The organism is Brevibacterium sp. UCMA 11752 (assembly GCF_021532235.1).
Lineage (GTDB): Bacteria > Actinomycetota > Actinomycetes > Actinomycetales > Brevibacteriaceae > Brevibacterium > Brevibacterium antiquum.
The window spans coordinates 2,992,685-3,050,355 of the sequence record NZ_JACBOS010000003.1; the positions used below are offsets into that span (position 1 = coordinate 2,992,685).

The window sequence follows — 57,671 nt, forward strand, 5'->3', positions numbered from 1 at the left end:
ACCCGAACGCAGTTCGCTCCTTCTTCGATGGCCACTTCGTAGTCCCCGGACATGCCCATTGAGAGTTTCCCGGCACCGATCAGCTCGGGGTCGGTCTCCTGCGCCTGGTCCCGCAGCGTCCGCAGACCCTGGAAGCAGGTGCGGACACGATCGAGGTCGGAGGAGAACACTGCGAGAGTCATCAGGCCCTGTACGTTCAGGTTCGGGAACTGCGGCAGTTCTCGCAGGAAGTTCAGCAGTTCGTCCCGCGGCATCCCGAACTTCGACTCTTCTGCCGAGGTGTTGACCTGAACGTAGACGTCCAAGCTGCGACCCGCCGCTTCGAGACGTCGGTCGAGAGCAGCTGCGACCTTCAGCCGGTCCAGAGCCTGGAATTCGGAGGCGAACTTCGCGACGTCACGTGCTTTGTTCGACTGCAGATGACCGATCACGGCCCAGTCGATGTCCAGGTCAGACATCTCGGCCGACTTCCGGAAGGCCTCCTGCACCTTGTTCTCGCCGAGCTTGTGGCAGCCGGCGGCAACGGCTTCCCGGATCCGCTCCTGAGGAACTGTCTTGCTCACTGGGAGCAATTCGATCTCAGAGGAGTCGCGGCCGGCCCGTGCAGCCGCGGATTCGATGCGCCGATTCACCTCGGCGAGGTTGATCCGGAAGTCCTCAGCCGTCGTCGCAGTCGAATACTGTCCGTTGTGGCTGAGTCCCTCGTTCACGGTCTGATCCTCGTCCATATCCTCATGGTACCCAGACCGTCTCAGGCGACGATCCGCGCTCGCCCGGCCGGGACACGGTCGGTGGACTTCAGAGCATCCTCCCATGCAGCGGCGAGGCGGGGGCCGACCTCATCCAATTGCGTCTCGGAGACGGTGTACGGCAGACGGACCCAGCGGTCCAGGCCTCCGGCGGGGGCGAAATTGGGCCCGGAGACCAAACCGAGTCCGTGTCGTCTCGCGGCGACGGCAAGGGCACCCGAACGGTCCTCGGGCAGGCGGCACCACAACGCCATGCCACCGCTGGGCACGATCACCTGCCACGTAGGAAGATGAGCGCGCACCTGCGCGGCGAGGTTGTCCCTGGCCGCACGCAGCTTGTCGCGGTATGCGCCGACGATCGTGTCATGGTCACGCATGAGTTCGACGGCGACAAGCTGTTCAAGCACAGGCGCGCCGAGGTCGAGACTCAGACGCGTGGACGCCATCGCCTCGATGCGGTGGGCCGGAATTCGCAGCCACCCGACGCGCAGTCCGCCCCAGTAGATCTTGCTGGTGCTTCCTGCTGTGATCGAGTCGGGCACGAAGGCCGCCATCGGCGTGGGTGTCGGACCTCCATCGAGCACCAGCTCGACCAAGGACTCGTCGAAGATCGGCACCATGGAGTTGCGCCGGAGCATGGATCCGAGTTCGGGGCGCTGCTCTTCGGGCAGAAGTGCCCCGGTGGGGTTGTGGAAGTCGGGGATCAGGTAGGCCGATCGCACACGGGTCTGGCGTGCGATGTGGTCCATGGCCTCGATGTCCCAATGGTGTCCGGCCGGGCCCACTTCGAGCGGATAGGGAATCAGGGAGGCACCGGCACCTTCCAGGGTCGCGATCGCATTCGGGTAGGTCGGACTCTCGATGAGCACCCGGCCTCGACCCTCGTTGAGTGCGCGCACGGCGATGGCCACGGCACCGAAGGCTCCCGAGGTGATGAGGATCTGATCCGGATCGGTGCGGACACCGCGAGCCGTGTAGCTCTCGGCGATGAGCTCCCTGAGAACGGGAAGGCCCGAAGGATAGTAGCCGGTACCGGGCAGATAGGCGTGGATCTGCGTGACCGCGCGTTCATAGGCTCCCAACAGCGATGGCGGCGCCACCGAGGCGGTGCAGGTGAGGTCGATCTCCGCCTCATCGGCTCCGGCCGGGGTCAGGAGATGATCGATGCGACCGCCCGGGACTTCCGGCATCTGGACCACGCTTCCGGAGCCGCGCCGGGTGAGGACGAACCCCTGTTCGCGCAGCTTGGCAAAGGCGCGGGTGGTCGTCGTCCGAGACAGGCCGGTCGCGGCTGCGACCTCACGCTCACTGGGCAGCCTGGCCCCGACCGGGATGCGGCCGTCGCCGATGGCGCGCGAGATCCCTGCCGTCAGCGAATCATAGGCTGGTCCGGGCCACGGCCCAGTGCCGATGATGCCTGCCAACCTGGGTCCGCTCATCACTGCCGTGCTCATGGCAACCTCGCTGTGTCGATGGCTCGTCCACCCGACCGATGGCGATATGACCACTTTCTTCCAATTGGCTCTTTTTTACAAGGCCAGTTCGAGACAAGATGGTCATATCAGTCAGAACGAACCGGAAAGACCTACGATGTCATCGACACCTGTGCCGAAGCGCGAACTCGCGAATATCGGTCCGATCCAGCAGCTCAAGAGCGGCCGACTCCCCCGTCGACTGCCGCAGCTGCTCTTCGGCCTCTACCTCTACGGCGCATCGATGGCCATGATCGTGACATCCGGGCTGGGCATGATGCCCTGGGACGTTCTGCATTCGGGCATCATCAAGCACCTGCCGCTGACATTCGGCACCATCGTCACGATCACTTCCTTCCTCGTCCTCCTCATCTGGATTCCGCTCAAGCAGCAGCCAGGACTCGGGACGGTGCTCAACGCCCTCCTCATCGGCCCCTCTCTCGACCTGACGCGGCTCTTCCTGCCCCAACCTGAGGAGCTGTGGTGGAATATCGCACTCCTCGTCGGTGGCATCATCCTCAACGGCGTCGCCTCGGCGATGTACATCGGCTCGCAGTTCGGTCCCGGCCCCCGTGACGGTCTGATGACGGGCCTGTCGCGGGTCACAGGCAAGTCGATCCGACTGGTGCGCACCCTCATCGAGGTCAGTGTGGTCATCGTCGGCTGGCTGCTCGGCGGCGTCTTCGGCATCGGCACCGCGCTCTATGCTGTGGGCATCGGACCGATCACGCAGTTCCTCCTGCCCACATTCACCGTCGAGCTCAGGCCGCGGCCCCGCCCTCACGCCAAGGGCTGAGCACGGCTTCACGCCTAGTGTTGACCAGCCTCAGAGCGTCGAATCACTCCATCGTGTCAAGAATGTCGACGAGATCCTCAAAGGTCGTGAGCGGATTGACGATCGCGAACCTGGCATTGGGCCGCCCCTGGTGCGAGCTGGGTACGACGAAGGCCCGCTGATCTTCCAGCAGTCGGTCCGACCACCGCTGATAGTCCTCACGGGACCAGTCGGCACGTTCGAAGACGACGACCGAGAGTTCGGGCTCGCGGACGAGTTTGAGATTCGGACGCTTCTTGATCTCTGTGCCGATCTGCATCGCCAGCTCGATCGAATGGCCGATGGCTTCGCGATAGGTCTCGGCACCGTAGCTGGCCAGGGAATACCACAACGGCAGGCCCCGAGGCCTCCGGGTCAGCTGGATGGCGTAGTCCGAAGGACTCCACTCCTCAGCGTCGGTGAGGGTATCGAGATATTCGGCGCGCTGGGTGTGCGCTCGCCGCCCCAGCGTCGGGTCGCGGTAGATGAGCGCGCAGGCGTCGAACGGGGCGAAGAGCCACTTGTGCGGATCGACGATGACCGAATCGGCGGATTCGACTCCGGCGAACTTGTGCCGCGCCAGGGGTGAGAGCATCGCAGCCAGCCCATAGGCCCCGTCGATGTGGAGCCAGAAGTCGTAGTCATCCTTGAGCGCCGCAATTCCGGCGATATCGTCGATGGTGCCGAAGTTCGTCGTCCCCGAGGTCGCGACCACAGCGATGACGGCATCACCATGTTCTTCAAGCGCGGCCCTGACGCCGTCGGGACGCAGAATGCCGTCGTCACCGGTCGGTACGGGCGCCACATCGACGTCCATCACGGCTGCTGCCGAGGCGACCGAGGAGTGCGCTTCGGCGCTGCACACGATGACCCAGCGCCCCGGCTTCTCTTCGCCGAGCGCGGCCTTGCGCGCATCACGCGCGGCGACGAGAGCTGACAGGTTGCCGATCGTGCCTCCCTGGACGAAGACGCCGCCGGCGCTCGTCGGCAGCCCGAACTCTCCAGCCAGCCAGGATAGGACCTCGTTCTCGGCATGGACGACGCCTGCCCCCTCGAGCCACGAGCCTCCGTAGAGCGCGCTGGCGGAGACCACGAGGTCGAACGCCACGGCCGCCTTCGTCGGCGCGCTCGGAATGAAGGACAGGTATTTCGGGTGGTCAGTTGTGATGCAGGCGGGAGCGAAGATGTGCTCGAAGATCGCCAGCGCGCGAGATGACCCGACACCATCCTCGGTGATGGTCGGTCCGGCCAGTCGTCTGAGTTCGGTCTCGGTCGTCGGATGGTCAAGTGGAGTGTCGACGGCCAAGGTGCGCCGACGCGAGTAGTCGAGGACGAGGTTGACGAGGTTTCGGGTCTCGTCGGATACGACGTGCATGCGTGAATGGAGATTGTCGTTCATGGGCCCCTCCGATGTGGGAACAGTGTCATCAGGTGATCGGTTCATCCCTTCGAGAATATCCGCTCCCCTCTGATCCCGGCGGCCTCCAGGCCGCGAGCATGGCAACCGATGCGAACAATGCCAGTCGCAAGTATTGATGTATCACCAGTATTACTTGCGATCTGCGCATAGGGAAGATAGATTGGCGGCCATGACGGATCGCAACGCAGCCGGTGTCAACGGCGCCGGTGTCAGCAGAGCCGGTGTCACAGCCCAACGGGCCAGAGAGGCACTGCGCACCAGCGATCTGTCCCAACGACATGTGGCCGCGAGCATTGGAATCGATGAGACGAAGCTGTCGAAGTCTCTGTCGGGCCGACGCAGATTCGGCACCGAAGAGCTCCTCGCTCTGGCCACCGCTACCGGAGTGACGGTCAGGTGGCTGCTCGGCGACGAATCGCAGGTGTCCGCGACTCCTCTGCGGTTCCAATCAGGAACTGACCGGAGTCCTGGGCCATCCCTGGACTCTTCGCCGCGCAGGCTCATCGTCGAGACGGCATGGGATCTGTTCGCCCGCCATGGCTATGAAACGGTGCGGATCGCAGACATCGCAGACGCCGCTGGGATCTCGAATGCGAGCATTCACTATTACTTCGATGGGAAGTCCGACCTCTTCGACGCAACACTCGACTATTCGGTCAAGCTCGCCTTCGACCGTCAGATCGCCTGGCTCGACGAGATTCCCAACCCCCACCGCCGGCTCGAACGTCTGCTCGAACTCCAGTCGCCCATCGGCCGCACCTCACGCAGCGAGTGGTCGATCTGGCTCCAGACCTGGGCTCGGCTCGGTCTCGAAGACGCCCATACCTCTGACTACCCGGCTCACTACGAACGCTGGTCGCACACCGTGCGCTCCACCATCGAAGCCGGTCAGTCCGCTGGGCTCTTCCGCCCCGGCGACAGTGAGGCCATGGCCGATGAGCTGACCTCGCTGCTCGACGGCCTCGGGGTCAAGGTCCTCACCGGAATCATGGACGTGGCAACCTTCCGCCGTCGACTCTCCAGTTACTTCAAACGCGCAATCGTCAACACCAACCCTGATGAGGAGTCATCATGAATCGCAAGGTCATACTCACCTGTGCCGTCACCGGCGCCGGCGACACAGCGAACAAGAGCGAGCACGTGCCCGTCACACCGCAGGAGATCGCCGATGATGCGATCGCGGCCGCTCGTGCCGGCGCGTCCGTCGTGCACATCCACGTCCGCGACCTCGACACCAAGCAGGGTTCCAGGGAGGTCGCCCACTACCGCGAGGTCGTGCGCATAATACGTGCCTCCGACGTCGACCCCGTCATCAACCTCACCGCAGGAATGGGTGGAGATCTCGTCGTCGATCCCCAGGATCCGACCACTCACATGCCGGGCACGGATCTCGTCAATGCCCTTGAACGCCTTCCCCACGTCGAAGAGCTGCTGCCCGAGATCTGCACCCTCGACTGCGGTTCCCTGAACTTCGGCGACAGATCGAACATCTATGTGTCCACCCCTGACATGCTGCGTGAGGGCTCGAAGAAGATTCAGACGCTGGGCGTTCGCCCCGAGCTCGAGATCTTCGACACCGGAAACCTGTGGTTCGCCAATGTGCTCGTCGAAGAGGGCCTCATCGATCCTCCGCCGCTCTACCAGCTGTGCATGGGAGTCCCCTACGGAGCACCGGTCGATGCCGGGCTCCTGACGGCGATGGTGAACATGCTGCCGCCCGGAGCGCAGTTCACCTCCTTCGCGATCGGTCGCAATCAGCTGCCATGGGTTGCCCAGTCAGTTCTCGCGGGAGGCCATGCCCGGGTCGGGCTTGAAGACAACCTGTACTTGGCAAAAGGGGTCAAGGCCACCAACGCCTCGCTGACCGAACGCGCTGTCGACATCATCGAGGATCTCGGCGCGGAGGTTGCCACACCCGACGAGGCCCGCAACATCCTCGACCTGCGGGTGCAGGCACCGATCGTGACGGGACTCGACCTGTGAGCGCGGCTGTGACTGCCCCCTCCTATCCTGACCTCGCATCCATCACCACGGTCACCTGCATCGGAGCCGGCACCATAGGCGGCGGCTGGGCCGCCTACTTCCTGGCTCAGGGCTACACGGTCAGAGTCTGGGACCCAGCACCGGATGCGGCCGAGAAGCTCACCCGCCTCATCGATGCAGCCTGGCCCGCACTGGCCGAACTCGACATGGTCGCAGGCGCAGACCGTCATGCCTGGACGGTGCACACTGACCTCGCCGAGGCTGTGTCAGGGACCGGTTTCGTTCAGGAGTCGGCTCCGGAGGACCTCGAACTCAAACGCAGCCTCCTAGCCAGCATCGATGCCGTCTGTGACGAACACGTCGTCATCGGCTCGTCCACCTCCGGCTACAGCATGACCGAGATGGCGGTCAACGCCAGGCATCCCGAACGCCTCGTCGTCGGGCATCCGTTCAACCCGCCCTATCTCATCCCACTCGTCGAGGTCGTCGGCGGAGAGTCCACTGCCGTTGCGGCCATCGACTGGGCGGCCGAGTTCTACACCCGGATCGGGAAATCCGTGATCAGAATGGACCACGAGGTTCCCGGGTTCATCGCCAATCGGCTCCAAGAGGCGCAATGGCGAGAGGCTCTGCACATGATCGACCATGGCGAGGCCACGGTGGATCAGATCGACCGGTCGATCACCGATGGTCCCGGCCTGCGCTGGCCGTTCCAAGGACCGATGCTCACCTTCCATCTGGCCGGCGGTGAGGGCGGAATGGCACATATGCTCGACCACTTCGGTCCTTCGCTGAAATCACCCTGGACCCGTTTGGATGCTCCGGAGCTGTCACAGAAGCTGCGCGATGATGTCGTGGCCGGCTGTGAAGTGGCCAGTGGTGACAAGACGATTCCTGATCTCATCGCCACGCGGGACGCAGGCATCATCGCCCTGCGCAGGCTCACGGCCGACCTCGAAGCCACAGATGGAACGCAGCGGCGGACAACCTCGGCGGAAGCCTCCGAAGCGGAAGGGGTGTCCACCGAGACTGAACTGAGCGGTCAACCAGAACCACGGAGTCAATCGCAGCCGATCGAACTCGGGACCTATCGGACCCAGGTGATTTCAGACTGGATTGACTACAACGGCCACATGTCCGAAGCCTTCTACGTTCTGATCTTCGGTTACGCCACGGATCAGGTGATGGACCAGATCGGGCTCGGCCAGGAACATCGTGAGGCACATTCCACCTCGCTCTACACAGTAGAGTCCCACATCCGCTACCTCGACGAGGTCGGGCTCGGCGCACAGGTAGAGATCATACCCACCCTTGTCTCCGCTGGGTCGAAGAAGATGCATCTGGCCTACGAGATGAGAGCCGCTGGGCAGCTCATCGCGACCGAGGAGCTCATTGCTGTGCACGTGGACCAGAATTCGGGCGCGGCCGCACCGTTCCCCAGGGACGTGTCGGAACGCCTCAGGAGGATCGGGTTTGCATCTCCCGACTGGGTGGGACGGAAACTGGGATGAGACCGAGACAGGCTGAGTCATCAGGCTGTCAGGAATCGAGAAGTCACGCATGTGCCAGGAGACTATCCTGGTGACCATGAGCACGAAGAAGAGCACTCCCACAACCATCACATTCTCCACGCAGTTGGAGATCATCAACGACAGACCGATCCTGCGCCTGCCCGCCGATGCCAGTGCGGACCTGCCCTCCCGTGGCCAGGTCGCCGCGCATGGGCAGGTCGGCGGGGTCGACGTCACTACGGTGGTCGAACCCGACGGAATGCGCGGACATTGGATCAATGTCACCGACGAGCTGTCTGCACAGCTGGGTGCAGACCATGCCGACACTGTGGACGTGTCGCTGACTCCGACCAAGGAATGGCCGGAGACCTCGATTCCCGATGACTTCGCCGCAGCACTTGACGACGCACCCGATCTGAGCGAAGTATGGGCCGGGCTGACGCCGATGGCGCGGTGGGAGTGGGTGCGGTGGATCCAGGCGACGAAGAACGCTGATACCCGCGCACGCCGTGTGGAGGTCGCGATCTCCAAGCTGGACTCGGGAAAGCGACGCCCCTGCTGTTTCGATCTGTCCTCCTGCACCGATCCTGAGCTGGCGAAGAGCGGGAAGCTCCTCGGCATCTCCTGACACCCTCTTCTGTCCAGAGTCAGCGCAGGAGCATCGACTTCGGGTGCACCGTCAACGTCATCACCGCACCGACGATCGAGACCAGTGATGCGGCTGCGAAGAGAAGCCAGAATCCGCCGACGAGAGCGACGAGTCCTGCTCCCAGCAATGGCCCCACGAGCTGTCCCAATGCGGCGGAATTGTTGACCATGCTCAGGTCCCGTGCATGGTCGTCGGGATCGAGCAGCAGGTCTGTGGCGAAGGCCAGGGAGACCGCCATGTACGCACCGTAGCCGGTGCCCATGATGGCAGCGGCGATTGCGGTGGTGACGAATTCGGGGCTGATGAGGATGATGACTCCCGAACAGGCCTGCACCAGCGCCGAGGCGATCGTCCAGAAGCGACGTTTGCCCGAACGATCCGATACGGTTCCCACCACGATCGACGAGATGACGACGAAGACCGTATAGATGACGATCAGGACGAGCAGTTTGTCTTCGGCGCTCTCTGCCGGAACCCCGATTCCGTAGATCAGGAAGAAGAGCAGCAGAGAAGTGCCGAAGGCGTTGCCCACGTTGACGACGAACCGTGACACGAGCAGCCACTTGAAATTGTGGTCGAGCAGCGACGAGATTCGAACCCGGGTGATCGGCTCCCGCCCCGCCTGCAGCGTGAGGATTCTCGGGTGGACCGGTGCGGGATCGGGCAGCAGAACAGCGGTGCCCACCCCGACGACCGTGATGATCCCGGCCAGGAGCGCATAGGAGGCGCCGAGGCCGAGTCCCAGGAGTACGACCAGTCCGACTCCGACGACGATGCCGACGGCCTGCGCAGAGCTCGCAGACGCCGACGCCGTCCCCCGCTGCGAGTCGAGCTGATCGGCGATGAGAGCAATCAGCGCCGCCGAGGCGATGGCCACCGAGACGGACACGACGATCCAGGCGGCGCCGACGAACAGTGGTCCCTGCGCCCAGCCGGTGAGCAGGAGGCCAATGGCGGCACCCAGCGAACCGCCGATGGCCCAGGGACGCCTGCGGCCCCACCGTGAACGTGTTCGATCAGAGAGGCTCCCTGCGATCGGGGCGGCGATGATGCCTGCCAGACCACCTGCGGAGAGGACGACTCCGGACCAGATGACTCCATTCAGCCAGTGTCCGCTTTGGGTGTCGAGCTGCAATGGCAGCAGCAGCTGGATAGGAGTCAGCTGAACCGTCCAGATGGCCAGCCAGGCCAGGGTGAACCACACCATCCACAGAGGTCCGACCCTCTTGTCCGGTCGGTGGCCCGCCGCTGGTGGGTTCGCGCTCATGCCCGAACCGAGGCGATGAGGTCCCGGTACCACCCATACGAGGCCTTCGGCGTCCGCTCACCGGTCTCCATATTCGCGTGGACCAATCCGAAGCGCTGGGTGTAGCCGTCGGCCCATTCGAAGTTGTCCAGCAGCGACCACACGGTGTACCCGGCGATGGGCACACCGGCCTCGATCGCCCCGGCGACAGCCAGGAGATGATCACGCAGGTAGGCGATGCGTTCGTCGTCGCGGATCGGTCCGGTGCACACCTCGGGTTCGGGAAAGGACGCACCGTTCTCAGAGATCACGATGGGCGGCAGCCTCACCCCGTAGCGTGTGCGCATATCGATGAGGAAGTCTCGCAGCGTGTCTGGTCGAATCGGCCATAACGGTCCGAAACCGGTGGTCGCAGCCTGTGGAGTCGGCACCATATCGAAGGGCAGTGGGCCCTCGTCGACTCCGCGCACAGTTGTCGGATTGTAGTAGTTGAGTCCGTAGACATCGCTGGGCGTCGAAATGAGTTCCATGTCCCCGTCGCGGATCGGCATCTGGGTTCCCAGCGCGTCGAGATCAGGATACTCCCCCAGGAGCAGCGGATCGGCGAAGAGACGATTGTAGATGAGATCAAGGGTCTCGGCAGCGAGGTGATCGTGCTGCGTATCCGTTTCCGGAAGGATTCGGCTGTGGTTGATCGCCGGTGAGACCTGTTGGGCTCCGTGCTCACGCAGTATCGTCGCTGCGGTCCCGTGGGCCAGGAGTTGGTGATGGACGCTCGGCAGAGCCTCGAAGAGCATCGAGCGTCCCGGCGCCAGTTCCCCGAGCGCATAGCCCTGCAGTGACGTCGAAGCCGGCTCGTTGATCGTGTACCAATGGCGGACTCGATCACCGAGACGGTCCGCCACAGCTTCGACGTATTCGCCGAAGCGATGGACTGTGTCCCTGTTCAGCCACCCACCCGTGGCCTCGAGGCCACTTGGAAGGTCCCAATGGTAGAGGGTGGGCTCGGGGGTCACCCCGGCGGCCAGGAGTTCATCGACGAGGCGTTCGTAATAGTCCAGGCCCACGGCGTTGGGCTTTGTCCCCTGCTTCCCGTCGGGGATGATTCGGACCCAGGAGATCGAGAACCGGTATCGGTCGACGCCGAGACCTGCCAGCAACTCGACGTCCTCGGCGCTGCGGTGATAGCTGTCGGGACCCGGATCAGCGGTGCTGGAGTCAAGAACATTGCCGGGAACGTCCACGAAGTCGTCCCATATGGTTCGTCCGCGACCGCCGATGGTCCTCGCACCCTCGACCTGGAAAGCGGCGGTGGCCGCGGAGAAGCGCAGACGGCGCAATGTCTGCAATGCCTGTGACGCGAATTCCGGAGTCCCTGCCATTATCAGAATATGCCATGGATGGGGGCTTGCCGCAAGGCCCTGGTCAGGGGGAACAATGGGGTCTTCACTCTTCAGACAAAGGATTCCGTGTGCCTTCCACCGTCTTCAATATGCCCTCCCGACTCGCTGCCAAGAACACGCCGAAGCTCATCGCGGCCGATGACGCCCATTTCGCTCGCATCTCCGATCGCATCGACAGCGAACTTGCCACTGTCGAGTCCAGGCTCGCTGATCTCCGTCGTGTCCCCAGAGGTTCTGGAGAAGCCGCACTGGACCGCGATTCCGCCATCCATCGTCTGTCCTCCGAACTGAATCTGCTGCAGCGTTTCGCCCTCGACATCTGCCTTGGTCGCATGGTGTTCGCTGATTCTGGTCAGATCGTCTACATCGGTCGAATGGGGCTGCGAGATGAAGGCGGGCGCAGCCTGCTCATCGATTGGCGGGCACCCCTGGCCGAACCGTTCTTCGCGGCCACCCTCGCCTCTCCGATGGGACTGTCGACACGTCGCCGCTACCGCTGGTCGAACGGACAGATCACGGACTATTGGGACGAAGGATTCACCACGGCGCGCGTCGATGAGAGCGCCGCCCTCGACGATCAGGCTGCGTTCATCGCCTCTCTGGGGGCCAGCCGATCGGCCAAGATGCACGATGTCCTCTCCACCATCCAGGCCGACCAGGACTCGATCATCCGTGCCCCGGCCGACTCGCCGCTGGTCGTCGACGGTGGGCCGGGAACCGGAAAGACGGTCGTCGCCCTGCACCGTGCCGCCTACCTCCTCTACTCCGATCGCGGCATCGCCAGCGGCGGCGGCCTGCTCTTCGTCGGCCCGAATTCCGCGTATCTGTCCTATGTCGACGATGTGCTGCCGCGCCTGGGCGAGAACGGTGTGCGCCTCTGCACTCTGGACGACCTGGTCCCAGAGTCCCCTGCGGCCAGCGACGACGAGCGCAGCGCTCGCCTCAAAGGGATGCTGAATCCCGGCGAAGTCATCGACCGTGCCGTGAGCATCTATGAGCAGGCTCCCACCACCGCCCTGACGATCTTCACGGTGTGGGGTGATGTCACGGTCACTCCGGGCGACTGGGCAACGGCCTTCTCAGCGCATGATACGGACGTCGATCACAACACTGCGCGTGATCTGGTCTGGAACGAACTGCTGGACATTCTCACCGAGATCGTCGTCGATGCCGATGAGGACGCCGAACCAGACCAGGTCCGCGTCTTCATCGGAAAGGACCCCGATCTGCGAGAGGTTCTGACAACCACTTGGCCGATTCTCGACCCCTTGGACATCGCGGGTGATCTCTGGACTGTCCCGGCCTACCTGAGTCTGGCCGCACCCGGACTCAGCGACGAAGATGTGTCGCGGCTGCAGCGATCCGGAGCCAGAGAGTGGACGAAGGAGGACATTCCATTCATCGACGCAGCAGACGTCGTATCGGTGATCCTGCTGACCTGAGACAGCGTCGTCGTGCCGAGTTGGAGGCGGCAGCTGAGCAGGACCGCATGGACGATGTCGTTGCTGATTTCATTGCCGCTGACGACAGTGAGCTGATGCAGATGCAGATGCTCAAGGGCGAGGACCTGCGAGGCGCGCTGGACAACCCGTCAGCTCGGGAGGCCCTCGCCTCTGACCGCCTCGCGGGACCCTACGGTCACATCATCGTCGACGAAGCGCAGGAGCTCACCGATGCACAGTGGCACATGCTCCTTGACCGGTGTCCGTCCAAGAGCTTCACCATCGTCGGTGACCCGGCACAAGCACGTCATGGATTCCTCCAGACCTGGGACGAGCGGTTGAGCCACCTCGGACTCAATGTCGAGGAGGTTCACCTCAGCATCAACTACCGCACCCCCGCCGAGGTGATGAGCGAAGCGGAACCCGTGATCCGTGCGGTCATCCCGCACGCCAATGTACCGCGTTCGGTTCGCCAGTCAGGTGTCCCAGTCCGTCACATCTGCACAGAAGGGATACCTTCCTTAGTCAGTGCGTGGTTGGGCTCTCACAGCGAGGGAATCGTCTGTGTCATCACGATGGAACCGGACTCGTGGAACGTCATCAGAACTGAACGGGTCACCGTGATGGGGCCAGCTGAGGTCAAGGGGCTGGAATTCGATCTCGTCATCGTCGTGGACCCTCAGCGCTTCGGCACCGGTGTGCAGGGTGGGGTGGACCGTTATGTGTCAATGACCCGGGCGACGTCAGAAATGGTCACCGCTGCCCACCAGACCTCAGTCTGAGGCTTCGGCCTGACCACCCGCGATATTCCAGGACATCCACACGAGGGGAACCTGCAGTGGGAGACGAGCCAGGGCGATCGCACGTCCCCGAGGACTGTGCCAGTGCTTCTTCACGGTGTAGATGTTGGCCGGAAAGACACCGACCATGAGCGCGGCAGAGGCCGTTCCGCCCAGTCGGCGTGTGGCAGGCACAGCGAGCATCGTGGCACAGCCGAGTTCAGCGACACCACTGGCATAGGTCCAGAAACGGGGATTGCCCAGACGGGGTGGAACGATCGAGTCGAAGGTCTCGGGTCTGAGGAAGTGCACGATACCTGCGAGGCCAAGAATGCCGGTCATGGTCAATGTCTGCAGCTTCAACCCGCGACCACCTCTGCACCTCTGGGAGAACAAGTTGTCTCTGGAAGACCGACCTGTCCCTGTGAAAACTTGTGGAGCTTAGGGGAATCGAACCCCTGACCTTTTCATTGCGAACGAAACGCTCTACCAACTGAGCTAAAGCCCCTTCGGCTCTCACTTTACGCCGAAGCCCCCATGGTGCACAAAACGGCGAAGCTGAGCCCCTCACCCCAGTTGACTCTCTGTGACCGGCGGTACAGGGTGGAAGAAATCCCCTCTCGGAAGGACAGGCAATGGCTCAGGAATTCGGAACTGTCATCATCGGCGCCGGAATCGGCGGCGGAACAGCGGTCGAGGCACTCCGCGACGGCGGCTACACCGCGTCGATCGCTCTCATCGGCTCCGATCCGGCCGCACCCTATTACCGTCCGGATCTGTCCAAGAAGGTCATGCTCGAAGGATCAGACCCCGCCGAGTCGGCACTGCGCGGTGCTGACTGGTATCCCGCCCACGATGTGACGACGTTCTTCGGCACCACTGTCACTGAACTGGATGTGCAGAAGCAGAGCATCACGCTCGACAATGGCGAGAGCCTCGTCTACGGACAGGTCATCCTGGCCACAGGCTCCACGCCGCGCTCCTTGGATGTGCCCGGCGCCGATCTGGGCAACATCCACACCCTTCGCGATGCCGGTGACGCTGTGGCTATCCGTTCGCAGTTCGGCCAGGACAATAAGGTCGTCATCATCGGCGGTGGCTGGGTCGGCCTCGAGGTCGCCGCGGCAGCGCAGAACGCCGGATGCGATGTCACCGTCGTCCTGCGCTCGACTCCCCCTTTGAAGTCGGCCCTCGGCACAGAGATCGGTGAGTACTTCGAAGAGCTCCACCGGTCCAACGGCATCGACTTCGTCACCGAGGCTGACACCACCGGCTTCTCGGGAACGAAGGCCGTGGAGTCCGTCCGGACCAGTGCCGGTGACCTTCCTGCCGACCTGGTCGTCGTGGGAATCGGTGCTGACCCGACCATCGAACTGGCCGCTGCTGCGGGCTTGGAGACCGATGACGGCGTGATCGTCGATGAGCAGATGCGCTCAAGCGATGCCAATATCTTCGCCATCGGCGACATCGCTGCAGCCCAGAACACACTGCTGAACCAGCGACTGCGCGTCGAACACTGGGACAACGCGGTGCGCCAAGCCGACGTCGCGGCGGCCACCATCACCGGCGGGGACAAGGTCTACGACTGGGAACCGTACTTCTACACGGACCAGTACGATCTCGGCATGGAATACGTCGGGCATGGCGGCAGTGACGACGATGTCGTCATTCGCGGCGAAAAGTCGAGCGGTGAGTTCATCGTGTTCTGGACTCGCGGCGGTACCGTCACAGCGGCCATGAACGTCAACATCTGGGACGTCGGTGACGAACTTCGGGCACTCATCGGCACGAGCGTATCTGCCGCGCGACTGCAGGACGAGTCGATCGAGCTCGGCGAACTCTGAGTTCGGATTCGTCCTGCCATGGAGTCACTCTTCGCCGACGAGGCCTTCGACCGCCGCCCCCGCGTCATCGCACCAGGGGCGGTCTGGCTCCCCGGATTCCTCGACGAGGCGGCTCAAACCTGGATCATCAGACAATACGCAAAGTGGCAGTCCGGTCCGGTGCCTGCTCATGCGACGTCGATCGCCGGGCATCCGATGAGTGTGAGAACCATTGGCCTGGGGTGGCATTGGCAGCCGGGCCGCTATGATCGCCACGCCCGCGATGTCAACGGTCAGCGGGTGCTCTCATTCCCGGACTGGATGACTCGTCTGGGCCGCCAGGTCGTCTCCAGCGCCGCCGAGGTGGTTGCTGAGGATCCCGACTCCCCCGCTGATTTCAGGAGCCTCTGGGGTCTTGTGCCCGAAGCGTACTGTCCGGACGTGGCTTTAGTGAACTACTACGACGCTCGGGCGAAGATGGGAATGCACCAGGACAAGGACGAATCCGATCCTGCACCAGTCGTGTCACTCTCACTTGGTGACACGTGTGTCTTCCGGTTCGGCAACACCGTCAGCCGAAACAAGCCCTATGAGGACATTCGGCTGGCCTCCGGCGATGCCTTCGTCTTCGGCGGACCCGCCCGCTTCGCCTATCACGGGGTGACCTCCATCCGGGAGGCCACCGCGCCTGAATACGGTCGTCTGGACCACCTCGGCGGGGGCAGAATCAACATCACGATGCGCACCACAGGCAGGGAATAGCCGGCCGGGGCCCGATCTCAGCAGCCACGGCCCAACAGCTCAGGCCCCGTCCCTCGGCTGATCAGGGGAATCGAGGTCCTCGTCGACGACTCCCGCAGGTGGGCGGGCCAGTCGGTTCGGTGCGGTCTTGCGGTAGACGGGCTGTCCGGACAGCACGCTGGCACGCGAGAGCGTGTTGCTGGCCACCGAGGACACGATGATCAGGCACAGCACAGCTGCGACAGCCATGAGCAGTGAGCCCCAGCTGAAACCCTCCGTGTGAATGTCATAGACGTAGACTGCTGCCACGATCAGCGGCATCCCCAGGCCAGTGGCCGGTGAGAACACATTGATCCGGGACAAGGCGTCACGGACCCGGAACATCGCAAGCGCGGAGAACAGCATGAGGAGGGACCCACTGATCCCGAAGACACCGACGAGGGCGGTTGCCACAGCATCATTCATCAGCGCAGCCCCCTGGTGAGGATCCGTGACAGCGCCATGGTGGCGAGGATGCCGACCATGGATGCGAGGAAGATTGCGTCGAGGACGATCGACGAGGAGACGAGGATGCCGAACATCGTGAGCATGCCGATGGCGGAGAAGTACATGAGATCGCTGACGATCGCCCGCGACCCCAGGTCCTTGGCGGTCAGTACCCTCACCAGGCCGACGATGACGGCCGCGGCGAGGATGACGATGCAGATGCTGACGACGATGATCATGGGCGTCCTTCCTCCTGTTCAACCTCGGTGACGGTGCTTGCGGCAGTGGTTGGAGCCCGGCCCCGCGTCATCGCCAGCAGCCGTGACTCCATGTCGTAGAGGCCCTCCAGTGCGGATTCCTCAGAATCCTCGAACAGGGCGTGGACGAAGAGCACCGGCGGCTGTGTGGAGGTGCCCGCGGCAATGGCCGTGACCAGTGTGCCGGGTGTGATCGTGATCGAGGAGGCGAACAGGGTGACCTCGAGATCGGTGACGCACCGCAGCGGGACCTCAACGATCATCGGGTGCGCGTACGATCTGCCCGGCAGGAACTGCCGGACTACGATGGTCAGCGACCCGGTCACGATTGCCCAGCCGATGTAGAACAGGTACGAGATGCCGTGGATGAGACGCATCATGGGGCCGTCACCGCCTCGATATAGGCGCTGTGGTCAAGCAGCCCGGCCGCGGCGCGAGCGGTGATCTCGAGCAGCGGTTCGGGGTAGGCGAAGATGGCCACGGAGATCGCGATCATGATCGTTCCCGGCACCAGCAGGCGCGCAGGGATCCGGACGCTTCTCACGATGGGTACGGCCGGAGCGCGCCCGGTCTCTGCCGAATCGGGACGGTAGGTCTGCATCGGCGGACCCCAGAAGGTGTTGCGCCACGTCCGCTGGAGTGCGAGCAGGCTGATCAGAGCGCCGACGACGATCGCCGCGACCAGCCACCAGCCCAGGGAGTCCGAGCTGGCGGTTGCGGCCTTGATGAGACCGACTTTGCCCCACAGACCCGAGGTCGGTGGGAGGCCGATGAGTGAGAAGAGACCGAGGATCATCAGGACTGTCGCCCACCGCTCGCGACCAGCCAACCCGGACAGCTTCTTGAACGACCCAGTGCCGTAGGTCTGTTCGACTGCGCCCATGATGAGCAGGAGGCCCGACATCGTGATCATGTGGTGGACCATGTAGAAGGCGCCTGCACCCAGCGCAGTCGAGGTCAGCAGGACCACACCGACGAGGATGTGACCGACTCCCGCCGTCATCTGAAAGGCGAGGACATTGCGGACCCTGTTCTGCCCGAATGCGGACAGGGAGCCGATCATGATGCTGATGATGGCGATGGTGACGATGACATTGGCCCAAGCGGCAGGCTCGCCGTAGACCGAAGTGTAGATCCGATAGATCGCATAGAGGGCCACTTTCGAGTGCAGCCCCGAGAACAGCGACATCATCCCCGCCGAGGTGTTCGGATAGCTGCGAACCAGCCAGCCGTGGAACGGTGCACCGCCGGCCTTGATGATCAGCGCAAAGAGGACGACGCCGATTGCCAGCGCCGCCTGCCCGGTCGGTGCCCCCAACTGTGCGAGGATCGCGATGTTGACGGTGCCGGTGGCACCGTAGACGAAGCCGACCCCGATGAGCAGAATCGTCGAGGTGAGCAGGTTGACCATGACGTACATGCGACCCACGCCGAGGCGGCGCCAGGTTCCGGTCACCGCGATGAGTGCGTAGGCCGGCAGCACCATGACCTCGACGAAGACGAAGAAGTTGAACAGATCGCCGGTCAGCAGTGCTCCGTAGACACCGGTGAGCATCATCAGGATCAGGGCAGGGACGAAACGGTACTGGTCCTCACCGGTCGTGATCAGGAAGACGGAGCTCGCGATCGCTGTGAGCGAGGTCAGCACCAGCATCAGAGCGGTGAAGGTATCGGAGACGAACGGGATCGCCAGACCGGGGACGTAGCCGCCGACGGAGTGGGCGAGCACCGGCTGCCGGTGGTGGACGAAGAGCAGAACGATGCCGGAGATGCCGACGAAGCTCGGGGTCGCCAACAGCAGAATGCGGTCGAAGGTGCGGGAGGTGATGAGCACGCTCAGCGCCGATGACAGGAGCGGCACGCCGATGAGCAGGAGCAGGAATGCTGGGTTCATGATTCTCGTTCCTCCCCTGTCTCAGGGGCCCGCTTCTGATCGTCGTCATGGCCGAGCACGGCCAGCGCGAGCATGAAGATCGTCACCGCCAGGGTGATGACGATGGCGGTGAGAACGAAGGCCTGCGGCAGCGGGTCGGCGGCCAGGCTCTGATCACCGCGACCGCTGATGGGCTCGACTCGCCAGGCGCTGACTCCGGCAGAGAGCAGGATGAAGTTCGCAGCATGGGAGATGAGAGTGAGTCCGAAGACGCCTCTGACCATCGATCGCTGCATCATGAGGTACACCCCGCCGGCGGTCAGCACTCCGATTGTGAGGGCCAGGATCATTTCACACCCTCCTGCTCATCTGTTCGTGACTGTCCCGCTGCATCGCCTCTGGACCGTTCGATGGGAGCGTCGCCGTGGAGGATATGAGTCGACGATGCTCTCACCTTCGCATCCGGGTCGGCGACTCGGGACCGACGGTCGCGGGGCGGGCGTTCTCCTCTGATAGCGTCCATCGGTCCACTCAGCTCCCCGTAGAGCAGTTCGTCGGCGCGTTCACGGGTGCGTTCGACGTCACGGCGGATGATTCCGTTGGTCAGGACATCGTCGCCGGCGGGCGTGGCGGCGGAATCCGAGACTCCGAGGAGATTGAAGGACGCCAGTATGAGGCCGACCACCGCGAGATACACACCCAGGTCGAAGAGCATCGAAGTGGTGAAATGCTGACCCAGGAAATAGCCGTGCAAGGGCTCGAGGAAGGAGCCTGCGAAGATGAGCCCGATGAATCCCGTTCCCACGGCTGTGGCCACTCCCGATCCGATGAGGTACAGGGGCGCCTTGGGCGGACCGATCGCCCGGTCCTTGGCCGTGGACATGTAGAGGAGGCCGATGACCGCAGAGCCGACCAGGGCGGCGATGAAGCCACCACCGGGCTCGTTGTGACCGCGCCAGAAGATCACCAGTGAGCTGATAGCCAGCAGCGGTCCGAGGACTTTGATCGTCAGCTGCGGCGGAATCACGTTGGGCCACGCCTCGTGGACAGCGCGATAGGCGGTCGTGCCCCGAGGTCGGACTGAGATCCACGCCTTCTTCGGCGGTTCGGGGATGTTCTCCGCGGGAGGATCGATGAACTTGTCCTTGACCGTCGACATCACCGCAACGATTGCGATTCCGGCCATACCGAGGACGGTGAGCTCGCCGAGGGTGTCCAAGGCACGGAACTCTACGAGGATCGTGTTGACGATGTTGTGCCCGCCGCTGATGTCGGGGGCGTTCTCGATGTAGTACAGACCGAGATCTGACCGCTCCCGACGTCCGTTGAGAGCCAGTGTCAGCACGGTGGCGGCAAGTCCGACGATGAGGGCGAAGATCACGCGGGTGGCCTGCAGGCGCTTCGGATATCTCCAGAAGGAACGTGGAAGCTTCTGCAAGACCAACATGATGACGATGATCGTCATCGCCTCGACCAGCAGCTGAGTCAGAGTGACGTCCGGAGCGCCGAGAGCCAGAATCTGGACAGTAGCGAGAATGCCGACTCCCGACAGAGCAACCACTGTGGTCAGGCGGGAGTGGGAGCTGCAGACAACGAGCACGGCCACGGTGATGAGGACGAGGAGGACGATGTCGATGGGTCGCCACAGACCTTCCTGCAGAGGAGGCAGGTCCGAATAGATGATCGGGACGGCCGAGAAGGCTAGAACGGCGAGACCGCCCAGCGACATGGCCAGGTAGGGGCCGGAGTTCATCGGCTTGGCGAAGATGCTCAGACCGCGGCCGGCTCGACGCAGGACCCACGTCAGACCGCTCATCACGTTGGCGCCGTCGAAGCCGAGGGTTGCTCGGTGGAAGAAGACGAAGACGCGGGAGCGGTTGACGATGATGATCACGCCGATCGCAATGATCAGCAGTGAGGCTATGAGTTCCTTGTTCACCCCGTGCCAGAGGGCAAGGTGCACTGCTTCGCCTGCGTCGGGAATGGCCGCTTGGACTGCCTGATCGAGAGGGTTGTCGAAGACGAACAGGACGAAGCTCAGCGGAATCGAGGCGAGGATCGGCATCGCAGCGGAAACGAGCATGACGGGTGACCCGTGGCCCAGTCTCGCCTTCTCCACCGGTTTGCCATCGATGAATGCCCCCCAGACAGTCTTCGCGCAGTAGGCGAAGGTGAGCACCGAGGCGGCGACGGCCACCAGCAGGGCTGCCCATCCGGTCCAGTCCGAACCGGGAGTGTCAGCGAATGCGGTGAAGAGGGATTCCTTCGAGACGAAGCCGAGCAGAGGTGGGATGCCTGCCATGGAGGCGCAGCCGATGATCATGACGAAGAAGGACCCCGGAGCCGCTCGCATCAGTTGTGGAATCCGAGTCAGTTCGCGGGTCCCGGCGAGATGGTCAACGACTCCGACCATCATGAAGAGGCCGGATTTGAACAGGGCGTGGGCGATCACGTGCAGGCACGCAGCGGCGATCGCCGCTTCGGATCCGACGCCGATCACCGCAGTGATGAGACCCAGCTGCGAAACCGTGGAATAGGCCATCAGCTTCTTGACGTCGTACTGGTTGAGAGCGAACCAGCCGCCGATGCAGGCGGTGATGAGGCCGGCGACGATGAGGAGCGTGTTCCAGGCAGGGGTGGCGTGGAAGGCAGGTGTGAAGCGGAGGAGCAGGAAGATGCCAGCCTTGACCACGGCGGCCGCGTGCAGATACGCGGAGACCGGTGTGGCTGCGGCCATCGCGTCAGGCAGCCAGGAATGGAAGGGGAACTGGGCCGACTTGGTCATCGCCGCGACCGCGATGAGGATCGCGACCAGCGTCGTCACCGGTGCCTGACCCGACCAGACGGGCGAGCTCAGCGCATCGTGGACGTTCGTGGTTCCGGTGACCGCGATGATGGTTCCGGTGGCCACCAGCAGGGAGAGTCCGCCGATGAAGGTGATGAACATGGTGCGCAGAGAGGGCCCCTGGCCGGGCGAGCCCGACCGGGCGATGAGGAAGAAGGAGGCCAGAGACGTCAGTTCCCAGCACACGAAGAGCACCAAGAGGTCGTTGCTGAGAACCAGCATCACCATCGAGAAGGTGAAGATGACCATCAGCCAGTAGAAGCTCGTGTTTCGTCCCTGGGACAGGTAGCCGGTCGAATAGACGAAGACGATTGCGCCGATGATCAGTGCGATGTAGGTGAAGATGACGCCGATGCCGTCGGCGCGCAGGGCCAGATCGACACCGAAGGAGGGAATCCACTGGTAGGTCACTTCCGGAGTGGCCCCGGCCATCACCTCGGCGGCGGTGGGGGTGAACAGACCGGCGATGCCGAGATAGGCGGCGGCCAGGAGCCATCCGCTGCCACGACCGAGCCAGCGAGTGATGATGGGGGTGAGAATGATGAGTGAGGCAAGAGCGAGAACCGTTAGGATCATGTCCGTAGCCTCAGTGCCACGGACGCAGGTGATGGTTTCTTCACTCACTGACCCTTCGTCACGATGAACACAATCTCGGATGAACGCAGACTTACAGGTCATCAGACTATCGACTCGGAGTTCCATGAGCAAAAGCACAAACAGCACACAGACGAATGAAACGATCCGCGTCTACTTCGATGCCCGCTTCACACGAACGACCCACCACGATGGCATCTCCCGCTACGGATCCTGCCTGCTCGCTGCTCTGCTCTCAGCCGTGCGGGGAACCGGCATCGAGGTCACTGCGATCATCAGCGATGAAGCTCAGCTGGATCTCCTCCCCGACTGTGCATGGGTCAGACTCAACTCCCCCACATCTCCGCAGGAGGTCTTCATTGCGAAGAAGCTCAACGACCTCGGCGCCGATGTGGTCTTCTCCACCATGCAGGTGATGGGATCGACGGGACGCAGGTACGGCCTCATTCTGACCGTCCACGATCTCATCTACTATTCGCATCCGCTGCCCCCTGCAGATCTGCCCGCGGCGCTCCGGCTGCTGTGGCGGGCCTACCACCTCAGCTACGCCCCGCAGCGTCTGCTGCTGGGACGCGCCGATGCGATCGCTGCCGTGAGTCGGACGACGAAGAACCTGATCGCAGAGCACCATCTGTCATCGAAACCGGTGACCGTGGTGTCCAATGCCGCCGAGGCTGCCGTTTCCGGAATACGCTCCGTCAACAGGAACGATGCGCGTTCTTTGGTCTACATGGGCGCGTTCCTGCCCTATAAGAACGTCGAGACCCTCATTCGATCGCTGGAGCATCTGCCGGGATGGACGCTGCACATCGCCAGTCGAATCGACGGCAGACGTGAGGCCGCGTTACGTGCACTGATCCCCAATCGGGCGAAGGTGATCTTCCACCGGGGGGTCAGCGATGCGGAGTATGCAGATCTGCTCGAGGGCGCAACCGCACTGGTCACTGCCTCTCAGGAGGAGGGATTCGGGCTTCCTGTCATCGAGGCGATGGCCCAGGGTGTGCCGGTGGCGGTCTCGGACATTCCGATCTTCCATGAGATCGCTGGCGAGGCTGCTGTCTACTTCGACCCCGATGATGCCGGCGACGTGGCCACAACGATCGAACGTCTCACCGATGCCACACTGTGGTCCGAACTCTCAGCGGCCGGGCAGAGGCAGGCCAAACGCTTTGATTGGGACTCATCGGCCCAGGCGCTGGTGGGCATGATTCGCAAGGTTCACGCCTCACGGCAGTGAGTGCACGAGTCGTCAGTGTGCAGTCCAGTGCAGTGCACAGGTCAGGACTGTGCAGCGCGCGCGTCATGAGGGGACTGTGCACGCGTCAGGAGGGTACTGTGCCCCAGCTGCGCAGGATCCAGCTGTGGCCGGTGAATCCGAATTCGCCATGTCCGCAGTTTCCCAGGACAGCGAGGCGACCTGGCCCGTCCATGCCGAGCAGCAGTTCTGCGGCTGCGCGCAGCACAGCTCCATGAGCGACGATGGCGATGGTCTTGGACTCCGAACCAGCGACGATGTCCGTGATCGCCGAGGCGACTCGACGACCCGACTCGGTGCGGGATTCCCCACCGGGTGGGTTTGTGTCAGCTCCGCTGAGCCATTGTTCGAGCTCGTCTGGCCAAGATGCACTGAGCTCGTCCCGAGTATGGCCCTCCCACTCGCCGAAGGCGGTCTCACGCAGACGCTCATCGCGTGTGACACCGACGTTCAGCAGCGAAGCAAGTGCGTCGGCAGTGTCAGCGGCCCGCGACAGGTCGGAGGAGACAATGAGTTCAGGCTGCAGTTCGCTCAAGTAGCCCGCTGCCTGAGCGGCTTGAGTCCGCCCGAGTTCGTTGAGCGGGATGTCACTTTGACCTTGGAACCTGCCTTCGACGTTGTAGTCGGTCTGGCCATGTCGCCAGAAGATGACGGTACTGGTCACTGAGAGTCGTCGGCGACAGCCGCCGCCGGCAGTTCCAGATCGATGACCGGGCAGTCCTTCCACAGGCGTTCGAGCGCGTAGTATTCGCGCTGCTCCTGCGAGAAGACGTGGACAACGATGTCACCGAAGTCCAGGAGGACCCAGTCCCCGCTCCCCCGACCTTCACGGCGCAGAGGCGTGTGACCATAGGCCGTCTGCAGGGCCTCTTCAACGGCGTCGACGATCGATGCGATCTGCCGATCGTTCTCCGCCGAGATGATGAGGAAGGCATCGGTGATGTAGAGGGTGGCACTCACATCGAGAGCCACCTGATCGGTGCCGAACTTCTCGTCTGCCGCACGTGCGGCAGTTCTCAGCATTTGGGTTGATTCAATGGTCTCGCTCACAAGAGCCTTTCAGATGATTACAGCAACATGACCAGTGCAATGACGATGAGTGCGACTGCGAAGAGCGCAGCGACACCCAGCACTACATAGGGTACTTTGGATGGTTCTTCCCCAACTAGGATCCGGCCGTCGTGACCGGTGACCTCGCTGGCGCGAATACGTGTCCCCGGAGGATCCTCAGTCTCTTCGTCCTCGTAGTCAGGATTGGGAAGTGCCCAGGCCTCTGGCACGGTCTCCATCGGACGGGTCTCGGGGTTGGCCGCAAGTGCACGAGCCGAGTCATCGGAGGAGGTGCCTGTTCCTGCAGCAGACGAGTCGGTGGTTGATGTCGTCCCTGCGCCCTGGCCTTGGCCGGAATCGGTGCGGCCCCTCGAGGACTGGTCGGTACCGGTATCTGGGGTCGTCGCCGGGCTGTCGACCTCCGGAATCTGGGCTGAGGCCGCCGTGACGACCCGCACTCCGGAGCTGCTCGGCGGCTGCACGATAGGCATGCGCCGTGAGCGGCTCGTCCCGCCACCCTCATCGGCGGCATCATCGTTGAGCGCATCGCCGGCGGGTGCCGACTCTCCAAGTCCTGATGACTGCGGCGGGGCTGGTGACTGGGCCGGGGTTGATGAGTCCCCCGCGCGCTGCTCAGGCTGGGCCGGTTCAGGCCTCGACCGTACAGGCGGCGCTGGTTCAGCAGTGGGCCGCCTGGGAGCAGACGAAAGAGCATAATCTTCGACCGGCGATTCTGCAGCCCCGGAGGGGGAGCTCGTCGCTGCTGCTCCCGGGTCCAGATCTTCGATCGGCTGGGAGAGTGCATCGTGCGGAGCATCGTCGAAGGAAGTCGGTCGCGGTGCGGAGGCCGCGGTGACCGGAGACTCGAAATCTCGTGCGGCGACTTCGTCGGCCGATCCGCCGAATCCAGCAGTGTCGAAGGATTCGTCCTCACCGGCTGCGGTCTCATCTGATTCCTCGGGCGAGGTTGCTTCCGGTCCTGCGATGACAGGGGTCGCTCCGGTTGAGAGGTCGCCTTCAACAGACAGTCCGTTATCGCGCAGGTAGCTTTTACGGGCGGTGCGCGAATCGAAATGAGGCAAGGGGGCTTGTTGTGGGTCGACGGGCTCTGCCGCTTCAACCGGAGGCCCCGACTCCCGCGTCTGATCGGCAGATGATGCGCCGCGTTCAGGGGCGGTCTGATGCGGTGACTCGGTGTCCGTCCGCGATTCGGGTGCCTGGGCCCGTGCTGGAGGCGGGTTCAGCAGTTCGGAACGGTCGCCCGATGACGGCTCTTCTGGCTGCTCAGGTGTCTCTCGTGCTTCGAACGCCTGTTCTGCAGCCACCCGCTCGGCTTCTCGTCTGGCACGGCGTGACGTGAACTGCTCCTCAGCCATTTTCACTCCTGTACAACTCGTATTTCGCGATGTACTGAACGACCCCGTCCGGTACGAGATACCAGACAGGCGCCCCATCCATCACCCGTAGTCTGCAATCCGTGGACGAGATCGACAGTGCAGGGATCTGCACCAAGCTCAACCGGTCCACCGGAAGACCCTCACTGCGAAGTTCGTGCCCCGGGCGGCTCACTCCGACGAAGTGAGCCAAGGAAAACAGCTCATCTACATTCTTCCACGTCAGGATCTGAGCCAAAGCGTCCGCGCCGGTGATGAAGAACATCTCTGTGTCGGATCCGTAGCTCTTGGCCAGGTCCCGCAGGGTATCGATGGTGTAAGTGGGACCTGGACGATCGACGTCGGCTCGAGACACCGTGAAACGCGGGTTCGACGCGGTTGCGATGACGGTCATCAGATACCGATGTTCGGCGCTGGTGACCTCTCCGGCATCCTTCTGATAAGGACGTCCGGTGGGCACGAAGACGACCTCGTCGAGATCAAAGGTCGACTGCACTTCACTGGCTGCGACCAGGTGACCGTGGTGAATGGGGTCGAAGGTGCCACCCATGACACCGACCCTGCGTGTTTGCTTAGCCATATCAGTGGCGGTTGGAGATGCCCTTCCACGACCGGCTCACAGCTGCCATCGAGAGGAAGATCGCGAGGGTGATGAGTCCGAAGAAGATCGGATCCATCGGCAATTCGGTGTGGTGGGCTGCCTTCTCCGCGCCTTCGGCAACGGTGGTCAACAGGCTTGCGTTCACGTGCTCTCTCCTTCTCGATGATGATGACGCGGTCAGTCTGCGTCGCAGTGCTTATGCCTTCAGTTTCTCATGAACAGTGAGACAAGTGGGCATCGACATGAGTATCTGTGGGGTCTGAGCGCACCGTCGGTGCGCTCTGGGCCGAGCTGAGTCAGCTGCGGATCTGTCCATTGCCCATCATGACCCACTTCGTGGTCGTCAGCTGTTCGACTCCCATGGGTCCGCGGGCGTGGAGCTTCTGGGTCGAGATTCCCACCTCTGCACCGAAGCCGAGCTCTCCCCCATCGGTGAACCGTGTGGACACGTTGACTCCGACAGCTGCGGCGTCGATAGCTGTGACGAATGTCTCAGCATTATCGATGTCCTTGGTCACGATCACTTCGGTGTGGCCTGAGGAATAGGCGCGAATATGCTCGATCGCCTCGTCGATTCCCGATACGACCTTCACTGCCAGTTCGAGGTCAAGATATTCCTTCGCCCAATCGCGTCGAGAGACACGTTTGACCTTCATCGTTTCCGGTGCCAGCGCCGCGACGGTGGTGTCGGCGTGCAGAACGACCCCGGCCTGGTCGAGTCGGTCGAGTATCTTGGGAAGAACGCGTTTGGCTGCCTTTTCATGGACCAACAGGGTCTCAAGCGAATTGCAGACACTGGGACGATGTGTCTTCGAGTTGACCACGAGGTCGACCGAATTTTTGACGGTGGCCGATGAATCGATGAACATATGGACATTCCCGATTCCGGTTTCGATCACTGGAACCAGCGAATCCTGCACCACTGTGTTGATGAGCTCAGCGCCACCGCGTGGAATGAGGAGGTCGACGTAGTCACGCGCGTTCATGAGCACGTTGGCACCGTCACGCCCGTATTGGTCGATTCCATTGATCGAGTCTGCAGGCAGACCAGCCGATTCCACGGCTTTGCGCAGCACGGAGACGATCTCAGCGTTGGAGTTCTGGGCCGCTGAGCCTCCGCGTAGGACAGTGGCATTGCCGGCCTTGAGCGCGAGGATCGCGATGTCGACAGTAACGTTGGGGCGGGCTTCGTAGATCGCACCGATGACTCCCATGGGCACACGGTTCTGAGTCAGTCGGATGCCGTTGGGCAGAACTCGTCCCACAACGACTTTGCCCACGGGATCGTCAAGATCGATGACCGTTCCCACTGACGCGGCCATGGCTTCGATGCGATCATGGTCGAGCCGCAGGCGGTCGAGGAGACCTGCGCTCATTCCGTTGTCGATGCCGGCGGCGATGTCGACTTCATTGGCTTTGACGATACGGTCGGAATTCTCACGCAGGGCGTCGGCGATCGCGCGCAGCCCGGCGTCTTTCTCTGCCGTCGATGACGTCGCCAGGTGAGCGGCAGCGCTCTTAGCGTTCCTGACTACTCTGGTGACACCCCGGACGGTCTTGGGATGTATCTCGGATACAGCGGTCATGGACTATCTCCCCCCGCTCACGTGAGTGAGTACGAGATCATTGCGATGGATGACCTCTTTACGGTAATCATTTCCGAGTCGGGTGCCAAGTTCGTCCGTGGACAGGCCGAACATCCCAGGCAGTTCGTGAGATGAGAAGTTGGTCATGCCGCGGGCGATGACCTCACCGCCCAGGTTCCGAATCTCGATCGGGTCGCCAGCTTCGAAATCCCCGGTCACCCCGGTCACACCGGCAGCCAGCAAGGAGGTTCCGCGGGAGAGCACAGCGGATTCGGCTCCATCGTCGATGGTCACCGAGCCGAAGGTGCGGGCCAGATGGCGCAGCCAGAGCAGACGTGTCCCCCGCCGTTTGTGCGTCACAGAGAACCACGTGCCCACATGTTGACCACCGAGCACTGCTGAGATCTTCTCTGCCGAGGTCAGCACCGCGGGTATGCCCGAGTCGGCAACCATGAGCGCTGCTTCGACCTTCGTCGCCATGCCTCCTGTGCCGGTGCCAGCTGCCCCGGTCCCACCGATGGCGATGTCGCCGAGATCGGCAATGGAGGACACCTGCTCGATGCACACAGAATCGGGCAGATTCGGCGGTCCCGAATAGAGAGCGTCGACATCGGAGAGCAGGACGAGGGCATCTGCGTGCGACAGGTGTGCGACAAGTGCAGCCAGGCGATCATTGTCACCGAACCGAATCTCTTCTGTCGCCACCGCATCGTTCTCGTTGACGATCGGCAGAGTCCCGAGGGCCAGAAGTTTGTCGATGGCGCGTTGAGCGTTCTTGTACCGAGTGCGTCGGATCAGATCATCGGCTGAGAGCAGCACCTGGCCGGGCACCAGGTCGTAGCGACCCAGCGCCCGGGTGTAGGCGGCCATGAGCAGACCCTGGCCGACTCCGGCAGCGGCCTGCTGTGTGGCAAGGTCACGGGGCCGTTTGCTGAGCCCCATCGGTTCGAGCCCGGCCGCAATCGCACCGGAGGACACGAGGATGACTTCATGTCCGGCAGAACGATGGGCTCCGATGACATCGGTGAGCGCGATCAGCTTTGCTTCGTCCAACCCCCCGTCGAGGGTGGTCAGAGACGAGGAGCCGACCTTGATCACGATGCGGCGTGCAGCTGCGATATCGGTGCGCGTCGAGATGCTGCCAGAATCGATGGACTGGCTGTCGCTCATTCCTGACCGGACTCGGAATCGGAGGTGACATCGGCGGATCCTTCGCGACCGCGACCGGCACGCTCTGCGAGACGCTCCTGTTCGAACTCGGCGCGAACAGCGGCCTTCGCATCCATGCGATCGTGGAATGCGGCCTTGCGTTCCTTCCGAGTGGAACGAGTATCCTCATCCAGACGCAGGTCGGTACCGCGGGTGCCCAGCAGCTCGGCGCCGCCGACGCTTGTCGGATCCCAGTCGAAGACGACGCCGTCGTCTCCGCCGATCACGATTGTGTCACCTGGCTTCGCACCGGCCTTGAACAGAGACTCTTCGACTCCGAGGCGATCGAGGCGATCAGCGAGATACCCGACAGCCTCGTCGTTGGCGAAGTCCGTCTGCCGCACCCAACGCTCGGGCTTGACGCCGCGGATGCGGAAGACTGGTCCGTCCTCGTCGCTTTCGGCCTGAATCTGGAAGCCGCGGTCGTCAACGGCCTTGGGACGGATGACGACACGCTTCGGCGTCGCCTCGAGCTCTGCGCGCCGCTCACGTTCGGCTGAGACGAGTTCAGCCATCGCGAAGGACAGCTCCCGCAGACCGATGTGGCTGACGGCGGATATCTCGAATACTCGATAACCGGCAGCCTCCAGATCGGGGCGGACGATATCGGCTAGGTCATTGCCGTCGGGGATGTCGATCTTGTTCAGCGCCACGAGCTTCGGACGTTCCGACAGCGGCAGCAGACCGTTTCCGTCGTCGAGGTCGACGGCATAGGCAGCGAGCTCCGATTCGATGATGGTCAGGTCTGAGACGGGATCACGGCCCGGTTCCCAGGTCGCCATGTCGACGACGTGGACCAACGCGGCGCAGCGCTCGACGTGTCGGAGGAATTCGAGGCCGAGGCCCTTGCCTTCTGATGCTCCCGGGATGAGGCCTGGGACATCGGCGATGGTGTATCGCACATCGCCGGCCTGGACCACGCCGAGGTTGGGCACGAGTGTGGTGAATGGATAGTCCGCGATCTTCGGCTTGGCCTCAGACATGGCCGCGATGAGACTGGATTTGCCTGCTGAAGGGTAGCCGACGAGCGCGATGTCAGCGATCGTCTTGAGCTCGAGCACCAAGCTGAGTGCTTCGCCCGGCTCACCCAGCAGGGCGAAGCCCGGGGCCTTGCGTTTCGATGAGGCCAGAGCTGCGTTGCCGAGCCCGCCGCGGCCGCCTGCGGCAGCGACGTATTCGGTTCCGGCATCGACGAGATCGGCGATGATCTCGCCGTTCTGGTTCTTCACGACCGTGCCTTCAGGGACGGCGATGATGAGGTCACCGCCATCCGCACCATGGCGCAGATCGCCCTTGCCGATGCCGCCGTCGTTCGCAGTCAGATGCGGACGGTGGTGCAGTGGGAGCAACGTTGTGGTCTGAGCGTCGACGACGAACTTGACGTCACCGCCCTGACCGCCATTGGCACCGTCAGGGCCGCCAAGGGGTTTGAACTTCTCGCGCCTGATCGAGGCGCAGCCGTTGCCGCCGTCTCCGGCGGAAAGATGGACTGTGACACGGTCTATGAACTCGGTGGCCATAATGTCCTTATATCAGATGAAGGGTGAGTCTCGAGACTCACCCTTCATGGACCCCTACCAGGGGAAAAACAGAACTAGTCGATCAAGCGCCGACGATGTTGACGATCTTGCGACCGTTGCGTTTGCCGAATTCCACGGCTCCTGCGGACAGTGCGAAGAGTGTGTCGTCTCCGCCGCGTCCGACGTTGGCGCCTGGGTGGAACTTGGTTCCGCGCTGGCGAACGATGATCTCTCCGGCCTTGACGACCTGTCCGCCGAAGCGCTTCACACCGAGGTACTGAGCGTTCGAGTCGCGACCGTTGCGGGACGAGCTGACTCCCTTTTTGCTTGACATGTGAAGTCTCCTCTTACTTGATGTTCGTGATCTTCAGACGGGTGAGGTCCTGGCGGTGGCCCTGACGCTTCTTGTAACCGGTCTTGTTCTTGTACTTCTGAATGATGATCTTGGGGCCGCGGAGTTCATTGACGACCTCGGCGCTGACCGCAACCTTCGACAGGGCATCAACGTCGGTCGTGACAGTCTCACCGTCGACGAGGAGGACTGCATCGAGTTCGACGCTTTCCCCGGCCTTCGCCTTCATTCGGTTGACTGTAATGATGTCTCCGACGCTGACCTTTTCCTGATGGCCACCGGCACGGACAATGGCATAGACCATGGTCGAACCCTTTCTGTTCATACACAAACGAACGGCGGTTGATCCCTTGGCTCCCGAGGAAGGTTTTCCCCGGGTGTCCCATTGAGAGGAATCACCAGCCGTGGTGCGTCGTGCGCACCGACGATCAAGTCTAGTGGATTCGACCGCTGTTGGGCAAACCGCTCGAGTTGGACAACTCAGGCTTCTCGGGTCTCAGCGATCCGTTCGTGATGACGGATCACCTCGGCGACGATGAAGGTCAGGAACTTCTCCGCGAACTCCGGGTCCAGGTGCGCATCTTCGGCCAGCCTACGGAGGTGGGCGACCTGCCTGCCCTCTCTCTCAGGATCTGCAGGAGGCAGACCGTGGTCAGCCTTCAACTCACCGACTGTCTCCGTGAGCTTGAACCTCTCGGCGAGCAGATGGATGAGCGCTGCGTCGATGTTGTCAATGCTTCCGCGCAGTTCCAACAGTCGCTCCTGGGCATGTGTCTTGTCGTTGATCTGATCCACGTGCACCAGTCTAACGAGACTCAACGCAATCCATCGACGACGCACGGAGGCCGACCCCGCGCCTTCGCGGAATCGGCCTCAGAGAAGCTGCGCTCAGACCAGCTCCTCCACAGGAACGGCGTCCTTCGTGTCGGGGTCCATGAGCGTACCGGCCTTGCGGTCGGCCAGATACTTCTTCATCTCCTTCTTCACCACAGGCATCAGCATGTACAAGCCGAGGATATTGATGAAGGCGCAGAGGAACAGTGCGGCGTCCGCGAACTCGACGATCTTGCTGAAGCTGGCGATGCAGCCGATGACCACGAACACGCAGACGAGGACACGGAAGACCGTGACCGCGCCCTTCGACTTGCCGAAGAGATAGGCCCAGGCCCGCTCACCATAGTAGGCCCACGTGATGAGGGTGGAGAAGGCGAAGAGCGCCACCGCGATCGCCAGCAGCACCGGATACCAACCGGCCACTGTGGAGAAGGCATCGGACGCCAGCGCCACGCCGCCGATCTCACCCTCACCAAGGTCGTTGGTGTAGGAGGGCTGGTTGGCAACGATGATGGTCAGGGCGGTCATCGTACAGACGATCACAGTGTCCACGAAGGGCTCGAGAAGTGCTACGAAGCCCTCCGAGATGGGCCGACGAGTCTTGACCGCCGAGTGTGCGATCGCGGCCGAACCGATGCCTGCTTCGTTGGAGAAGGCTGAGCGCTGGAACCCGATGATCATGACGCCGACGATGCCGCCGGCAACTCCCTGCGGTGCGAATGCACCCTCGAAGATCTGCCCGATGGCTGTCGGAATCTGGCCGAAGTTGATGGCCAGGACCAGCAGACACGAAAGAACGTAGAAGATGCCCATGGCGGGAACAAGCTTGTCGGTGACGTGGGCGATGGACCGGATACCACCGAGGATCACGAGACCGACGAGACCAGCAAAGATGATGCCGAAGATCAATGACGCCACAGGACCGGCGAGGAAGCCGTCTGCACCGCCGGTGGCGGTACGAACCTGAGCGAAAGTCTGGTTGGCCTGGAACATTCCTCCGCCGACGACGCCGAAGATGAGGATGGAGACTGCGAAGATTCCGGTCAGCAGGCCGGCGATGGGCTTGGAGAACTTACGGAACGCGATAGGCAGGTATTTGAAGGGACCGCCGTAAACAACGCCGTTTTCGTCGATTTCTCGATATTTCACTCCCAGTGTGCACTCGACGAACTTCGTACACATGCCGAGGAGCCCGGCGATGATCATCCAGAAGGTAGCACCGGGACCACCGAGGGCAATAGCCACACCGACACCGGCAATGTTGCCGAGGCCGACTGTGCCTGATAACGCGGAGGCCAGTGCCTGGAAGTGGGTGATCTCGCCCGGGTCGTTCTTGGACGAATATTTTCCACGGATTATTTCGAGCGAGAGCTTGAATCCTCGGGCTTGGATGAATCCGAAATAGATGGTGAAGATTAAGGCTGCGCCGATCAGCCAGAGCACTACGAAGGGGAAGGAGATCGGTCCGAGCGTAATAGGAAAGAATATGATCCCGCCGAAGAAGGTGGCGATCGGATCGAACCAGGAGTTGATTGCATCATCAACCGGTGATTTGGGGGCATCTGCTGCCAATAACAAAGTGTTCATGGTGCAATAACCTGCCGTACCCCTTGGAAGGTAGCAAGCTCTACAGCACAGGACACGAATACAGTTATCCAACTGTTACGTACGTCACACTGAAGGGGTATTGGTGAGATGCACGTCTCATTCTGTGTCCTAGACTGAAATCATGACTCAGAACCCTCATCAGCACGGTCCTCCTCCGAATCAGCCACCCGGATCTCAGCCGACACCACAGCAACCTCTGCCCGGGCGCGGCCAGCAACCCGGCTCCGGTTCTCAGGGTCACCCGCAGCGGCCCCTGCAGGGTGGACCGCAGATGTCCCCTGGAGTTCCTCCGCGCCAGCGCCGACCCGGGCCGTCGAGAATCGCATCGGTCGAGGGCGAACGTGTCAGGGAGACCTCGGCGGGCGGCGTATCTGGATACTTCGCTATCATCGGCGGGGTCATTCTGTTGCTCCTGGCGCTTCTGCTCGCAGTGTTCGGATTCATCATGACCGTGGCCCAGGCCGCGGTCGGGGTCATCCTCATCGTGCTCGCAATCGTCATGTTCATCGCATCGATGTTCATGTTCAAGGGGTGCACCTCGGTGGCTCCGGGCAATGCTGTCGTGCTCCAGCTCTACGGGAAGTACGTCGGCACAGTTCGCCAATCCGGACTGCGCTTCGTCAACCCCTTCTATTCGAAGATTCAAGTTTCGACACGCATCCGCAACCACGAGACATCCACACTGAAGGTCAACGACCTCGACGGTAATCCGATCGAAATCGGCGCCGTGGTCGTCTGGCAGGTCCAAGACACGGCTCAGGCACTGTTCGAGGTCGATGACTTCGAGGAGTTCGTCGCCATCCAGGCCGAGACTGCTGTGCGCCACATAGCAAACTCCTATGCCTACGATTCCTCGGATCCGAACCGGATGTCCCTGCGCGACAACGCCGATGAGATCACGTCGAAACTCTCCAATGAGGTCGCAGCACGAGTCGCTGCCGCTGGCGTGACCATCATCGAATCGCGCATCACGCAACTGGCCTACGCGGCGGAGATTGCGCGCGCCATGCTCCAACGCCAGCAGGCTACAGCGGTTGTTGCAGCCCGCCAGCTCATCGTCGAAGGTGCTGTCGGCATGGTCGAGACCGCCATTGAGCAGATCGAGGGACGTGGGATCGTCAAGCTCGGTCATCTCGAGCGCAGCGATCTCGTATCGAATCTCATGATCGTACTCTGCGGTGATCAGGCTGCGCAGCCGACCATCAGCACAACGAGGAATCAGGAATCCAAGAACTGAGGCGTCCCGCCGCCGATCCTCTTGATCGGTGGCGGAACGCCTCGTCGTCTGTCCGCATCAGTCACATGAGTGCGGACATGATGTTCAGTCTTCGCCGATGATGACGAATGAGGTCGGCAGCGACTGCTGCGCCGACTCATCAGCAGCCTGAGCCTTGGCAGCGGGCTTCCGCCGCGGTGCTGCCTTGACCGGTTCAGCCTTGGCCACCTTGGTCGCGGTGTCTGCACCGATCATCAGCGGTAGCTCGGCAGCAGGCACCTCAGGCTTTTTCGCCCGGGCCGGCTTGTCCTGGACTGGCTTGTCCTGGACTGGCTTGTCCTGAGCAGACTCGTCGTGCGTTGGCTCCGACGTTTCCGAGGACTTGGCATCGGACCGCTTCCGGCTGTTGCGGGTCCGGGATCGGCCCGACTTTCCGCGGCCGTTCGAATCGGCGGACTCGTTGCCCTGCGATTCCTTCGTGGTGTCACTGTTCAGCGTCGACTCGGTGTCGCTCGAAACCGAGTTGTCCTGAGAGTTCTTCGCGTCCTTGGACTCCGTCTCGTCCTTCTTCAGCGTGGCCTTGGCAATTGCGGCTACGGCCGAACGCGAGGCATCGTCGGCGTCGGTATGGCCTTCGGAGTCGTTGGACTTCGACGACTTATTGTCGCTGCGACGCTTGCGATCACGTTTGCTGTTCGAGTTGTCGTTGTGGTTGGACCGATTGCCGTGGTGGGCCTTCGAGCCGTCCTCTTCTGAGCCCGGCAGCAGCAGTCCCCGACCGGAGAGGTCGGCCCCGGCACTGACAAGGGACTCTGCGAGTCCGGTGCCGATGCGCTTACGCGTCATCTGCACAAGACCCAGGGAGGTCACCTCGGCGACCTGATGCTTGGTTCTGTCGCGTCCCAGGCACTCGACGAGGCGACGCACAACGAGGTCCCGGTTCGATTCGAGGACCATGTCGATGAAGTCGACGACGATGATGCCGCCGATGTCCCGCAGGCGCACCTGCCTGATGACCTCTTCGGCCGCTTCCAGGTTGTTGCGGGTCACGGTCTCTTCCAGATTTCCACCTGAACCGGTGAACTTGCCGGTGTTGACGTCGATGACCGTCATGGCCTCGGTCCGGTCGATGACCAGCGAACCACCCGATGGCAGGTTGACGGTGCGCTGCAGCGCCTTCTGCACCTGTTCCTCGACCCGGTAGTGGTCGAAGATGTCTTCGTCCTCGCTGTAGCGGTGGACGCGCTCGAGCAGATCCGGTGCCACGGCCTCGACGTATTCGTGAATCGTGTTCCACGCGCCGTCGCCGTCGATGACGAGAGACGAGAAGTCCTCGTTGAAGACGTCGCGGATGATCCGCACGATCATGTCCGGCTCGCTGTAGAGGAGCTGGGGCGCGAGCACCTTCGTCGACTTCGACTTCTTCTCGATGGTCTCCCACCGTTTCGCCAGTCGTTCGACGTCCCGGCCGAGTTCCTTGTCCGTTGCTCCTTCGGCTGCGGTGCGCACGATGACTCCATTCGAGTCACCGACGAGTTCCTTGAGCAGCTTCTTCAGTCGATTGCGCTCGACGTCGGGCAGCTTGCGTGAGATTCCGGTCATGGAGTTGCCGGGAACGTAGACGAGGAAACGTCCGGGCAGGGAGATCTGACTCGTCAGACGGGCGCCCTTATGACCGATCGGGTCCTTGGTGACCTGGACGAGGACGGCGTCGCCGGGGCTGAGCGCCACCTCGATGCGGCGAGCCTTGCCATCCATGCCGAGGGCGTCCCAATTGACTTCACCGGCGTAGAGCACAGCATTGCGGCCCTTGCCGATGTCGATGAAGGCGGCTTCCATGCTCGGCAGTACGTTCTGGACTTTGCCCAGGTAGACATTGCCGATGAGGGACGACTGCTGGCGGTTCTCCTTCAGGTAGTGCTCGACTGTGATCCCGTCTTCGACGACGACCAGCTGTGTCTGCTCGCCGCTTTCCCGCACCAGCATGGTCCGATCCACGGATTCACGACGGGCCAGGAACTCGGCCTCGGTGATGACGGGGCGGCGGCGCCCTGCCTCACGACCTTCCTTACGGCGCTGCCTCTTGGCTTCGAGGCGTGTCGAGCCCTTCAGCGAGGTCACCTCATCGTTGTCTGTGCTGCGGGTCCGTGAGCGACGGCGACGACGGCGACGCGAACCATTGTCGTCATCGTCATCGCTGTCATCATCACCGGAGTCAGTGAGATTCTCCGACTGCTGGCCGGAGTTCTTGTCATCAGAGGATTTGGCGGCGGCGGACTTGTTCGAATCTGCCTGCTGAGTCTTCTTCTCCGCCCGGTTGCCGGAACGTGACTCGCGTCTGTTCGAGTGGGAATCGCTGTTCGAGTGGGAGTCGGAATCCTCGTCGGCAGATTCCTCCGCTGACGATGGCGAATCTTCATGATCCGATTCGCTGCCGTTGTCCTCGCGTCCGCGGGAGCGGCGGCCGCGGCCTCCACGGCGACGCCGACGGCCGCCGGAATCGTTGGAGTCATTGTCGTCGGAGTCATTGTCGTCGGAGTCATCGCTCTTCGCGCCGTTCGTGTCGGCGTCGGATGCCTCCGCGTAGTCCGAGTCGTTGTCGTACTCGTCGCCGTCATCCGAATCATCGGTGTCGTCCTCGACCTGGACGGGCTGAGCCAGTTCGGCTTTGGGCACCTGGAAGATCAGTCCACCGTCGTGCGGCACGGCTGGTGCGCTGCGCGGGGTCGGAGCAGGCGCGGGGTCCACAGCGGGCGCCGCGAAGGGGTTGCGGGGATCGAATGTAGGGGCCGGTGCCGGCGAGACGGCATCCGCGGCAGCGTCGGCAGAATCGTCGTCATCGACCTCCGAGGCATCGTTCGTCTCGCTCCCCCGGCCGTTGCTCGCTGCATTCTGCGGACCCCCGGCAGGTTCGCGGACGAACTGTTCGAACACGAGTCCCCTGTTGGCTGCGGAGTCCCGGGCATTCTTCGGTGTGCCCTGCCCCTGCTCGGGAACGTCCTCGATGTCCTCGTCCGAGTCGTCATTGCTCGGCTCGGGCATGCGCAGAGACTCCGCAGCCTCGGCGATGTTGTCGAGCTTCGCTCTGATGCTCTCGTCGACATCCTCATGAGAGGAGTCTGCGGAATTCACCGACTGCTGCAGATTGGCGAGATCGGCGAGGATGCCCTCTGTTGCTTCGTTGCCGTCATTCGACGCGTCATTCATGATTTCTCCCAGTCCGAAGACTCCGTCCACACCTCACGGATCTTCGGATCCTTGCATGGTCCAAGTCGGACCGAAACTTGTGGATGGCACTTCCAGCTCGCGCTCAGCGCGTAGGCCTTCGGTGCTGCCTCTTCTTGGTGTCGACCTGCGAGGTCGTACCCTCGACTCGGTGGAGGCACTTCTCCTGCTCGGTGTGAGAGCAAGTATCCGTCTGGCCATTATGTCACAGATCAACCGAAGTGCTCCGGTCGATGTCCGCCGTCTGTGGTCTCCGTCACTTCAGATATGTGACTATTCGCAGCCGCCCCGTTTGCCGCGCAGTGTCCGGGGAGGCATTCTTGGAGTGTGAATACCGCAGATACTCTCCCTGACGACGATATCGATGTGGTGCCGCAGACCCGATCCTGGGTCCTGCGGCCGACCAGTCTCGGCATCTTCCTCATCGTTGCATCCGTCGTCGGCTACTTGGCGTCCTTCGCTCTTGCCGTCGAGAAGTACGAGAAGTTGGAGGACCCGAACGCGGTGCTCTCCTGCGACCTCAACCCGTTCTTCTCCTGCGGATCGGTGATGGAGTCTCCCGAGAGCCAGCTCTTCGGCTTCCCCAATCAGCTCCTGGGAATCGGCGCTTTCATATTCCCACTGCTCCTCGGCGTGTTGCTCCTGGCAGGGACGAGGATCCCGAAGTGGATCATGGTCGGACTCAACATCGGCCTCGCCCTCGGCACCGTTCTCGTCATGTTCCTGTTCTACGTCTCGATCTACAAGATCGGCGTCGGCTGCCCCTGGTGCATGGTGGTGTGGACGATGACGATCCCGATGTTCGTCGCTGTCACGGCCCACAATGTTCTGGCCGGCAGTTTCGGCGCCCGGATCGCGCGGAATCCGATCGCCAGAGTCCTCGCCAAGGAGAATGTGGCGATCTTCGTTCTGTGGATGCTCGTCATCGCAGCCTGCATCGTCGTTCAGTTCTGGAACTTCTTCTCGACCCTGTTCTGAGCACGTCCTGAATAGCTCACCACTGCCATGAAATGACGCGGGTGCCCTGCGGCCGTTCCCTCTGAGGAAGGACAGCTGCAGGGCACCCGCGTCTGTGCGCTGAGATCTATACGGCGGGGAACCAGATTCCGATCTCGCGTTCGGCAGATTCAACGGAATCGGATCCGTGCACGAGATTCTTCTGGACCTTCTCGCCCCAGTCGCGGCCAAGATCGCCGCGAATGGTGCCCGGCGCCGCCGCTGTCGGGTCGGTTGCACCCGCCAGCGAACGGAATCCAGGGATCACTCCCTGACCGGAGGCGATGATCGACACGATCGGTCCTTCGGACATGAAGTCGACGAGGGGCTGGTAGAAGGGTTTGCCTTCGTGCTCTGCGTAGTGCGCGGAGAGTTCTTCCGCGGTCGCGGTGCGCAGCGACAGAGCATCGATGGCATATCCCTTGGATTCGATCCGAGCGAGGATCTGTCCCACGAGTCCTCGTGCGACACCATCGGGTTTGATGAGGATGAGAGTGCGTTCCATTCCGGTCCTTTTCGTTAGTGCGATGATCGGCGGTCACAGTTTAACCGCCGTTGAGTTCATTGACCGCCGAGGCGGTTCAGGCTCGCTCCGCCACTTCCCTGTCGATTCTCGCCGACCAGTACACCGACACCGCCCACAGGGCGATGAAGATCGCTGCGACGAAGAACATCGAGGTGACGAGGAATCCCGAAGCCAGCAGGAGGATCTGCACGACCCAGCCCAGTGCCACACCCGGTCGCTTCTGACCGATGCGTCGTGGCAGCAGCAGGACCGACACGATGGCCAGAGCGGCAATCACGGACGCGCCGAGGAGCAGTTGCCCCAAGCTCAGAGATCCTGCTGCCTTCACCGCCAGGCCGTAGGCAGTGAGCACTGCGAAGTAGACGACGAAGAGCTCACAGATGAGGATCGAGCCGCACAGGACGGGAAACTTCGATTTCATCGGATCATTCCTCCTTGCCGAGCAGCAGACGGGCCTCTGCCACGGTGTGCAGAGAGCCAGTGACCACGATTCCCGGGCTCGTCGCCCCGGAGTTGTTGGCCAGGTCGATGGCCTTCATCAGGGCAGCGTTGAGATCCGGTGTCTCGATCACGGAGTCCTCATCCACCCATTCGCGCACAGCCTCGGCGAGTTCATGGGCATCAAGTGCGCGAGAATTCAGTGCCTGGCTGACGACGAACACATCGGCGCTGCGGTGAAACTCCTCGAGCACGCCGAGGATGTCCTTGTCGGCGAACATCGCCAGAACCATCACCGTGTAGTCGAAGTCGAATGCCTCGGTGATGGTATCGGCCAGCACATGGGCAGCGTCGGGATTGTGCGCCCCGTCAACAACTACTGCCGGTCCTGTCCGGACAAGCTCGGCCCGGCCGGGTGACGTCACTCGTGACAGGCCCTCGGCCACGGTGTCGAGGACCAGCGGCTTGTCCTCATCACTCAGAAACGCCTCCGCCGCGACCAGCGCAACGGCGGCATTGTGTGCCTGATGGATGCCGTGCAGCGGCAGGAAGATGTCGGTGTAGACATCCCGCACCCCCTGCACGGTGATGAGCTGTCCATCGACCGCTCTTGTGCGGTCGAGAAGCCGGAAGCTGCGGTCCTCGGTCAACGCGAGAGTCTGCCGCCGCTCCACCTCGGCGTCCAGAGCAGTCTGCGCCTCTTCGGTCTGTGCAGCGATGACAGCGACCGGATTCGGTGCTGGGGAAGGATCGAGACTGCGATTGAGAATTCCCGCTTTGGTGGTGGCGATCTCGGTGAGCGTGTCACCGAGGAACTGCTGATGGTCGAGGCCGATCTTCGTGAAGACACAGACCTGGGCATCGGCAACGTTCGTCGAATCCCATTCGCCGCCCATCCCCACTTCGGTGACCACCACGTCGACGGGGGCGTCTGCGAACACGGCGAAGGCCAGGATCGTCAGCGCCTCGAAGAAGGTCAGCTTTCCACGCCCCTCGGCGACGAGCTCCGCGTCGACGAGGTCGAGCACCGGTGAGATCTCGTCGTGGATGCGGACGAAGGTCTCAGCGGCGACAGGACCGCCGTCGACAGAGATCCGCTCGGTCACCGAATGCAGATGCGGACTCGTGAAGCGGCCCACTCTCAAGTCGTGAGCGGACACGATCGAGTCGATCATGCGAGCGGTCGAGGTTTTGCCGTTCGTTCCGGTCACCGTGATGACCGGTGCGGCCTGATGAATGTCGCCGAGGAGCTCGCACGCACGACGAGTCGCGTCGAGTCGGACCTCGATCTGGGTCTCCCCCGCTCGTGCCAGCAGTGCCGCATACACGCGCACAAGCTGGGACTGCGACTTCTCGTCGCGCTCGTCCGTGCTCATGCTCTGCTCACAGCGAGGCGAGTTCCCGCAGGCAGCTCTTCAGGGGTGAAGACCTGCCCGGCACTCTCGACGTCTGCGAAGTCGAGTGAGGTGGCCAGGGTCTCACCGGCGATGAGGTCCTGATGGGCGCTCAGCGCGGACGCCAGATTTGTCTCCGCCTCGATGACGACGGTGATCCGCTCGGAGATGTGCAGGTCCAGCTGTTTGCGGATTCCCTGGATGGCGCGGACCGCGTCACGAGCGACGCCTTCGGCCTCGAGCTCAGGGGTGACACGTGTATCGAGTGCCAGGAAGCCGGAGTCGAGCGCAGCCAGCTCCATTCCCTCCGTGCCGGATTCGGCCACCGACTCCAAGGTGTATTCGCCATCGACCAAGTCGATTCCACCGCTGGTGACGATGCCGTCGTCGGCGACCGACCAATCGCCAGTCTTCGAGGCCTTGATCACCTGCTGCACCTGCTTGCCCAGCCTGGGGCCTGCGGCGCGGGCATTGATGACGAGACTCTGCGACAGGGAGAATCCTGCAGCTTCCGCCTCGGCGACGTCGAGCACTTCGACCTCGCGGACGTTGAGCTCATCGGAGATGATGTCGGTGAACTCGCTGCCCAGGTCGGTGTCATCAGCAACGGTGAGCTTGGCCAGAGGCAGGCGCACCCGCAGCTTGTTGGCCTTGCGCACGGAGGAAGCCGTTGAGCAGATGACGCGGGTCAGATCCATCGCGGACACGAGCTGATCATCGGCGGGGAACAGACTCGCATCCGGGTAGTCGGCCAAGTGGACCGACCGTTCGCCGGTGAGCCCACGGTAGATCTCTTCGACGGTGAATGGCAGCAGCGGGGCTGCGACCCGGCAGAAGGCTTCGAGGCAGGTGTAGAACACGTCGAATGACTCGTGGGTCGCCTCGGTGCCGTCCCAGAAGCGGCGACGGGAACGACGCACGTACCAGTTGGTGAGCATGTCGAGGTAGCTGCGCACGAGTTCGCAGGCCGCCCAGATGTCGAGGCCCTCCATGGCGTCCGCGAACTCTGCGATCAGGTCGTGAGTCTTCGCCAGCAGATACCGGTCAAGGACCTGGCTCGAATCATAGCGGGATTCGGCCCGGTAGCCGGCCTTCTCTCCGTCTGCCCCGTCTGCGGTGTTGGAGTAGGTGGCGAAGAACTGCCAGGTGTTCCAGAGCGGGAGAACGACCTGTCGAACTCCATCGCGGATACCCTGCTCGGTCACGACGAGGTTGCCGCCTCGCAGGATGGACGAGGCCATGAGGAACCAGCGCATCGCATCGGAGCCGTCGCGATCGAAGACCTCGTTGACGTCGGGATAGTTGCGCAGCGATTTCGACATCTTCGCTCCGTCGGAGCCCAAGACGATGCCGTGGGAGATGCAATTGGTGAAGGCAGGACGATCGAAGATCGCTGTCGAGAGCACGTGCAGGAGATAGAACCAGCCGCGAGTCTGTCCGACATACTCCACGATGAAGTCGGCGGGGAAATGATTGTCGAACCATTCGGAGTTCTCGAACGGGTAGTGGACCTGTGCGTAGCTCATGGACCCCGAGTCGAACCAGACGTCGAAGATCTCAGGGATGCGGCGCATCATCGACTGACCGCTCGGATCGTCAGGGTTGGGCCGTACCAGGTCGTCGACCCAGGGACGGTGGAGGTCGACTTCACCTTGGTCATTGACCGGCAGACGACCGAAGTCGGCCTCGATGTCGGCCAGGGACCCGTACACATCGGTGCGCGGATACGAGGGGTCGTCTGAGGTCCATACCGGGATCGGCGAACCCCAGAAGCGGTTGCGTGAGATCGACCAGTCGCGTGCGTTCTCCAGCCATTTGCCGAACTGTCCGTGCTTGACATTGTCGGGCACCCAGTTGATCTGCTCGTTGAGTTCGACCATGCGGTCCTTGAACTCGGTCACCCGGACGAACCAGGAGGACACAGCGCGGTAGATCAGCGGATTGCGGCAGCGCCAGCAGTGCGGGTAGGAGTGCTCATAGGATTCGTGCCGGATCAGCAGTGCCGAACGACCTGCCATCGGCCCGGTGCCGTTGCGCAGGTCCTTGATGATGCCCTTGTTGGCGTCGAAGACCTGCTGTCCCGCGTAGTCGGCGACCGTGGAGTCGAAGCAGCCTGCGTCGTCGACGGGACGCACGGCGGTGATGCCGTAGGAATCGGTGAGGTCCTTGTCCTCTTCACCGAAAGCCGGAGACTGGTGGACGATTCCGGTGCCTTCGTCCGTGGTGACGAACTCGGCTTCGAGGATGGTGTGCATCCGTTCGCCGAACTCCTCTTGGCGACCTTCGAAGTACGGGAAGGGAGGCTCGTATTCACGACCGAGAAGCTCACTGCCGGAGAACGTGCGCAGCACCTCGGGGTTCTCCCCGAGCTCACGGGAGTATGAGCCGAGGCGCGCCTCGGCGAGGATCAGTGTCTTTCCCTGCAGCTCTTGTGCACCGTCTTCACCGGCGACGACGGCTGCCAGCGGGATCTCGGGATTGACCGCGACAGCCTGGTTGGACGGAACAGTCCACGGCGTCGTTGTCCAGATCAGGACCCATTCATCGGAGTCCTTGAGCTTGTATCCGATGGTCACGGCCGGATCCTGGCGCGACTTGTAGACATCGTCGTCCATCCGCAGTTCGTGGTTAGACAGCGGAGTCTGGTCTTTCCAGCAGTAGGGCAGAACGCGGTAGCCCTCGTAGACGAGCCCCTTGTCCCAGAGCTGTTTGAACGCCCAGATCACGCTTTCCATGTATTCGACGTTGAGCGTCTTGTAGTCGTTGTCGAAGTCGACCCACCGACCCTGGCGGGTGACGTACTCTTCCCATTCCTTCGTGTACTTCAGGACTGAGGAACGGCAGGCATCGTTGAATGCGGCCAAGCCCATGCCGCTGATCTCCGACTTGTCGGTGATGCCCAGCTGACGTTCGGCCTCAAGCTCTGCGGGAAGGCCGTGGGTATCCCAGCCGAAGCGGCGATCCACTTTCTTGCCCCGCATCGTCTGGAAGCGTGGGACGACGTCCTTGACGTACCCGGTCAGAAGGTGACCGTAGTGGGGCAGTCCGTTGGCGAAGGGAGGTCCGTCGTAGAAGACGAACTCGTTCTCACCGTTCTCGCCGGGGTCGCGCTGGTCGATCGAGGCCTGGAACGTATCGTCCTGTTTCCAGTAGTCGAGCACGGCGTCTTCGATGGCGGGGAAATCCGGCGAGGCACTGAGGCCGAAGGCCGAGGTCGATACCTTGGGATACAACGGTTGCGTCATGAGCGTCCTTTGAGTCACTGCGGTCACTGTCACGAGGACGACATGTCTGCCGCGGTACCACCTCGCTTATCCGTCCTCAACGACTGTCGGGTGAGACAGACGATCAGCGGATCGCTCATAGCCGGAGTGATGACGGGTCCAACCGTCCGGTTCTACTGAATGCCTTCTGCCGCGCCGAAGCCTTCGGCACGGGACGAACGCACTGTTCTTCCGGATGCTCCCCGGTGATGGCCGGATCGCTGCACCCTCAATCGTATACCTTGGCCCGGTGTGTCGACCACCTGGCCCAGGGTGTCAGCCTTCTGGCCCGGTGTGTCGACCATCTGGTTGAGTGCAGCCGCCCGACTTCCGAACTCAGAGACCCTGGTGGCGTGCAACTTTGTGCTGTGCGGCCTGTGCAATCGGTCTGATCACCATCAGGTCGACATTGAAATGGTGCGGTCTGGTCAGCGAGTAGACCACGGCATCGGCGACGTCATCTGCGGTGAGTGGGTTCTCCACCCCTTCGTAGACTTTGTCGGCTTTGTCCTGACTGCCGCCGACTCGTTTCAGCGTGAATTCATCGGTGGCGACCATCCCGGGGGCGATTTCGATCACACGGACGGGTTCACCAGCGAGTTCGAGCCGCAGCGTCGCGGCGATCGAATGTGTGCCGTGCTTGGCCGCGACGTAACCGCCGCCGCCTTCATAGGCCTGGTGACCGGCGGTCGAGGACATGACGACGATGTCTCCACGCCCGGATTCGATCAGAGCGGGAAGAAATGCCTTGACGACTCGGAGGACTCCGAGGACATTGACATCGAACATGTCACGCCAGCCGTCGACCGAGGCCTCGGCGACTGTGTCGGTGCCGAACGCGGCACCCGCGTTGGCGATCAGGGAGTGCACAGGCCCTCCAGCCAGCACCTCGGCACTGAGCGCTGCGACCGCGGCATCATCGGTGAGGTCGGCTACAACATAGCTGGCGCCGGTCTCCTCGGACAGTGCCCGCAGCTTCTCCTCTCGCCGTGCCACGGCAACGACGTCCCAGCCCTGTTCGCGCAGCCGGCGCACCGTAGCGGCGCCGATTCCCGAACTCGCTCCTGTCACCACTGCTCTGAGTGTTTCCATCGCTGTATTTCTCCGTACTTCTTCGTCGTTGCTCGTGCCGTCGTTGTTCGTGGCTGCAGGCCTGGATCTGTACCTTGACGTACCGCATCTGGATCTGGGCATGTCGCGTCTGTAACCGGATGCGTCGTGTCTGGTCGAGGACACGATCATCGGGGACACCGATCAGTCTACGGAGTTTCATCCCCGTCCGGCAGATTCCGTGGCAGCTAAGCGCTCGCGGTGTCCGGGTCGGCCTTCTTCGTTCGGCGCGCCCGTGGGTTCGGCTTCGAATGCGGGTTGCGGGGACCGCCTTCGCCGAAGACGGCGCGCACACCGGGAATCTTGACCGCCAGCCAGGTGATGACAGCGCAGATGATCGTGTAGACGATCGGCATCGCGATGGCATGGAGGAGAACACCGGGAACCGTCGTAGGCAGGCCCATCTCATTGCGCAAGGGGTAGAGCACGAGGGGGTGGAGCAGGAACACCCCGAAGGAGTACGGGTAGAACCAGTGCAGGAGCCGGAAACCGCTATCCAAGTGATGATGCAGCAGGAGGTAGGCGGCCACAGAGGCGATGACGACCCCCGGTGATAGGTACTCGTAGGGGAAGACCCACGGCTTCTCGCCCGGGCCGAGTCCCGCCCACACAATGGTCATCGCGATTGCACCGGCAAGTGCCAGCCATGCCAGCACCACACCGCGGGAGGAGAGCACCACGTCCCGCAGCACCCACCCGAGGATGTAGAAGCCGGCCATCGGCAGGAAACGTGTGGCGATATTGGCCTCACCCACGTCGAAGACGATGCTCGCCCATTGGTCGAGCATGCCGATGCCCAGAAAGATCAGACCAGTCCCCCATTGCAGGCGCCGCGAACCGTGAACGCTGAGCAGCCGGAAGAACGGGGTCAGAAGCGTCAGGCCGGCGAGCACGTAGAGGAAGTAGAGCTGCACGAACGGAGAACCGGTCAGAATCGCGATTCCCGGGTTCCATCCGTCGTCTGTCGGGAGCAGATAGAAGCGCCTGAAGACGACGTATACGGCTGTCCAGAACACGAGGGGGATTCCGATTCTCCACACGCGCTTGCTGAGGAATTTACGCGGTTTGTTCCCGCGGGCCGGGTCCAGTGCCAACGCCCCGGAGATCATGATGAACACAGGAACCGACCACCGAGCTGCGGAGTCGAAGCCGTTGGCGACCCACCAGTCGGGACCCATGGTCGCGTAGTTCTCCTCCACGACGGTTCCCAGCGAATGGATGGCGACGACTGCCACAATCGCGATCGCACGGGCCGGGTTCATCCACGCGGTCGACGTCGGCGGCAGGTTCTCTGATCGGATTCTGTCCAAGGGCGCCATGGTCCAATATTCTCATTTTTGTCCGCGGATGCATCTCACGCTCCATTCAGTGTGTGTCTCCGGCAGCGTGTGCCACTGGCTCGAACCTCTGAAGTCCGCTCACGCCCGATCATCGGTTTGGCCCCAGGCCGCCCGGGTGAGAAAATCAACAATTATGAACACACCTGCCTTTTCGGACTCGACGCACGAGTCAGTGAACCTGCCGGATAAGCCGGCTCTTGAGGGACTTCGGGACAAATGGGACGCCGCTTGGAGCGACAGCGGAGTCTATGCCTTCGACGTCGATACGGATCGTGAGCAGGTCTACTCGATCGACACTCCCCCGCCCACCGCCTCGGGGTCTCTGCACGTCGGGCACGTATTCTCCTACACGCAGACCGACATCATCGCCAGATATCAGCGCATGCAGGGCAAGAACGTGTTCTACCCCCTGGGCTGGGATGACAACGGTCTGCCGACGGAACGACGCGTCCAGAACTACTACGGGGTCACCTGCGATCCCACCCAGGGCTACGACCCGAACTTCGAGCCGCCGGCAAAGCCTGCGAAGAACTCTCGTGACTTCGTCAAGATCTCGCGTCAGAACTTCATCGAACTCTGCGAGACCCTGTCCGCCGAGGACGAGCAGATCTTCGAACACCTCTTCCGCTCCACCGGCCTGTCCGTGGATTGGAAGTACACCTACCGCACCATCGATGACACGTCACGCTCGGTCAGCCAGAAGGCCTTTCTCGCCGACCTCGCAAACGGTCACGCATACTCCCAGGACGCCCCCACCATGTGGGACGTCACCTTCGGCACTGCCGTCGCGCAGGCGGAACTCGAGGACCGGGAGAGGGACGGCGCCTACCACAAGGTGAACTTCTATCCCGAGGGCACCGACGGCCTCGCCGACACCTCGGCGGAACCGATCGTCATTCTCACTTCCCGTCCGGAGCTCATCCCCGCGGTAGTGGCACTCGTGGCTCATCCCGAGGACGAGCGTTACACCTCCTCATTCGGATCCAAGTACGTCTCACCTCTCTTCGGCGTGCGCGTCGAAGTTCGCGCCCATGAACTTGCGAAGTCGGACAAGGGCACCGGCATTGCCATGGTCTGCACCTTCGGTGACCTCACTGACGTCACCTGGTGGCGTGAACTCGACCTGCCCATGCGCGCCGTCATCAACCGCGGTGGTCGACTCAATCTCGAGGTCCCCGAATGGATCGCGTCGTCGCCGAAGCCCGATGCTGTGGCCAACTACGAGAAGCTGGCGGGAAAGACAACCTTCACCGCCCGCAAGGAGATCGCGGATATGCTCGTCGAATCCGGTGACCTCATCGGCGAGATCGAAGCGATCACGCATCCTGTTCCGTTCTATGAGAAGGGCGACAAGCCCCTCGAAGTCGTCACGTCCCGCCAGTGGTACATCCGCAACGGCGGACGCTCGGCCGAGCTCCGTGATGCGCTTATCGCCCGCGGTCGAGAGATCGAGTGGCATCCGGCATTCATGCGCTCACGCTACGAGAACTGGGTGGAGAATCTCAACGGTGACTGGCTGGTCTCCCGCCAACGTTACTTCGGCGTGCCGATCCCACTGTGGTATCGCTTGGACTCGGCTGGGGAACCCGACTACTCGGATCCGATCGTTCCCGAGTCCCTGCCCACCGACCCCATCGCCGAGGTGCCGGCCGGCTTCACCGCTGACCAGCGTGACGTGCCCGGCGGCTTCACCGCCGATCCGGACGTCCTCGACACCTGGGCGACCTCATCTCTGACCCCCCAGCTGCTGGGTGGTTGGAGCCGCGATGAAGACTTCTTCTCCAAGGTCTTCCCCTTCGATCTGCGCCCTCAGGGCCACGACATCATCCGCACTTGGCTGTTCTCCACTGTCGTCCGTGCCAACTCGCTCAATGACGCTGCACCATGGAAGCATGCCGGCCTCTCCGGTTGGATCCTCGATCCGGATCGCAAGAAGATGTCGAAGTCGAAAGGCAATGTCGTTGTCCCCTCTGACATCCTCGGCGAGGCGAAACCGGGCTTCGGCCCCGACGCGGTGCGCTACTGGGCGGCCAGCGCCAAACTCGGTGCCGATACAGCTTATGACGTGACGCAGATGCAGATCGGGCGCCGATTGGCCATGAAACTGCTCAACGCTTCGAAGTTCGCGCTTGCCCAGGGAGTTCACTCCGGGCTTGTCGGCCAGCTTGGTTCTGTGACGCACGATCTCGATCGTGCTCTGCTCAAGAAGCTCGCCGAGGTCGTCGAGACGGCTTCAACGCATATGGCGGCCTACGATTACGCACACGCTCTGCGTGCCGCGGAGAGCTTCTTCTGGGAGTTCACCGATGACTATGTCGAGCTCGTCAAGGACCGGTCGTACGGCGCCAAGGGCGAGGACGATCAGCTTTCGGCTCACGTCACTCTGGCAACTGCCCTCGACGTGCTTCTGCGTCTCTTCGCCCCGATCATGCCCTTCGTGACTGAAGAGGTGTGGTCATGGTGGAGAAAAGGATCTGTGCACAGGTCACCGTGGCCTGGGGACGAGAAGCTGACTCAGCCTGACTCGTCTGTGGATCCGGACCTGCTCATGTCTGTCGCCTCGGTGCTCACCGAGATCCGGAGGTCGAAGACCGAGGCCAAGGTCTCCCAGAAGACCCAGGTGCGCAGCCTCACCATCCATGCTCCGGCAGCTGTGGTCGCAGCGATCGACAGTGCCCAAGCCGACCTGACGGCCGCTGGACGCATCCAGAATCTCGTCACTGAGGTGAAGGGTGAAGAGATCACAGTCGCCGAGATCGACTTCATCGAGCAGGACTGACCGTCCACGCCTGTTCCACAATCAGAACAGAATTCTCCGGCATGTGGAGTGCCCGGACGCTTACGATGGAACTCGACAACTGAAGGAGTACGAAGCTTCTTCATGGACGAAAGGCTCTTGAACGATGAGAAGTGAACTCTTTTCGAAGCGAAACGCAGAGATCCAGAACCAGGAACGCTGGACTCTGCAATCGATTAAGATGCTGCGCACAGTGATCACGCCCAACGCGCCCATGATCGCAACAAAGGGTGCCATGGTCGCCTACCAGGGCGACGTCCGCTTCGCTCACCAGGGATCGAAGTCGGTGGGACAGTTCATGAAGAAGGCCGCCACCGGTGAAGGCGGCAATGTGATGAAGGTTGAGGGCCACGGCGAGGTATTCTTCGCTCGAGAGGCCTCGAACATATTCATGATGGCCTTGGAAGGTCAGCAGGATGCGCTGACGGTCAACACCGCGAACCTCTTGGCCTTCGACGATGCTCTCAACTGGGAGATCAAGCGGATCAAGGGCGGAATCGGTGCCATGGCCAGCGGCTCCGGGCTGTTCAACCTCGAACTCAACGGGCAAGGCACCGCTGCCATCTGCTGCAAGGGCGAGCCCATGGTCCTCGACTGCTCGCAGCAGCCGACGTTCGTCGACCCGCAGGCCGCGGTGTGCTGGTCCTCATCTCTGGCACCGCAGATCAAGACCGACGTCAGCGTCGGGACCTTCTTCGGTCGCGGTTCTGGTGAATCGATTCAGCTTGCCTTCCACGGCCCCGGCTTCGTCGTCGTCCAGCCTGCTGAGAACGCCGTGTACACCGCTCAAGCCTAGCCGGACCATGGCTGAAGCGCTCTCCCTCAGAGGTGTTCCAGCTCCAGCGCAATGCGAGCCCGAGGCCACCCGAATCAGCACCGGGTTGCCTCGGGCTCTCCGCATTGGACGAGCGCTTCAGGCCACCGACGTCCGTGGCTGCCCCGCTCCCCCGCGCTCCACGCGATAGCGACGGAACTTCGGGAAGATCAACGCACAGGCGATGACAAGCACAATGACGATGAGGCCCCCTCCGGCGGAGGCGATGGTCGTATTCGTAAACTCCGCGACAGTGCCGTGAAGAACATCGGCAATGCGTGGGCCGCCTGCGACGACGACAATGAATACGCCCTGCATGCGACCTCGCATATCATCGCTGGCAGCCTCCTGCAGCATCGTGGAACGAAAGGCGGAGGAGATGATGTCGGCGCCGCCGCCGATGGCCAGGCCGAGAAGCGCGACGATGAGGGCCGCCGCCAAGAATCCTGAGGCGAATTCCAGGGACAGACCGAACACAGACATGGCGGTGCCCCAGACGAGAATCGCTGTGATCACCGCAAGACCCTGGCGTTCGACACGAGAGACCCAGCCGGAGAAGATCCCTGCCAAGGCGCTGCCTGCTGCCAAAGATGCGAACAGCAGCGAGAAGACGATGCCTCCGGCAGGAGGACCACCGAAGGACTCGGTCGCAATCTGCGGGAACAGTGCTCTGGGCATTCCGAAGACCATGGCGATGACGTCGACCAGCAGCGACACCATGACAACGGTGTTCGTTGCCAGGTAGCGGAAGCCGTCGATGACCCCTTTGACGCCCGAACGCGTGTCGGGCTGTTTCTGAGGTACCAGTGCGGGCAGACGCAGCACTGCGTAGAGCGTTGTAGCCAGGAACAGCGCATCCAGGATGTAGAGCGTCTGATAGCCGACGACCGGTATCAGAGCGCCACCGATGATCGGTCCTGCGACAGCGCCCAATGTCATGACCGTCATATTGAGCGAGTTGGCAGACGGGAGAAGCTCGAGCGGAACGATGGTCGGCAGGAGTGCGCCCTTGGCCGGCTGGTTCAGGCCGAAGAAGGCCTGCTGCAAAGAGAATACGGACAACAGCAGCCACACGTTCCCAAGCTGCATGACTGCGATGAGAGCCAACAGCGAGCTCGCGATGATCAGGCCGACTGTGGAGATGATGAGCAGACGGCGACGGTCGATGACGTCGGCCAGGGAACCGCCCCACAGTCCGAACACGATGAGCGGAACCAGCCCAAAGATACCGCTGAGACCCACATAGCCGGAGGATCCGGTGATGTGATAGATCTGTGCGGGAATGGCGACTACCGTCATCTGAGCACCGATGACGGTGACAATGTTGGCCAGCCAGAGGCGGCGATAGTTGTCGTACTTCAGAGGCCTGGTATCAGCGAACAGCCTCATCTAATGCGACGAGTCAGGCTGATTTTTTGGATGTCCGAGGCTGTTCGCGCGGCACCAGCGTCGGGGCGACGTTCTTGTCCACGACGTCTCTGGTCACGACCACCTCGGCGATGTCCTCACGGGAGGGAACATCGAACATGACCGGCTGCAGGACCTCTTCGAGGATGGACCGCAGTCCACGTGCCCCGGTGCCGCGCAGGAGCGCGAGGTCCGAGATGGCTTCGAGTGCGTCGGTCTCGAAACGAAGCTCGACATTGTCGAACTCGAACATGCGCTGGTACTGCTTGACCAGGGCATTCTTCGGTTCTGTGAGGATCGATATCAGCGCCGCACGATCCAGCGTGGAGACAGTGGCCAGTACAGGCAGGCGTCCGATGAACTCGGGAATGAGTCCGAACTTCAGCAGATCCTCGGGCAGGATGTCGGCGTAGAGGTCCTCTTCGTCGTTCTTCGACTGCAGGAGCGCACCGAACCCGATGCCGTGCTTGCCCTTACGGCCGGCAACGATCTCTTCCATACCTGCGAAGGCTCCCGCGACGATGAAGAGCACATTCGTGGTGTCGATCTGGAGGAAGTCCTGGTGGGGATGCTTGCGTCCGCCCTGCGGCGGCACGGAGGCCTGAGTGCCTTCGAGTATCTTCAGCAGCGCCTGCTGGACACCTTCGCCGGAGACGTCTCGAGTGATCGACGGGTTCTCCGACTTGCGTGCAATCTTATCGATCTCGTCGATGTAGATGATGCCGTGTTCGGCCTTCTGAATGTCGAAGTCCGCGGCTTGGATGAGTTTGAGCAGAATGTTCTCGACGTCTTCGCCGACGTAGCCGGCTTCTGTCAGTGCTGTCGCGTCTGCGACGGCGAAGGGAACATCGAGTCTCTTCGCCAACGACTGCGCGAGATAGGTTTTGCCCGATCCGGTGGGGCCCACGAGGAGGATGTTGGACTTCGCGATCTCGACTTCGGTGTCATCGGAGCCCAGCGTCTTCGTGTCTTCATCACTCTGCAGCGAGCGGATGCGCTTGTAATGGTTGTACACGGCCACGGACAGGGCCTTCTTCGCGGGTTCCTGACCGACGACGTATTCCTGGAGGAAGTCGAAGATCTCGCGCGGCTTTGGCAGTTCGATGTCGGTGTGCTCGGAGGTGCCTTCGCTGAGCTCCTCTTCGATGATCTCATTGCACAGCCCGATGCATTCATCGCAGATGTAGACTCCAGGTCCGGCGATGAGTTTCCGAACCTGCTTCTGGGATTTCCCACAGAAGTTACATTTGAGCAGGTCTGCTCCGTCCGCACTGCGAGCCACTGTCACAACCTTCCGCCGGGGCACCTGGCCCCAACTCTACCGCTCGTGTTTCCTGTACCTCAATAGCTTCCCATACGGGACTGACATGAGCGGCCAGAACCGCCATTCGGTGTGTCGGAGAAGATGGACGCACCCATGCTGTTGAGAAGGCCCAAACTACTCGGCGCCGCACCAGGTGGCAACTTCGCAGCACAGACCGCTTCGGGCCCGGACAGCCGATGGCTGTCCGGGCCCGAAGATGTTCGTGTGTCTCAGACCGCCTTGCGAGAGGTCAGAACCTGATCGACGAGACCGTAGTCCTTCGCCTGTTCGGCGGTGAGGAAGAGGTCACGTTCGATGTCGTTGGAGACCTGCTCCGGTGACTTGTTGGAGTGACCCGACAGGGTCGTCTCCAGCCACTGGCGCATCCGGAAGACCTCTGCGGCCTGGATCTCGATGTCCGAAGCCTGTCCCTGGCCCTGGCCCTCCATCGCAGGCTGGTGGATGAGGACTCGAGCGTTGGGCAGAGCCAGACGCTTGCCCGGAGTGCCGGCTGCCAGCAGTACGGCAGCAGCCGAGGCGGCCTGACCGAGGCAGACGGTCTGGATCTCCGGCTTGATGTACTGCATCGTGTCGTAGATGGCAGTCATCGCAGTGAAGGAACCGCCCGGCGAATTGATGTAGAGCGTGATATCACGATCAGGGTCCTGAGATTCGAGGACCAGGAGCTGCGCCATCACGTCGTCGGCGCTCGTGTCGTCAACCTGGACGCCCAGGAAGATCACGCGATCGTCGAAGAGCTTCGTGTAGGGATCCTGGCGTTTGAAGCCGTAGGGAGTCCGCTCTTCGAACTGGGGCATGACATAGCGGGACTGCGGCATGTTGCCGGCGGTGGACCCTGGCATAAAGTTCATTGAATTCATTCTTCCTTGACTCCCACTCAGTTGTCGGTGACGTCGGACGAACGGGTCACCATCTTGTCGATGAAGCCGTATTCCAGTGCTTCTTCGGCGGTGAACCAGTGGTCGCGGTCATTGTCCTTGAGGATCTGTTCCAGGGTCTTGCCCGTCTGTTCGGCGGTGAGCTCTGCCATCTGCTTCTTCATGTGCAGGATCAGCTCTGCCTGGATCTTGATGTCGGTGGCGGTGCCGCCGATTCCACCCAACGGCTGGTGCATGAGAATACGGGCGTGAGGGGTGGCGAACCGCTTCCCTGGTGCACCGGATGACAGCAGGAACTGCCCCATTGATGCGGCCATTCCCATTGCGACGGTGGAGACATCCGGCTTGATGTACTGCATGGTGTCGTAGATCGCCATTCCCGCGGTGACCGAGCCACCCGGGGAGTTGATGTACAGCGAGATGTCTGCGTCGGGGTCCTCTGCCGCCAGCAGCATCATCTGGGCACAGATCGCGTTGGCGTTGGAGTCACGCACTTCCGAACCGAGCCAGATGATGCGCTCTTTGAGCAGGCGGTTGAAAATATGGTCGTCGAGACCCATTGCCCCACCGGCGTCGAGGCCGACGGGCGCTGTCATTTCATGTGCGCTCACGTTTCACTCCTGTTGGTCTTTGGTTGGCTTGATATGGACTCTAACTGCTCACCGGTCGGATTTAGTCCGTCGGAACGCCTGTGTTCGCCATCAGCGTGATCGGGCACCGGATTAGCCCGCGTCTGCTGGGGAGATTCGTGCCAGATGAGACCCGCGCCTGGCTGCGGCCGTCTGATGCACCTATGCGAAACGGTGGGCACGGAATAATTCCCGTGCCCACCGTTGTCGGCTCTGTCACCGCAGAAGCGGCTCGAAATCAGTTCTCGTCGTCGCCTTCGGCTGCGACGGCATCGTCTGAGTCATCGGCGCCCTCAGGTGCCTCTTCCTCAGCTGGAGAGGTGAACTCCTCCATATCGACGACGTTGCCCGCAGTGTCCTTGACGACAGCACCGGCGAGAGCAGCGGCCAGGGCCTTGCGGCGTGTGACCTCTCCGACCAGTGCGTTGACCTGTCCGGAGCTGTCGAGCATCTGCGCGAACTCATTCGGGTTCATGCCGTACTGCTGTGACGCAGAGATGAGGTATTCGATGAGCTCGGGCTGTGTCACCTCGACCTCTTCGACTTCGGCGATCGAGTCGAGGATGAACTGAGTGCGGAGATTGCGTTCGGTCTCCTCGGTGACCTCCTTGCGGTGCTCATGGTCATCCACGCGGCTCTCGGACTCGAGGTGACGCTCAACCTCGTCGGTGACGACCTTCTCAGGAACGGGCACGTTGAGGGTCTCGATCAGTGATTCGAGGACCTTGTCGCGTGCCTGAGCACCCTGGTCGGTCTCCTTCTGCTTCGCGGCCTGCTCGCGCAGATCCGTACGCAGCTCGTCGATCGTGTCGAATTCGCTGGCCAGCTGGGCGAAGTCATCGTCAGCCTCTGGAAGTTCGCGAACCTTGACCGCGCTGAGTGTGATGGAGACTGTTCCGGTTTCACCGGCGTGCTCTCCGCCTGCGAAGGTGGTCTCGAAGGTGGTGGTCTCGTCTGCCGACAGACCGTCAAGTGCTTCGTCCATGCCATCGAGCATGGTCCCGGCACCGACCTGGTAGGAGATGTCGGAGGCGGTGTCGATCTCTTCGCCGTCGATGGTGGCGACGAGGTCGAGCGTCACGAAGTCGTCCTTGGCTGCGGGACGGTCAACGGAGCTCAGCGTTCCGAAGCGGGTGCGCAGCTGCTCAAGCTCGGCGTCGACGTCTTCATCGGTGACCTCGATCGGGTCGACCTCGACACTGATGGTGTCGTAGGCAGGCAGTTCGATCGTGGGGCGCACATCGACCTCGACGGTGAAGGTCAGGTCGCCGTCTTCGGTGCCGTCGAGGCCGGGAACCTCGGAGATCTCGACCTCGGGCTGGCCCAATGGCTTGAGATCGTGCTCTTCGACAGCCTCGCGGTAGAACCCGTCAAGACCGTTGTTCACGGCCTCCTGGATCACTGCGGGTCGGCCAACGCGCTGATCGATGATGCGCGCAGGGACCTTGCCCTGCCGGAAGCCCGGAATAGTGACCTGGCCACCGATGGTCTTGTATGCCTCGTCGATGCTCGGCTTGAGTTCGGCGTATGGGACATCCACGCTGATCTTGACCCGCGTGGGGTCGAGTTGCTCGACGGAGCTCTTCACAGTGCGACCTTTCAATTTCGACAGTCATGCATAATCGGTCATCTGGTGACCTGGAGGGAGCGAAAGTCCACGATGAGATCGCGCACGTCCGCAAGACGCAGTCACCCATATTACGCGAAACACGGGACAAAACACGAAACTGGCGGGCCGCCGCGGGCCCGGAGTTCGCGAGGAGCGCAATCGATGCCGGTTCTGATGGAGCGCTGAGCCAATCACCGTGAACACATGCCGCTGCGGAGGCACCTGCAGCTGGGGTCAGGGTCGGGCGCAATGGAGCTCGTCGAGAGTGATGATCACATTGGATGCCGTCCACGACAGAGGCGCCACGGACACTGCCGCGCCTTCTGCACTGACCTTCTCGGGAAAGGAGCCGGCTTGCGTGCGATGGCTGCTCAACCAGTCGAGCACCCCATCGGCCTGTGCTGTGGCGCCGATGCGGGCGAACCCGACTCCCATGAGTGATGTCGACGGGGTCCAGCTCGTGTGATCGAAGATCCACCCGTGCCCCGGTTTGATCCCGCCGGCGGGTTGGCGAAGTCGCTCCCAAACGTGGTCAAGGGTCGATTCTCCAAGGTCCAGGCCCGCTCCGGCCGCGGGCAGATAGGCCACCGCCGAATCGAGTCCTCCCGAGGTCGGGTAGCGCTGCAGTCCGTTGGCGATGAATGTTCGAGAGAATGTCGCTTCGAATGCATTGCAGCTGTCCCCGAGTGCCTCGGCTCCCCCATCGATGTGATCCCACAGGCCGCTGCTGTGCTCAGCCAGCCTGACGAGTGCCTGCAGGCCCAGCAGTGTAGGTCCTGCAGTGCCGAGCGTGACTTGGGATTCGCTGACTTCCCAGTAGTCGGACGACACCGGGGGCAGGACTGTGCCCCGCTCGGTGAGGTGGAGCAGGTGCCGGGAAGAACGACGCAGCATCGGTGCCATCGTCTCGAGGGTGACCGCTCCGTCCTTTCTCCCTGTGGTCCGGGCCCCGACAGCATGGACCTCGCTGACGGCCCAGAGCAGAAGTCCAAGAGCGTCGAACTGAGATGGGCGTTCGTCCGGGGCCAGCCCGAGGTCAGGGGTGAACCGTGCCGCGAATGACCCGTCCTGCGACTGCAGCGACTGCAGGTGAAGAAGGTGCTGCCACGCCAGGTCGACCATTCCGACTCGGGCCAGAGCAACCGCAGCGAACGCCGCATCCCGCGGCCAGATGTATCGCCACGGCTGGTCCCAGCTGGCCACCGTCGC

Annotated in this window: 51 protein-coding genes and 1 tRNA gene (2 of these 52 running past the window's edge); 14 read left to right on the forward strand and 38 right to left on the reverse strand. The window is 62.3% G+C overall.

What is annotated here, in order from left to right:
* Positions 1-728, reverse strand: the 5' portion of a protein-coding gene (locus HU144_RS13370) for a YggS family pyridoxal phosphate-dependent enzyme (RefSeq protein ID WP_235351722.1). The gene continues 64 nt to the left of window position 1, outside the view; the window shows 728 of its 792 coding nt (coding positions 1-728); the start codon lies at positions 726-728; the stop codon falls past the left edge of the window.
* Between the two features lie 23 nt (positions 729-751).
* Entirely contained in the window at positions 752-2,203 is a 1,452-nt protein-coding gene (yczR, locus tag HU144_RS13375; RefSeq protein ID WP_235351723.1) for a MocR-like transcription factor YczR, read from the reverse strand.
* A 136-nt stretch (positions 2,204-2,339) separates the two neighbouring features.
* Here yczR and yczE point away from each other — a divergent pair, with 136 nt between their 5' ends.
* Positions 2,340-3,017, forward strand: coding sequence for a membrane protein YczE (gene yczE / locus HU144_RS13380; protein WP_235351724.1), 678 nt, complete (start codon positions 2,340-2,342; stop codon positions 3,015-3,017).
* Positions 3,018-3,060: 43 nt separating this feature from the next.
* Here the strand turns inward: yczE and HU144_RS13385 are convergent, their stop codons facing one another.
* Positions 3,061-4,434: a pyridoxal phosphate-dependent decarboxylase family protein gene (locus HU144_RS13385; RefSeq protein ID WP_235351725.1), complete on the reverse strand. Its 1,374-nt coding sequence runs from the start codon at positions 4,432-4,434 to the stop codon at positions 3,061-3,063.
* 190 nt (positions 4,435-4,624) lie between these two features.
* On the opposite strand from HU144_RS13385, the gene HU144_RS13390 reads away from it, so the two are divergent.
* From HU144_RS13390 to HU144_RS13405, 4 genes are all read left to right on the forward strand, one after another.
* The gene (locus tag HU144_RS13390) at positions 4,625-5,530 is read left to right on the forward strand and encodes a TetR family transcriptional regulator C-terminal domain-containing protein (RefSeq protein ID WP_235351727.1); all 906 of its coding nucleotides are present in this window, start codon (positions 4,625-4,627) and stop codon (positions 5,528-5,530) included.
* The gene (locus tag HU144_RS13395) at positions 5,527-6,438 is read left to right on the forward strand and encodes a 3-keto-5-aminohexanoate cleavage protein (protein WP_235351728.1); all 912 of its coding nucleotides are present in this window, start codon (positions 5,527-5,529) and stop codon (positions 6,436-6,438) included. Before HU144_RS13390 ends, HU144_RS13395 begins: the two co-directional genes overlap by 4 nt.
* Positions 6,435-7,949 carry a 3-hydroxyacyl-CoA dehydrogenase NAD-binding domain-containing protein gene (locus HU144_RS19460; RefSeq protein ID WP_235351729.1) on the forward strand — a complete coding sequence of 505 codons (1,515 nt, stop codon included), beginning with the start codon at positions 6,435-6,437 and terminating at the stop codon, positions 7,947-7,949. Before HU144_RS13395 ends, HU144_RS19460 begins: the two co-directional genes overlap by 4 nt.
* Positions 7,950-8,025: 76 nt before the next feature.
* Positions 8,026-8,577 (forward strand): YdeI/OmpD-associated family protein, encoded by a 552-nt coding sequence (locus tag HU144_RS13405; protein ID WP_235351730.1) that lies wholly within the window; start codon positions 8,026-8,028, stop codon positions 8,575-8,577.
* A 19-nt stretch (positions 8,578-8,596) separates the two neighbouring features.
* On the opposite strand, the gene HU144_RS13410 is transcribed toward HU144_RS13405, so the two are convergent.
* Positions 8,597-9,865 (reverse strand): MFS transporter, encoded by a 1,269-nt coding sequence (locus HU144_RS13410; RefSeq protein WP_235351731.1) that lies wholly within the window; start codon positions 9,863-9,865, stop codon positions 8,597-8,599.
* Positions 9,862-11,226: a GH1 family beta-glucosidase gene (locus HU144_RS13415; protein WP_235351732.1), complete on the reverse strand. Its 1,365-nt coding sequence runs from the start codon at positions 11,224-11,226 to the stop codon at positions 9,862-9,864. The genes HU144_RS13410 and HU144_RS13415 overlap by 4 nt, the downstream gene beginning before the upstream one ends.
* Positions 11,227-11,315: 89 nt before the next feature.
* On the opposite strand from HU144_RS13415, the gene HU144_RS19465 reads away from it, so the two are divergent.
* Positions 11,316-12,689 (forward strand): HelD family protein, encoded by a 1,374-nt coding sequence (locus HU144_RS19465; protein ID WP_328284296.1) that lies wholly within the window; start codon positions 11,316-11,318, stop codon positions 12,687-12,689.
* A gap of 47 nt (positions 12,690-12,736) precedes the next feature.
* Entirely contained in the window at positions 12,737-13,471 is a 735-nt protein-coding gene (locus tag HU144_RS19470; protein WP_328284297.1) for a UvrD-helicase domain-containing protein, read from the forward strand.
* On the opposite strand, the gene HU144_RS13425 is transcribed toward HU144_RS19470, so the two are convergent.
* Positions 13,463-13,810 carry a DoxX family protein gene (locus HU144_RS13425; protein ID WP_235351733.1) on the reverse strand — a complete coding sequence of 116 codons (348 nt, stop codon included), beginning with the start codon at positions 13,808-13,810 and terminating at the stop codon, positions 13,463-13,465. The genes HU144_RS19470 and HU144_RS13425 overlap by 9 nt on opposite strands.
* Positions 13,811-13,903: 93 nt before the next feature.
* Positions 13,904-13,976: transfer RNA gene (locus tag HU144_RS13430), tRNA-Ala, on the reverse strand.
* A gap of 127 nt (positions 13,977-14,103) precedes the next feature.
* On the opposite strand from HU144_RS13430, the gene HU144_RS13435 reads away from it, so the two are divergent.
* Together HU144_RS13435 and HU144_RS13440 are read left to right on the forward strand one after the other, a co-directional pair.
* A complete protein-coding gene (locus HU144_RS13435) occupies positions 14,104-15,312 on the forward strand; it encodes an NAD(P)/FAD-dependent oxidoreductase (RefSeq protein WP_235351734.1) in 1,209 nt (402 codons plus the stop codon).
* A gap of 18 nt (positions 15,313-15,330) precedes the next feature.
* Entirely contained in the window at positions 15,331-16,053 is a 723-nt protein-coding gene (locus HU144_RS13440; protein ID WP_235351735.1) for an alpha-ketoglutarate-dependent dioxygenase AlkB, read from the forward strand.
* 39 nt (positions 16,054-16,092) lie between these two features.
* On the opposite strand, the gene HU144_RS13445 is transcribed toward HU144_RS13440, so the two are convergent.
* Genes HU144_RS13445 through HU144_RS13470 form a run of 6 tightly spaced genes read right to left on the reverse strand, consistent with a single transcriptional unit; the run spans position 16,093 to position 22,069 of the window.
* Entirely contained in the window at positions 16,093-16,497 is a 405-nt protein-coding gene (locus HU144_RS13445) for a cation:proton antiporter (RefSeq protein WP_235351736.1), read from the reverse strand.
* Positions 16,497-16,757 carry a monovalent cation/H+ antiporter complex subunit F gene (locus HU144_RS13450; RefSeq protein WP_235351737.1) on the reverse strand — a complete coding sequence of 87 codons (261 nt, stop codon included), beginning with the start codon at positions 16,755-16,757 and terminating at the stop codon, positions 16,497-16,499. Before HU144_RS13450 ends, HU144_RS13445 begins: the two co-directional genes overlap by 1 nt.
* Positions 16,754-17,155 carry a Na+/H+ antiporter subunit E gene (locus HU144_RS13455; protein ID WP_235351738.1) on the reverse strand — a complete coding sequence of 134 codons (402 nt, stop codon included), beginning with the start codon at positions 17,153-17,155 and terminating at the stop codon, positions 16,754-16,756. The genes HU144_RS13450 and HU144_RS13455 overlap by 4 nt, the downstream gene beginning before the upstream one ends.
* Positions 17,152-18,669 carry a monovalent cation/H+ antiporter subunit D family protein gene (locus HU144_RS13460; RefSeq protein WP_235351739.1) on the reverse strand — a complete coding sequence of 506 codons (1,518 nt, stop codon included), beginning with the start codon at positions 18,667-18,669 and terminating at the stop codon, positions 17,152-17,154. The genes HU144_RS13455 and HU144_RS13460 overlap by 4 nt, the downstream gene beginning before the upstream one ends.
* Positions 18,666-18,998, reverse strand: coding sequence for a sodium:proton antiporter (locus HU144_RS13465; protein ID WP_198395565.1), 333 nt, complete (start codon positions 18,996-18,998; stop codon positions 18,666-18,668). Before HU144_RS13465 ends, HU144_RS13460 begins: the two co-directional genes overlap by 4 nt.
* Entirely contained in the window at positions 18,995-22,069 is a 3,075-nt protein-coding gene (locus HU144_RS13470; RefSeq protein ID WP_235351740.1) for a DUF4040 family protein, read from the reverse strand. Before HU144_RS13470 ends, HU144_RS13465 begins: the two co-directional genes overlap by 4 nt.
* Before the next feature lie 124 nt (positions 22,070-22,193).
* Between HU144_RS13470 and HU144_RS13475 the strand changes: the two genes are divergently transcribed.
* Complete coding sequence (locus HU144_RS13475; protein WP_235351741.1) at positions 22,194-23,324, forward strand: glycosyltransferase family 4 protein; 1,131 nt, start codon at positions 22,194-22,196, stop codon at positions 23,322-23,324.
* Positions 23,325-23,409: 85 nt separating this feature from the next.
* On the opposite strand, the gene HU144_RS13480 is transcribed toward HU144_RS13475, so the two are convergent.
* The 12 genes from HU144_RS13480 to HU144_RS13535 all read right to left on the reverse strand — a co-directional run bounded on the left by HU144_RS13480 (position 23,410) and on the right by HU144_RS13535 (position 33,475).
* Positions 23,410-24,006, reverse strand: coding sequence for a histidine phosphatase family protein (locus tag HU144_RS13480; protein WP_235351742.1), 597 nt, complete (start codon positions 24,004-24,006; stop codon positions 23,410-23,412).
* The gene (gene rsfS, locus HU144_RS13485; protein WP_235351743.1) at positions 24,003-24,365 is read right to left on the reverse strand and encodes a ribosome silencing factor; all 363 of its coding nucleotides are present in this window, start codon (positions 24,363-24,365) and stop codon (positions 24,003-24,005) included. The genes HU144_RS13480 and rsfS overlap by 4 nt, the downstream gene beginning before the upstream one ends.
* A gap of 44 nt (positions 24,366-24,409) precedes the next feature.
* Positions 24,410-25,768 carry a hypothetical protein gene (locus HU144_RS13490; RefSeq protein WP_235351745.1) on the reverse strand — a complete coding sequence of 453 codons (1,359 nt, stop codon included), beginning with the start codon at positions 25,766-25,768 and terminating at the stop codon, positions 24,410-24,412.
* On the reverse strand, positions 25,761-26,366 hold the full coding sequence (gene nadD / locus HU144_RS13495) for a nicotinate-nucleotide adenylyltransferase (RefSeq protein WP_198395559.1): 606 nt from the start codon (positions 26,364-26,366) through the stop codon (positions 25,761-25,763). The genes HU144_RS13490 and nadD overlap by 8 nt, the downstream gene beginning before the upstream one ends.
* 1 nt (position 26,367) lies before the next feature.
* Positions 26,368-26,532: a hypothetical protein gene (locus HU144_RS13500; RefSeq protein WP_235351746.1), complete on the reverse strand. Its 165-nt coding sequence runs from the start codon at positions 26,530-26,532 to the stop codon at positions 26,368-26,370.
* 151 nt (positions 26,533-26,683) lie between these two features.
* Positions 26,684-27,973 (reverse strand): glutamate-5-semialdehyde dehydrogenase, encoded by a 1,290-nt coding sequence (locus HU144_RS13505; protein WP_235351747.1) that lies wholly within the window; start codon positions 27,971-27,973, stop codon positions 26,684-26,686.
* Between the two features lie 3 nt (positions 27,974-27,976).
* Positions 27,977-29,143, reverse strand: coding sequence for a glutamate 5-kinase (gene proB / locus HU144_RS13510; RefSeq protein ID WP_235351748.1), 1,167 nt, complete (start codon positions 29,141-29,143; stop codon positions 27,977-27,979).
* Entirely contained in the window at positions 29,140-30,702 is a 1,563-nt protein-coding gene (gene obgE / locus HU144_RS13515) for a GTPase ObgE (protein ID WP_235351750.1), read from the reverse strand. The genes proB and obgE overlap by 4 nt, the downstream gene beginning before the upstream one ends.
* 82 nt (positions 30,703-30,784) lie before the next feature.
* Entirely contained in the window at positions 30,785-31,036 is a 252-nt protein-coding gene (gene rpmA, locus HU144_RS13520; protein ID WP_143921531.1) for a 50S ribosomal protein L27, read from the reverse strand.
* A gap of 13 nt (positions 31,037-31,049) precedes the next feature.
* A complete protein-coding gene (gene rplU / locus HU144_RS13525; RefSeq protein WP_029417392.1) occupies positions 31,050-31,358 on the reverse strand; it encodes a 50S ribosomal protein L21 in 309 nt (102 codons plus the stop codon).
* Between the two features lie 176 nt (positions 31,359-31,534).
* The gene (locus tag HU144_RS13530) at positions 31,535-31,849 is read right to left on the reverse strand and encodes a chorismate mutase (protein WP_143921530.1); all 315 of its coding nucleotides are present in this window, start codon (positions 31,847-31,849) and stop codon (positions 31,535-31,537) included.
* Positions 31,850-31,942: 93 nt separating this feature from the next.
* Entirely contained in the window at positions 31,943-33,475 is a 1,533-nt protein-coding gene (locus HU144_RS13535) for an alanine/glycine:cation symporter family protein (protein WP_235351752.1), read from the reverse strand.
* A 142-nt stretch (positions 33,476-33,617) separates the two neighbouring features.
* On the opposite strand from HU144_RS13535, the gene HU144_RS13540 reads away from it, so the two are divergent.
* Positions 33,618-34,733: an SPFH domain-containing protein gene (locus HU144_RS13540; protein ID WP_235351753.1), complete on the forward strand. Its 1,116-nt coding sequence runs from the start codon at positions 33,618-33,620 to the stop codon at positions 34,731-34,733.
* An 84-nt stretch (positions 34,734-34,817) separates the two neighbouring features.
* Here the strand turns inward: HU144_RS13540 and HU144_RS13545 are convergent, their stop codons facing one another.
* Complete coding sequence (locus HU144_RS13545) at positions 34,818-37,919, reverse strand: Rne/Rng family ribonuclease (RefSeq protein WP_235351754.1); 3,102 nt, start codon at positions 37,917-37,919, stop codon at positions 34,818-34,820.
* Positions 37,920-38,264: 345 nt separating this feature from the next.
* Here HU144_RS13545 and HU144_RS13550 point away from each other — a divergent pair, with 345 nt between their 5' ends.
* A complete protein-coding gene (locus HU144_RS13550; protein ID WP_198395553.1) occupies positions 38,265-38,915 on the forward strand; it encodes a vitamin K epoxide reductase family protein in 651 nt (216 codons plus the stop codon).
* A 106-nt stretch (positions 38,916-39,021) separates the two neighbouring features.
* On the opposite strand, the gene ndk is transcribed toward HU144_RS13550, so the two are convergent.
* The 6 genes from ndk to HU144_RS13580 form a co-directional block, all read right to left on the reverse strand.
* Positions 39,022-39,438: a nucleoside-diphosphate kinase gene (gene ndk, locus HU144_RS13555; protein WP_198395552.1), complete on the reverse strand. Its 417-nt coding sequence runs from the start codon at positions 39,436-39,438 to the stop codon at positions 39,022-39,024.
* Between the two features lie 76 nt (positions 39,439-39,514).
* Positions 39,515-39,880 carry a DUF4233 domain-containing protein gene (locus HU144_RS13560; RefSeq protein WP_198395551.1) on the reverse strand — a complete coding sequence of 122 codons (366 nt, stop codon included), beginning with the start codon at positions 39,878-39,880 and terminating at the stop codon, positions 39,515-39,517.
* Between the two features lie 4 nt (positions 39,881-39,884).
* Positions 39,885-41,273 (reverse strand): bifunctional folylpolyglutamate synthase/dihydrofolate synthase, encoded by a 1,389-nt coding sequence (locus tag HU144_RS13565; RefSeq protein ID WP_235351755.1) that lies wholly within the window; start codon positions 41,271-41,273, stop codon positions 39,885-39,887.
* Positions 41,270-44,536, reverse strand: coding sequence for an isoleucine--tRNA ligase (ileS, locus tag HU144_RS13570; RefSeq protein WP_235351757.1), 3,267 nt, complete (start codon positions 44,534-44,536; stop codon positions 41,270-41,272). Before ileS ends, HU144_RS13565 begins: the two co-directional genes overlap by 4 nt.
* 354 nt (positions 44,537-44,890) lie before the next feature.
* A complete protein-coding gene (locus tag HU144_RS13575) occupies positions 44,891-45,646 on the reverse strand; it encodes an SDR family oxidoreductase (RefSeq protein WP_235351758.1) in 756 nt (251 codons plus the stop codon).
* Between the two features lie 206 nt (positions 45,647-45,852).
* The gene (locus HU144_RS13580; RefSeq protein WP_235351759.1) at positions 45,853-46,983 is read right to left on the reverse strand and encodes an acyltransferase; all 1,131 of its coding nucleotides are present in this window, start codon (positions 46,981-46,983) and stop codon (positions 45,853-45,855) included.
* Between the two features lie 154 nt (positions 46,984-47,137).
* Between HU144_RS13580 and valS the strand changes: the two genes are divergently transcribed.
* The gene (valS, locus tag HU144_RS13585; RefSeq protein ID WP_235351760.1) at positions 47,138-49,783 is read left to right on the forward strand and encodes a valine--tRNA ligase; all 2,646 of its coding nucleotides are present in this window, start codon (positions 47,138-47,140) and stop codon (positions 49,781-49,783) included.
* A gap of 124 nt (positions 49,784-49,907) precedes the next feature.
* Positions 49,908-50,597 carry an AIM24 family protein gene (locus HU144_RS13590; RefSeq protein WP_235351761.1) on the forward strand — a complete coding sequence of 230 codons (690 nt, stop codon included), beginning with the start codon at positions 49,908-49,910 and terminating at the stop codon, positions 50,595-50,597.
* 117 nt (positions 50,598-50,714) lie between these two features.
* On the opposite strand, the gene HU144_RS13595 is transcribed toward HU144_RS13590, so the two are convergent.
* The 6 genes from HU144_RS13595 to HU144_RS13620 form a co-directional block, all read right to left on the reverse strand.
* Positions 50,715-52,004 (reverse strand): MFS transporter, encoded by a 1,290-nt coding sequence (locus HU144_RS13595; RefSeq protein WP_235351762.1) that lies wholly within the window; start codon positions 52,002-52,004, stop codon positions 50,715-50,717.
* Between the two features lie 13 nt (positions 52,005-52,017).
* A complete protein-coding gene (clpX, locus tag HU144_RS13600) occupies positions 52,018-53,304 on the reverse strand; it encodes an ATP-dependent Clp protease ATP-binding subunit ClpX (protein WP_198395543.1) in 1,287 nt (428 codons plus the stop codon).
* A gap of 251 nt (positions 53,305-53,555) precedes the next feature.
* Positions 53,556-54,197, reverse strand: coding sequence for an ATP-dependent Clp protease proteolytic subunit (locus HU144_RS13605; RefSeq protein ID WP_198395542.1), 642 nt, complete (start codon positions 54,195-54,197; stop codon positions 53,556-53,558).
* 26 nt (positions 54,198-54,223) lie between these two features.
* Positions 54,224-54,820, reverse strand: a complete 597-nt coding sequence (locus tag HU144_RS13610) for an ATP-dependent Clp protease proteolytic subunit (RefSeq protein ID WP_101618803.1) — start codon at positions 54,818-54,820, stop codon at positions 54,224-54,226.
* 271 nt (positions 54,821-55,091) lie between these two features.
* Positions 55,092-56,441: a trigger factor gene (gene tig / locus HU144_RS13615; protein ID WP_235351763.1), complete on the reverse strand. Its 1,350-nt coding sequence runs from the start codon at positions 56,439-56,441 to the stop codon at positions 55,092-55,094.
* Positions 56,442-56,696: 255 nt separating this feature from the next.
* Positions 56,697-57,671, reverse strand: partial view of a hypothetical protein gene (locus HU144_RS13620; protein ID WP_235351764.1) — the 3' portion only. Its footprint extends 399 nt past the window's final position; 975 of the gene's 1,374 nt are visible here — the last part of the coding sequence; its start codon lies off the right edge, out of view — the gene reads right to left on this strand; its stop codon occupies positions 56,697-56,699.

What these genes read in the sequence shown, in the direction of transcription:
- rsfS (WP_235351743.1), bottom strand. Translation starts at nt 24,365, where the DNA reads ATGCTGAGAACTGCCGCACGTGCGGCAGACGAGAAGTTCGGCACCGAT.
- yczE (WP_235351724.1), top strand. Translation starts at nt 2,340, where the DNA reads ATGTCATCGACACCTGTGCCGAAGCGCGAACTCGCGAATATCGGTCCG.
- HU144_RS13405 (WP_235351730.1), top strand. Translation starts at nt 8,026, where the DNA reads ATGAGCACGAAGAAGAGCACTCCCACAACCATCACATTCTCCACGCAG.
- HU144_RS13465 (WP_198395565.1), bottom strand. Translation starts at nt 18,998, where the DNA reads ATGATCCTGGCCCTCACAATCGGAGTGCTGACCGCCGGCGGGGTGTAC.
- rpmA (WP_143921531.1), bottom strand. Translation starts at nt 31,036, where the DNA reads ATGTCAAGCAAAAAGGGAGTCAGCTCGTCCCGCAACGGTCGCGACTCG.
- HU144_RS13440 (WP_235351735.1), top strand. Translation starts at nt 15,331, where the DNA reads ATGGAGTCACTCTTCGCCGACGAGGCCTTCGACCGCCGCCCCCGCGTC.
- HU144_RS13410 (WP_235351731.1), bottom strand. Translation starts at nt 9,865, where the DNA reads ATGAGCGCGAACCCACCAGCGGCGGGCCACCGACCGGACAAGAGGGTC.
- HU144_RS13565 (WP_235351755.1), bottom strand. Translation starts at nt 41,273, where the DNA reads ATGAGCACGGACGAGCGCGACGAGAAGTCGCAGTCCCAGCTTGTGCGC.
- rplU (WP_029417392.1), bottom strand. Translation starts at nt 31,358, where the DNA reads ATGGTCTATGCCATTGTCCGTGCCGGTGGCCATCAGGAAAAGGTCAGC.
- HU144_RS13605 (WP_198395542.1), bottom strand. Translation starts at nt 54,197, where the DNA reads ATGAACTTTATGCCAGGGTCCACCGCCGGCAACATGCCGCAGTCCCGC.
- valS (WP_235351760.1), top strand. Translation starts at nt 47,138, where the DNA reads ATGAACACACCTGCCTTTTCGGACTCGACGCACGAGTCAGTGAACCTG.
- HU144_RS13455 (WP_235351738.1), bottom strand. Translation starts at nt 17,155, where the DNA reads ATGATGCGTCTCATCCACGGCATCTCGTACCTGTTCTACATCGGCTGG.
- HU144_RS13425 (WP_235351733.1), bottom strand. Translation starts at nt 13,810, where the DNA reads ATGACCGGCATTCTTGGCCTCGCAGGTATCGTGCACTTCCTCAGACCC.
- HU144_RS13560 (WP_198395551.1), bottom strand. Translation starts at nt 39,880, where the DNA reads ATGAAATCGAAGTTTCCCGTCCTGTGCGGCTCGATCCTCATCTGTGAG.
- HU144_RS13435 (WP_235351734.1), top strand. Translation starts at nt 14,104, where the DNA reads ATGGCTCAGGAATTCGGAACTGTCATCATCGGCGCCGGAATCGGCGGC.
- ileS (WP_235351757.1), bottom strand. Translation starts at nt 44,536, where the DNA reads ATGACGCAACCGTTGTATCCCAAGGTATCGACCTCGGCCTTCGGCCTC.
- HU144_RS13535 (WP_235351752.1), bottom strand. Translation starts at nt 33,475, where the DNA reads ATGAACACTTTGTTATTGGCAGCAGATGCCCCCAAATCACCGGTTGAT.
- HU144_RS13415 (WP_235351732.1), bottom strand. Translation starts at nt 11,226, where the DNA reads ATGGCAGGGACTCCGGAATTCGCGTCACAGGCATTGCAGACATTGCGC.
- obgE (WP_235351750.1), bottom strand. Translation starts at nt 30,702, where the DNA reads ATGGCCACCGAGTTCATAGACCGTGTCACAGTCCATCTTTCCGCCGGA.
- HU144_RS19470 (WP_328284297.1), top strand. Translation starts at nt 12,737, where the DNA reads ATGGACGATGTCGTTGCTGATTTCATTGCCGCTGACGACAGTGAGCTG.
- HU144_RS13460 (WP_235351739.1), bottom strand. Translation starts at nt 18,669, where the DNA reads ATGAACCCAGCATTCCTGCTCCTGCTCATCGGCGTGCCGCTCCTGTCA.
- HU144_RS13385 (WP_235351725.1), bottom strand. Translation starts at nt 4,434, where the DNA reads ATGAACGACAATCTCCATTCACGCATGCACGTCGTATCCGACGAGACC.
- HU144_RS13450 (WP_235351737.1), bottom strand. Translation starts at nt 16,757, where the DNA reads ATGATCATCGTCGTCAGCATCTGCATCGTCATCCTCGCCGCGGCCGTC.
- HU144_RS13445 (WP_235351736.1), bottom strand. Translation starts at nt 16,497, where the DNA reads ATGAATGATGCTGTGGCAACCGCCCTCGTCGGTGTCTTCGGGATCAGT.
- HU144_RS13590 (WP_235351761.1), top strand. Translation starts at nt 49,908, where the DNA reads ATGAGAAGTGAACTCTTTTCGAAGCGAAACGCAGAGATCCAGAACCAG.
- HU144_RS13580 (WP_235351759.1), bottom strand. Translation starts at nt 46,983, where the DNA reads ATGGCGCCCTTGGACAGAATCCGATCAGAGAACCTGCCGCCGACGTCG.
- HU144_RS13475 (WP_235351741.1), top strand. Translation starts at nt 22,194, where the DNA reads ATGAGCAAAAGCACAAACAGCACACAGACGAATGAAACGATCCGCGTC.
- yczR (WP_235351723.1), bottom strand. Translation starts at nt 2,203, where the DNA reads ATGAGCACGGCAGTGATGAGCGGACCCAGGTTGGCAGGCATCATCGGC.
- HU144_RS13470 (WP_235351740.1), bottom strand. Translation starts at nt 22,069, where the DNA reads ATGATCCTAACGGTTCTCGCTCTTGCCTCACTCATCATTCTCACCCCC.
- HU144_RS13575 (WP_235351758.1), bottom strand. Translation starts at nt 45,646, where the DNA reads ATGGAAACACTCAGAGCAGTGGTGACAGGAGCGAGTTCGGGAATCGGC.
- HU144_RS13395 (WP_235351728.1), top strand. Translation starts at nt 5,527, where the DNA reads ATGAATCGCAAGGTCATACTCACCTGTGCCGTCACCGGCGCCGGCGAC.
- HU144_RS13390 (WP_235351727.1), top strand. Translation starts at nt 4,625, where the DNA reads ATGACGGATCGCAACGCAGCCGGTGTCAACGGCGCCGGTGTCAGCAGA.
- HU144_RS13610 (WP_101618803.1), bottom strand. Translation starts at nt 54,820, where the DNA reads ATGACAGCGCCCGTCGGCCTCGACGCCGGTGGGGCAATGGGTCTCGAC.
- nadD (WP_198395559.1), bottom strand. Translation starts at nt 26,366, where the DNA reads ATGGCTAAGCAAACACGCAGGGTCGGTGTCATGGGTGGCACCTTCGAC.
- HU144_RS13540 (WP_235351753.1), top strand. Translation starts at nt 33,618, where the DNA reads ATGACTCAGAACCCTCATCAGCACGGTCCTCCTCCGAATCAGCCACCC.
- HU144_RS13505 (WP_235351747.1), bottom strand. Translation starts at nt 27,973, where the DNA reads ATGACCGCTGTATCCGAGATACATCCCAAGACCGTCCGGGGTGTCACC.
- HU144_RS13595 (WP_235351762.1), bottom strand. Translation starts at nt 52,004, where the DNA reads ATGAGGCTGTTCGCTGATACCAGGCCTCTGAAGTACGACAACTATCGC.
- ndk (WP_198395552.1), bottom strand. Translation starts at nt 39,438, where the DNA reads ATGGAACGCACTCTCATCCTCATCAAACCCGATGGTGTCGCACGAGGA.
- HU144_RS13490 (WP_235351745.1), bottom strand. Translation starts at nt 25,768, where the DNA reads ATGGCTGAGGAGCAGTTCACGTCACGCCGTGCCAGACGAGAAGCCGAG.
- HU144_RS13545 (WP_235351754.1), bottom strand. Translation starts at nt 37,919, where the DNA reads ATGAATGACGCGTCGAATGACGGCAACGAAGCAACAGAGGGCATCCTC.
- proB (WP_235351748.1), bottom strand. Translation starts at nt 29,143, where the DNA reads ATGAGCGACAGCCAGTCCATCGATTCTGGCAGCATCTCGACGCGCACC.